This is a genomic window from Novosphingobium lindaniclasticum LE124, from assembly GCF_000445125.1.
Lineage (GTDB): Bacteria > Pseudomonadota > Alphaproteobacteria > Sphingomonadales > Sphingomonadaceae > Novosphingobium > Novosphingobium lindaniclasticum.
Genome location: NZ_ATHL01000076.1, coordinates 228,835 through 286,505, shown reverse-complemented (window position 1 = coordinate 286,505; position 57,671 = coordinate 228,835). Strand labels below are relative to the sequence as shown.

51 protein-coding genes (2 of these 51 only partly in view) are annotated in these 57,671 nt (G+C 65.0%); 26 read left to right on the top strand and 25 right to left on the bottom strand.

Translation table 11 applies throughout. The features are described 5' to 3' along the window. From L284_RS36445 to L284_RS36395, 11 genes are all read left to right on the top strand, one after another. On the top strand, positions 1-1,422 hold the 3' portion of the coding sequence (locus tag L284_RS36445; protein WP_021234275.1) for a bifunctional 3-(3-hydroxy-phenyl)propionate/3-hydroxycinnamic acid hydroxylase. 102 nt of this gene lie to the left of the window's left edge; 1,422 of the gene's 1,524 nt are visible here — the last part of the coding sequence; its start codon lies beyond the left edge, outside the window; it ends in the stop codon at positions 1,420-1,422. Further along, complete coding sequence (locus tag L284_RS36440; protein ID WP_021234274.1) at positions 1,419-1,850, top strand: GlcG/HbpS family heme-binding protein; 432 nt, start codon at positions 1,419-1,421, stop codon at positions 1,848-1,850. The genes L284_RS36445 and L284_RS36440 overlap by 4 nt, the downstream gene beginning before the upstream one ends. Then, the gene (locus L284_RS36435) at positions 1,847-2,743 is read left to right on the top strand and encodes a VOC family protein (RefSeq protein ID WP_021234273.1); all 897 of its coding nucleotides are present in this window, start codon (positions 1,847-1,849) and stop codon (positions 2,741-2,743) included. Before L284_RS36440 ends, L284_RS36435 begins: the two co-directional genes overlap by 4 nt. 46 nt (positions 2,744-2,789) lie before the next feature. Then, positions 2,790-3,623 (top strand): fumarylacetoacetate hydrolase family protein, encoded by an 834-nt coding sequence (locus tag L284_RS36430; RefSeq protein WP_031342257.1) that lies wholly within the window; start codon positions 2,790-2,792, stop codon positions 3,621-3,623. A gap of 58 nt (positions 3,624-3,681) precedes the next feature. After that, positions 3,682-6,012: a TonB-dependent receptor gene (locus tag L284_RS36425; RefSeq protein ID WP_021234271.1), complete on the top strand. Its 2,331-nt coding sequence runs from the start codon at positions 3,682-3,684 to the stop codon at positions 6,010-6,012. 182 nt (positions 6,013-6,194) lie between these two features. After that, entirely contained in the window at positions 6,195-6,569 is a 375-nt protein-coding gene (locus L284_RS49025; RefSeq protein WP_021234270.1) for an MBL fold metallo-hydrolase, read from the top strand. Next, positions 6,566-7,060, top strand: a complete 495-nt coding sequence (locus tag L284_RS36415) for a hypothetical protein (RefSeq protein WP_021234269.1) — start codon at positions 6,566-6,568, stop codon at positions 7,058-7,060. The genes L284_RS49025 and L284_RS36415 overlap by 4 nt, the downstream gene beginning before the upstream one ends. Further along, positions 7,057-7,926 carry an alpha/beta hydrolase gene (locus L284_RS36410; protein WP_021234268.1) on the top strand — a complete coding sequence of 290 codons (870 nt, stop codon included), beginning with the start codon at positions 7,057-7,059 and terminating at the stop codon, positions 7,924-7,926. The genes L284_RS36415 and L284_RS36410 overlap by 4 nt, the downstream gene beginning before the upstream one ends. 71 nt (positions 7,927-7,997) lie before the next feature. Then, positions 7,998-9,362, top strand: coding sequence for a family 1 glycosylhydrolase (locus L284_RS36405; RefSeq protein ID WP_021234267.1), 1,365 nt, complete (start codon positions 7,998-8,000; stop codon positions 9,360-9,362). A 131-nt stretch (positions 9,363-9,493) separates the two neighbouring features. Then, a complete protein-coding gene (locus tag L284_RS36400; protein ID WP_235054371.1) occupies positions 9,494-10,843 on the top strand; it encodes an NAD(P)/FAD-dependent oxidoreductase in 1,350 nt (449 codons plus the stop codon). A 593-nt stretch (positions 10,844-11,436) separates the two neighbouring features. Then, complete coding sequence (locus tag L284_RS36395) at positions 11,437-12,318, top strand: OmpA family protein (RefSeq protein WP_031342255.1); 882 nt, start codon at positions 11,437-11,439, stop codon at positions 12,316-12,318. 188 nt (positions 12,319-12,506) lie between these two features. Here L284_RS36395 and L284_RS36390 read toward each other — a convergent pair whose 3' ends face one another. Further along, on the bottom strand, positions 12,507-14,240 hold the full coding sequence (locus tag L284_RS36390) for an arylsulfatase (RefSeq protein ID WP_021234264.1): 1,734 nt from the start codon (positions 14,238-14,240) through the stop codon (positions 12,507-12,509). Positions 14,241-14,472: 232 nt separating this feature from the next. Here L284_RS36390 and L284_RS36385 point away from each other — a divergent pair, with 232 nt between their 5' ends. Next, positions 14,473-15,246, top strand: a complete 774-nt coding sequence (locus L284_RS36385; protein ID WP_021234263.1) for a TSUP family transporter — start codon at positions 14,473-14,475, stop codon at positions 15,244-15,246. A 65-nt stretch (positions 15,247-15,311) separates the two neighbouring features. On the opposite strand, the gene L284_RS36380 is transcribed toward L284_RS36385, so the two are convergent. After that, positions 15,312-16,433, bottom strand: a complete 1,122-nt coding sequence (locus L284_RS36380) for a zinc-binding dehydrogenase (RefSeq protein ID WP_021234262.1) — start codon at positions 16,431-16,433, stop codon at positions 15,312-15,314. 163 nt (positions 16,434-16,596) lie between these two features. Between L284_RS36380 and L284_RS36375 the strand changes: the two genes are divergently transcribed. Then, positions 16,597-17,295 (top strand): hypothetical protein, encoded by a 699-nt coding sequence (locus L284_RS36375; protein WP_021234261.1) that lies wholly within the window; start codon positions 16,597-16,599, stop codon positions 17,293-17,295. 11 nt (positions 17,296-17,306) lie between these two features. Here the strand turns inward: L284_RS36375 and L284_RS36370 are convergent, their stop codons facing one another. The 3 genes from L284_RS36370 to L284_RS36360 are packed head-to-tail and all read right to left on the bottom strand — an operon-like array spanning position 17,307 to position 20,462. Then, positions 17,307-18,551: a dicarboxylate/amino acid:cation symporter gene (locus L284_RS36370; RefSeq protein ID WP_021234260.1), complete on the bottom strand. Its 1,245-nt coding sequence runs from the start codon at positions 18,549-18,551 to the stop codon at positions 17,307-17,309. Positions 18,552-18,573: 22 nt separating this feature from the next. Beyond that, on the bottom strand, positions 18,574-19,554 hold the full coding sequence (locus tag L284_RS36365) for a methyltransferase (RefSeq protein WP_021234259.1): 981 nt from the start codon (positions 19,552-19,554) through the stop codon (positions 18,574-18,576). Between the two features lie 53 nt (positions 19,555-19,607). Next, positions 19,608-20,462, bottom strand: coding sequence for an SDR family oxidoreductase (locus L284_RS36360; RefSeq protein WP_021234258.1), 855 nt, complete (start codon positions 20,460-20,462; stop codon positions 19,608-19,610). Positions 20,463-20,720: 258 nt separating this feature from the next. On the opposite strand from L284_RS36360, the gene L284_RS36355 reads away from it, so the two are divergent. The 3 genes from L284_RS36355 to L284_RS36345 all read left to right on the top strand — a co-directional run bounded on the left by L284_RS36355 (position 20,721) and on the right by L284_RS36345 (position 25,607). After that, complete coding sequence (locus L284_RS36355) at positions 20,721-22,205, top strand: MFS transporter (protein WP_235054370.1); 1,485 nt, start codon at positions 20,721-20,723, stop codon at positions 22,203-22,205. Positions 22,206-22,350: 145 nt separating this feature from the next. Continuing rightward, positions 22,351-24,558, top strand: coding sequence for a hypothetical protein (locus tag L284_RS36350; protein ID WP_021234256.1), 2,208 nt, complete (start codon positions 22,351-22,353; stop codon positions 24,556-24,558). After that, a complete protein-coding gene (locus L284_RS36345; protein ID WP_021234255.1) occupies positions 24,555-25,607 on the top strand; it encodes a zinc-dependent alcohol dehydrogenase in 1,053 nt (350 codons plus the stop codon). The genes L284_RS36350 and L284_RS36345 overlap by 4 nt, the downstream gene beginning before the upstream one ends. A 27-nt stretch (positions 25,608-25,634) precedes the next feature. Here the strand turns inward: L284_RS36345 and L284_RS36340 are convergent, their stop codons facing one another. From L284_RS36340 to L284_RS36275, 15 genes are all read right to left on the bottom strand, one after another. Next, positions 25,635-26,633, bottom strand: coding sequence for a lactonase family protein (locus L284_RS36340; protein WP_021234254.1), 999 nt, complete (start codon positions 26,631-26,633; stop codon positions 25,635-25,637). Positions 26,634-26,637: 4 nt separating this feature from the next. Further along, positions 26,638-27,384 (bottom strand): SDR family oxidoreductase, encoded by a 747-nt coding sequence (locus L284_RS36335; protein WP_021234253.1) that lies wholly within the window; start codon positions 27,382-27,384, stop codon positions 26,638-26,640. A gap of 88 nt (positions 27,385-27,472) precedes the next feature. Then, complete coding sequence (locus L284_RS36330; RefSeq protein ID WP_021234252.1) at positions 27,473-28,582, bottom strand: patatin-like phospholipase family protein; 1,110 nt, start codon at positions 28,580-28,582, stop codon at positions 27,473-27,475. Between the two features lie 88 nt (positions 28,583-28,670). Beyond that, positions 28,671-29,522, bottom strand: a complete 852-nt coding sequence (locus L284_RS36325; RefSeq protein WP_021234251.1) for an MBL fold metallo-hydrolase — start codon at positions 29,520-29,522, stop codon at positions 28,671-28,673. Between the two features lie 119 nt (positions 29,523-29,641). Then, a complete protein-coding gene (locus L284_RS46875) occupies positions 29,642-30,529 on the bottom strand; it encodes a hemerythrin domain-containing protein (protein WP_160172120.1) in 888 nt (295 codons plus the stop codon). A gap of 158 nt (positions 30,530-30,687) precedes the next feature. Continuing rightward, positions 30,688-31,098, bottom strand: coding sequence for a Dabb family protein (locus L284_RS36320; RefSeq protein ID WP_031342244.1), 411 nt, complete (start codon positions 31,096-31,098; stop codon positions 30,688-30,690). A gap of 15 nt (positions 31,099-31,113) precedes the next feature. Further along, a complete protein-coding gene (locus tag L284_RS36315; protein ID WP_021234248.1) occupies positions 31,114-32,154 on the bottom strand; it encodes a LacI family DNA-binding transcriptional regulator in 1,041 nt (346 codons plus the stop codon). A 35-nt stretch (positions 32,155-32,189) separates the two neighbouring features. Continuing rightward, positions 32,190-33,872, bottom strand: coding sequence for a GMC family oxidoreductase (locus L284_RS36310; RefSeq protein ID WP_021234247.1), 1,683 nt, complete (start codon positions 33,870-33,872; stop codon positions 32,190-32,192). A gap of 23 nt (positions 33,873-33,895) precedes the next feature. Then, complete coding sequence (locus tag L284_RS36305; RefSeq protein ID WP_021234246.1) at positions 33,896-34,741, bottom strand: sugar phosphate isomerase/epimerase family protein; 846 nt, start codon at positions 34,739-34,741, stop codon at positions 33,896-33,898. Continuing rightward, positions 34,738-35,307, bottom strand: a complete 570-nt coding sequence (locus tag L284_RS36300; protein WP_031342241.1) for a gluconate 2-dehydrogenase subunit 3 family protein — start codon at positions 35,305-35,307, stop codon at positions 34,738-34,740. Before L284_RS36300 ends, L284_RS36305 begins: the two co-directional genes overlap by 4 nt. Then, the gene (locus L284_RS36295; protein ID WP_031342240.1) at positions 35,304-36,131 is read right to left on the bottom strand and encodes a 3-keto-disaccharide hydrolase; all 828 of its coding nucleotides are present in this window, start codon (positions 36,129-36,131) and stop codon (positions 35,304-35,306) included. Before L284_RS36295 ends, L284_RS36300 begins: the two co-directional genes overlap by 4 nt. A gap of 17 nt (positions 36,132-36,148) precedes the next feature. Continuing rightward, complete coding sequence (locus L284_RS36290; protein WP_021234243.1) at positions 36,149-37,072, bottom strand: hydroxypyruvate isomerase family protein; 924 nt, start codon at positions 37,070-37,072, stop codon at positions 36,149-36,151. Beyond that, positions 37,069-38,373 carry an MFS transporter gene (locus L284_RS36285; RefSeq protein ID WP_031342239.1) on the bottom strand — a complete coding sequence of 435 codons (1,305 nt, stop codon included), beginning with the start codon at positions 38,371-38,373 and terminating at the stop codon, positions 37,069-37,071. The genes L284_RS36290 and L284_RS36285 overlap by 4 nt, the downstream gene beginning before the upstream one ends. A gap of 65 nt (positions 38,374-38,438) precedes the next feature. Next, entirely contained in the window at positions 38,439-39,515 is a 1,077-nt protein-coding gene (locus L284_RS36280; RefSeq protein ID WP_021234241.1) for a sugar phosphate isomerase/epimerase family protein, read from the bottom strand. After that, entirely contained in the window at positions 39,515-39,883 is a 369-nt protein-coding gene (locus L284_RS36275; protein WP_052018385.1) for a c-type cytochrome, read from the bottom strand. Before L284_RS36275 ends, L284_RS36280 begins: the two co-directional genes overlap by 1 nt. Before the next feature lie 109 nt (positions 39,884-39,992). On the opposite strand from L284_RS36275, the gene L284_RS36270 reads away from it, so the two are divergent. From L284_RS36270 to cobA, 8 genes are all read left to right on the top strand, one after another. Then, positions 39,993-41,141: a Gfo/Idh/MocA family protein gene (locus tag L284_RS36270; RefSeq protein WP_021234239.1), complete on the top strand. Its 1,149-nt coding sequence runs from the start codon at positions 39,993-39,995 to the stop codon at positions 41,139-41,141. A 113-nt stretch (positions 41,142-41,254) separates the two neighbouring features. Next, positions 41,255-41,836, top strand: a complete 582-nt coding sequence (locus L284_RS36265) for an ANTAR domain-containing response regulator (protein WP_021234238.1) — start codon at positions 41,255-41,257, stop codon at positions 41,834-41,836. Next, complete coding sequence (locus L284_RS36260; protein ID WP_021234237.1) at positions 41,833-43,047, top strand: CmpA/NrtA family ABC transporter substrate-binding protein; 1,215 nt, start codon at positions 41,833-41,835, stop codon at positions 43,045-43,047. Before L284_RS36265 ends, L284_RS36260 begins: the two co-directional genes overlap by 4 nt. A 245-nt stretch (positions 43,048-43,292) precedes the next feature. After that, positions 43,293-44,570 (top strand): nitrate/nitrite transporter, encoded by a 1,278-nt coding sequence (locus L284_RS36255; RefSeq protein WP_021234236.1) that lies wholly within the window; start codon positions 43,293-43,295, stop codon positions 44,568-44,570. 76 nt (positions 44,571-44,646) lie between these two features. Continuing rightward, complete coding sequence (locus L284_RS36250; protein ID WP_021234235.1) at positions 44,647-45,852, top strand: hypothetical protein; 1,206 nt, start codon at positions 44,647-44,649, stop codon at positions 45,850-45,852. 220 nt (positions 45,853-46,072) lie between these two features. Next, positions 46,073-48,589, top strand: coding sequence for a nitrite reductase large subunit NirB (nirB, locus tag L284_RS36245; RefSeq protein ID WP_021234234.1), 2,517 nt, complete (start codon positions 46,073-46,075; stop codon positions 48,587-48,589). Positions 48,590-48,594: 5 nt separating this feature from the next. Beyond that, entirely contained in the window at positions 48,595-48,930 is a 336-nt protein-coding gene (nirD, locus tag L284_RS36240) for a nitrite reductase small subunit NirD (RefSeq protein ID WP_021234233.1), read from the top strand. Continuing rightward, a complete protein-coding gene (gene cobA, locus L284_RS36235; RefSeq protein ID WP_235054369.1) occupies positions 48,927-49,727 on the top strand; it encodes a uroporphyrinogen-III C-methyltransferase in 801 nt (266 codons plus the stop codon). Before nirD ends, cobA begins: the two co-directional genes overlap by 4 nt. 18 nt (positions 49,728-49,745) lie before the next feature. Here cobA and L284_RS36230 read toward each other — a convergent pair whose 3' ends face one another. Both L284_RS36230 and L284_RS36225 read right to left on the bottom strand, forming a co-directional pair. Beyond that, complete coding sequence (locus L284_RS36230; RefSeq protein WP_021234231.1) at positions 49,746-50,621, bottom strand: tyrosine-protein phosphatase; 876 nt, start codon at positions 50,619-50,621, stop codon at positions 49,746-49,748. A gap of 22 nt (positions 50,622-50,643) precedes the next feature. Further along, a complete protein-coding gene (locus tag L284_RS36225; protein ID WP_031342236.1) occupies positions 50,644-52,926 on the bottom strand; it encodes a TonB-dependent receptor in 2,283 nt (760 codons plus the stop codon). Positions 52,927-53,125: 199 nt separating this feature from the next. On the opposite strand from L284_RS36225, the gene L284_RS0124240 reads away from it, so the two are divergent. Beyond that, entirely contained in the window at positions 53,126-54,349 is a 1,224-nt protein-coding gene (locus L284_RS0124240; protein ID WP_160172119.1) for a TetR family transcriptional regulator, read from the top strand. A gap of 52 nt (positions 54,350-54,401) precedes the next feature. Here L284_RS0124240 and L284_RS36220 read toward each other — a convergent pair whose 3' ends face one another. Then, positions 54,402-55,250 carry a TorF family putative porin gene (locus L284_RS36220; protein WP_021234228.1) on the bottom strand — a complete coding sequence of 283 codons (849 nt, stop codon included), beginning with the start codon at positions 55,248-55,250 and terminating at the stop codon, positions 54,402-54,404. A 13-nt stretch (positions 55,251-55,263) separates the two neighbouring features. Here L284_RS36220 and L284_RS47950 point away from each other — a divergent pair, with 13 nt between their 5' ends. Further along, complete coding sequence (locus L284_RS47950; RefSeq protein WP_152524664.1) at positions 55,264-55,488, top strand: hypothetical protein; 225 nt, start codon at positions 55,264-55,266, stop codon at positions 55,486-55,488. Positions 55,489-55,504: 16 nt separating this feature from the next. Here L284_RS47950 and L284_RS36215 read toward each other — a convergent pair whose 3' ends face one another. Then, a complete protein-coding gene (locus L284_RS36215; protein WP_021234227.1) occupies positions 55,505-57,064 on the bottom strand; it encodes a SulP family inorganic anion transporter in 1,560 nt (519 codons plus the stop codon). Continuing rightward, positions 57,061-57,671, bottom strand: partial view of a carbonic anhydrase gene (locus L284_RS36210; protein ID WP_031342234.1) — the 3' portion only. Its footprint extends 79 nt past the window's final position; 611 of the gene's 690 nt are visible here — the last part of the coding sequence; its start codon lies off the right edge, out of view — the gene reads right to left on this strand; it ends in the stop codon at positions 57,061-57,063. Before L284_RS36210 ends, L284_RS36215 begins: the two co-directional genes overlap by 4 nt.

Here is a 57,671-nt window from a genome sequence, read left to right as displayed (position 1 = left end):
CTGGAACACTACCCGCTGCCGCGCGCGGTCCATCTCGATCACGAGATGATGCGCCTGTTCCAGTCGGCCGGGGTGATCGGCCGCGTGGAGGGCGACATGATCGCCACCGACGGCCACCTGCACATCGGCGCCGACCGTGGCGTGATCCGCTACATGGGCACGGTGGGCAAGCCGCGTCCGTTCGGGTGGGCCAACGACTACTTCTTCTACCAGCCCGAACTCGAAGCGCACTTGCGCCAGGGCTTTGCGGCAATGCCGAACGTCGCGTTGAAGCTGGGCGCCAGTTTCACCGGGCTGTCGCAGGATGCAGGCGGCGTGACGGTCGACTATCTCGATGGAGACGGACCGGCCACGGCGCATACCCGCTGGGTGATCGCCTGCGACGGCGCCCGCAGCAGCGTGCGCAAAGTGCTGGGCGCGGAACTGGACGACCTCCGGTTCGAGGAACCCTGGCTGGTCGTCGATGCCGAAGTGGAAGGCCCCGTCTCGTTTCCGCCGTTTTCCGGCGTGCCGGAGGGCGCGGACCTCCAGCACCTCTCGGTGATGATGTGCGATCCCGCGCGTCCGGCCACCGTCGTTCCCGGCCGCCGCGACCATCGCCGCTGGGAATTCATGCTGCTTCCCGGCGAGGACGATGCCGCGATGTCGCACCCTGAAAAGGTGGCCGAACTCGTCGGCGCGTGGATGGCGGACGTGCCGCACAAGATCGTGCGCGCCGCGACCTATCGCTTCCACGGCCTCGTCGCCCACCAGTGGCAGGTCGGCAACGTGTTCCTTGCCGGAGACGCCGCGCACCAGACGCCGCCGTTCTTCGGCCAGGGCATGTGCCATGGGCTACGCGACGTCGCCAATCTCGCGTGGAAGATGGACGCGGTCGCAAACGAGGGCGCCGACGCTTCCCTGCTGGGCAGCTACCAGGGCGAGCGCGATCCGCATGTCCGCGCGGTGATCGGCGCGGCGGTCGCGGCCGGGCGCTACATCTGCGAACTCGATCCCGCCCAAGCCGCTCTGCGCGATGCCCACATTCGCGAGGAAGCCCGGCAGAAGTCCGGCGAGACCGCGCACGATCTGATCCCGGCGATTGCCGAGGGCGTGCTCCTGCCCGGCACCTCGGGCGCGGGCGCGCGCTTCGTGCAGCCGGTGCTGGCCGATGGTCGCAAGCTCGACGACCTGACCGGCGGCGACTGGCGCCTGTTCGTCCGCGACGACGCGGTGCCCGGCAGGGCGGCAGGCGTCACGCGCATCGCCGCCAGCACTCTGCCGGACAATGGCGCGGTGACGGCATGGCTCGACGATCATGGCGTGGATGCCGTGCTCGTCCGCCCCGATCACTACGTCTTCGGCAGCGCCAGCCACAGCGCCGAAGACCTGCTTGCCGCCCGCGCCGCCCAGCTTTTCAGCCACCGGGAACTTGCCGCATGACTTTGACGCTGGCTCAGGCCCAGACCATGATCACCGGAACCCTTGCCGAAGCGCGGGCCCGCAATGCGAAGCCGCTTGCGGTGATAGTGCTCGATGCAGGCGCGCACCCGGTCGCCTTCGCGCGCGAGGACGGCGCCAGCCTCTATCGCTTCGACATCGCCAGGGCCAAGGCCGAGGGCGCCGCGGGCATGGACGCGGATACCGCCGTCCTGGCTGAGCGGGCGAAGGGCAATCCCACCTTCTTTCAAAGCGTCACCGCTGCCGTCGGCGGCCGCATCGCGTTCTCGCCGGGTGGGGTGGTGATCCGCGATGCCGCCGGCACTCTGATCGGCGCCGTTGGCGTCAGCGGCGATACCGGCGAGTGCGACGCCGACTGCGCCCGCGCGGGTATCCGAGCGGCGGGTTATCTTCAGGAGCAACAGCCATGAAACTGCGCAGCATCGAACTGGCGCTGCCCGATCCGGCCGCCGCCGCCACGTTCATGACGGAAATCTGGGGCATGGCCCCCGCCGAGACGAAAGCCGGGGCCAATGGCGATAGGCTTTACCTGCGCGGCTCCGGCCCGTTCCCCTACCTCGTCGCCTTCGAGAAGTCCGAGGACGAATTCGTTCGCTCCACCACCTTCGTTTGCACGGCCGAGGAACTCGAAGCGCTGAAGGCGCGCATCGCCGCCTCGGGCTGGGCCGCCAGCCCGACCGTCAGCAAAGACCCCGGCGGCGGGCACGGCCTGCTGGTCGAACTGCCCGAAGGCACGATTCTGCGCTTCCTTACCGATGCCGCCGAAGTCGCGCCGATCGCCGGGCGCGACTTGCCGGTGAAGCTCACCCATGTCGTGTTCAACGCCGCCGATGCCGAAGCCTGCGGAGCAGCCGTGGAGGATGTTCTCGGCTTCCGCGTGTCCGACCGCACCAAGGGCATGGTCTTCGTACGCTGCAGCGACAGCCACCACTCGACAGCCTTCGCCCGCGCCGGCTTCGCCTCGCTCAACCATGTCGCCTTCGAGATGGAGGACATGGATGCGGTGATGCGCGGCATCGGCCGCCTGCGCGACCATGCGCTGGTCCCCGCCTGGGGGCCGGGCCGTCACGGGCCGGGCGCCAATGTCTATGCCTACTTCATCGCGCCCTTCGGCCCGGTGATCGAGTTCTCGACCGCCGTCGAGAAAGTGCCGGAAGACTATAAGGTGGGTGCGCCCGACGATTGGACCTGGCCAGCGGGCCGCATCGACCATTGGGGCATGTCCGACAAGGATTTCGAGGGCCTTCGCCGCGCCGAGGAGCGCTTCCGCTTTCGCCGCGACTGGGAAGCGGGGCCGCTCTGACCATTTGACCGCCGCCGCCAGACACGCGGGCGCAGGGAGACTAAGCATGAACCGTTACATCAGTTTCGAACGTCCCGATGGCACCAAGAGCTTCGGCCGCCTCGACGGGGAAAAGGTGATCGATCTGGGCGCATCCGGCGGCGACGTTTGGCTGAAGGACGTGCTGGCCGGTGATCTTGCCGCGCTGCCCGCCACCGGTGAGTTCGCCGCTGACGCCGTCAAGTTGCTGCCGGTGGTTCCAAACCCGGAAAAGATCCTCTGCGTCGGCCTCAACTACGCCGCTCACGTTGCCGAGACCGGTCGCGAGCAGAAGGAACACCCGGCAATCTTCACCCGCTGGGCAGACAGCCTGGTCGCCGATGGCGCGGCCATGGTTCGCCCGCCCGAAAGCGAGCGCTTCGACTACGAAGGCGAACTGGCGGTCATCATCGGCAAGGGCGGTCGCCGCATTGCGCCGGAGAACGCATGGGAACACGTAGCCGGTTTCGCGCCGTTCAACGATGGTTCGATCCGCGACTGGCAGCGCCACAACATCCAGTTCACCCCCGGTAAGACCTGGCCCGGCACCGGTGGCTTCGGCCCGTCGATGGTGGTCACCTCGGAGGTGGAAGACCTCGCCTCGCAGCGCGTGCAGACCCGCGTGAACGGCGAACTGGTGCAGGACCAGCCGGTGTCCGACATGATCTGGGATATCCCCACCGTCATCGCCTATTGCTCGACCTTCACCGACCTGAGGCCCGGCGACGTGATCGCCAGCGGCACCCCCGGCGGGGTCGGCGACAAGCGCAAGCCGCCGCTTTACCTGAAGGCCGGGGACATCGTGGAAGTCTCCGTTGGCGCAATCGGCACGCTTACCAATCCCGTCATCGACGAGACCTGACGGTCGCACGGCAACTGACAAAAGCAGCGAATAACAATCCGTTTAGGGGAGAGACGAAATGACCAGCAACAAGATCGCACTGCTTTCCAGCATCGCCCTCGGCGCGTTGGGGGTTCCTGCCATGGCGCAGGAGGTGTCGCAGGACACCGCGCCCCAGGCCGCCGAGACGACTGCCGTTTCCGGTACCGACATCATCGTCACCGCGTCGCGCCGGGCCGAGCGTCTTCAGGACGTGCCGATCGCGGTTTCCGCCATCACCGGCGACCAGCTGACGGAAAGCGGCTTCCAGAAGCTGACCGACATCCAGTACCAGTTCTCCGGCGTGCAGTTCGGTTCCTCGCCCAACGATGCCGGTTTCCGTCTGCGCGGCGTGGGTTCGGCGGGCGGTTTCTCCAGTTCGTCGGAACAGAACGTCGGAACCGTGGTCGACAACGTGGTCATCCCCTTCGGCAACCCGATCAACAGCCTGGGCGATCTGGAGCGCGTCGAAGTGCTGAAAGGTCCGCAAGGCACCCAGTTCGGCAAGAACGCCTCGTCCGGCGTCATCAACATCACCACGAAGAAGCCCGATCCCTCGCGCTTCTTCGGCAAGGCCTTCGCAAGCTATGCCCAGCTCAACGAAGTCAATGCCAATGCCAGCGTGAACGTGCCGGTCTCGCAGAATTCGGCGCTTGCCGTTTTCGGCTTCTACCGCCGCAACGACGGCTTCCTCAAGAACGTCTATCGGGGCGAGACCTGGGGCGGCGAGGAAAGCTACGGCGGCCGCGCCAAGTTTCTCTACGAACCCACGGACGATCTTTCGATCTACATCATCGGCGACTATTCCAAGATCAGCCGCAAGGGCCCCGGCCAGCTCTGGACGCTCAATCGCCTGCCCGGCTTCGCCAATCCGCTGATGGCGGCACGGTTCGGCAACCTGACGGCGCTCGGCGTCAGGGCGGGCTTCGACAACACCCGGTCGGTCGAGGACTACGAAGGTTTTTCCTCGGAGCAGAACTACGGCGCGTCGATGGAGATCAACTACGCGCTGGGCGATTACAACCTGACGTCGATCACCGCCTGGCGCCGCCTCGATGAAGGCCCGCAGGCCTTCGCGATCGACGGATCCAGCGTACCGGTCTTCACCGCGCAGCCGGCCGGCATCGACCAGTCGTTCCTTTCGCAAGAACTGCGCGTCAGCTCGCCCAGCGGCAGCCAGCTCGAATTCACCTCGGGCGTCTATGCCTCGCGCCGCAAGGTGGGCGACGACAACGATTTCAACCGCGCGCAGCTTCGCCCGGCGAACCCGTTCCAGAGCTTCATCGTCAACATTTCCGGCGGGCAGGGCAATACCCAGACGCGCTCGGACTCGCTGGCCGCCTTCTTCGATGGCAAGTTCCACGTCTCCGAGCAGTTCAGCCTCATCGGCGGCCTGCGCTACCAGTACGACTGGGTCAAGGCCTCGTACTTCTCGATCATCGACCCCGTCTTCGCACCGGCTTCTCCCGCAGCCGACGGATCGGGCTTCGTCACTCCGTACACGCCGACTTCGCTCCAGACCGGCAGCACCAGGAAGGGCTCGTGGTCGGGCCGGGGCGGTGCCGAGTTCAAGATCACGCCCGACGTCATGCTGTTCGGCACCATCGCTCGCGGTTACCTGGGGCCGACGGTGACCTTCACCGGCCTCACCGGCCTGCGTACCGCCGTGAAGCCCCAGACCGTTCGCGATATCACCGTGGGCATCAAGTCGCAGATCTTCGACAAGGCCGTGACCTTCAACGCCAACCTGTTCTACGACAAATACAAGAACCTCCAGACCTCGGTGTTCAACGGTGTCGAGTTCGTGACCGAAAATGCCGGCGGCTTCACCGCGAAGGGCTTCGAGATCGACGCTGCCTGGCGCGTCAGCCCGGTCCTGTCGTTCAGCGGCGGCTTCACCTATTCGGACACCAAGTTCACCGACTACGTCACCGCTTGCCCCGAAGACGTGAAGGCCGGCTATGCGTGCTTCCTGGCGGCCGACGGCGTCACCAGCCTGGTCCAGGCGCGGGGCGAGCCGCTCTCCGGCGCGCCCAAGTACAGCGCCACCCTGGGCGCGGACGTGAAGCTGCCGATCAACGACAATCTCCAGTTCGATACTTCGGCGAACATCTACTACCGCAGCCGGGTGCAGTATGCGGTCGCCAATGCCTATGCCTATCAGAACGGCTACGGCACCATCGGCCTTGGCATGGGGATCGGCCATCCGGACGGCAACTGGCGGATCGGCGCCTTCGTGCGCAACCTGCTCGACCAGCGCTTCCACGCCTCGGTCATTCACCTTCCGTTCGCGGATTCGGGCGCTTACGTGAACTGGCTGACCCGCGAAGGCCGCCGCACCATCGGCATCCAGGCCGAAACCCGGTTCTGATCGCGAGGGGCCGGGACCTTTGCCAAGAACCCAGGCCATTCTTTCGAGCAAGCCGCAAGAGGCGCCAAAAGGGGAAGGAGCAAGCGTGCAGACTGCCGCCAACAGCCACTTCGACCACGACGGCAAAGCCCGATCCGGGCAACGTCTCGCTGAGCTACCGCTTTGCCACGGGGCGGCGCAGCGTGACGTATGCCGGCGATACCGGCCCGAGCCCGGCCGTTACCGTATGGGCGAAAGGCAGCGATATCCTGGTCAGCGAGATCATGGCGCTGGATGCCTTGCTGGAAGAGATCCGCGCGCGCCGCAAGGATGCCTCGCCCGCCATGTTGGGGGGCATGGAGCGCCATCTCTCGGCCCATCACCTCACGCCGGAGGCGGTCGGCGATATCGCCGCGAAGGCGGGTGCGGGCCGGGTGGTCCTCACCCATTTCGCGGTTCCGCCGGGGCCGCTGGCGCCGTACGAACCGGGCCTGCGCGCCGCGATCGGCGCGGGCTACTCGGGCGCCGTCGATCTCGCGCGCGATCTCCAGAGCTTCGACGTGGGGTGCCGGGCATGAACAGGGCTGCACGCCTGCGGCGCGAGCAGGTCACCAGCGGGATCGTCAACTTCGTCCTGAGCGGCGCATTCTTCTTCGGGGTTTTGGGCTTCGGCAAAAGCTCCTTGCACTTCGCGGCGCCGGACAACTTCGCGCTGGATTTCCTCCCGCAATCCACCGCCATCGCCTCGATGTCATCGCTGGTTCCCCTGCTAGTCGTGTCGGGCAGGACTAGCCCCGAGAAGAGGGGCGAGAGAACGGGGCCCGGGACAGGGGCTGCGACAGGGCCGGGCACCACGGCCTTCATCGTCCGGACCGTCCTCTCCGTGGTGGTGGCCGGTATCGTTGGGGCTGGGCTGGCCGCCGCCTTCTGTTTTCTGGGGCCCGGGCGCGAGATCGGCGGGTCCTTGGCGCTCGCCGTCAAGCTCGTCTATGGCACTGTTCTGGGGGTTTCGGGCACCACCTTCGCGCTTAACCGCCTGTTCGCGCACCATGGGAGGGAAACGGCATGACCGCTGGGGAAACGGCTCGCGCCATCGCCGCCATGGGCACCAGGCTGGGCCCCGAGGTGGTCGCCGACTGCCGGGCCCTGTTCAATGCCGAGCAGCAGGCTCTTGCCGCCAGGGTCGTGCCGGCCGCCATCGACTGCGCCTATGGTCCCGACCCTCGCCAGCGGCTCGATCTCTACGGCGGAGGCGGCGATCCGCGCCCGGTCGTGCTGTTCGTCCACGGCGGAGGCTTTCTCGTGGGCGACAAGGGCGGGCCGGTCGAGAAGGGCGGCAGCGGCTGGGCCAATGCCCATGTCGGGCGCTGGGCGGCGGCGAACGGCCTGGTCGGCGCGGTGATGAACTACCGCCTCGCACCGGCACACATGTGGCCTTCGGGCGCCGAGGACGTGAACCTTGCCGTCGACTGGCTGCGGGCGAACGCCGCGCGCCATGGCGGCGATCCCGAGCGGATCTTCCTGCTCGGAACCTCCGCCGGCGCGGTCCATGTCTCGGCGTTTCTGAGGGAGAGGGAAAACCATGCGCAGCTTGTCCGAGGAGCCGCACTGCTATCGGGCCTGTACGGTTTCACGCCGCTCGACCCGCGGGACATGCTCTATTACGGTCCCCAGGACTGCTACGAACTGCGCATGCCGCTGGGCGCGATCATGGCGACGAACCTGCCGCTTCTGGTCGCCTGCGCGGAGTTCGATCCGCCGCGATTCCAGGCGGAATGGTGCAGTCTCCTGCACGCTCGCCTCGGCCGACACGGCAAGCTGCCGCGCGCCTGTTACGTGAGCGGGCACAACCACTATTCCGCGGCCCTGCATCTGGGCACGTCGGACCACCGCCTGGCAGACGAACTGCTCGGCTTCTTTGCGGATCCCCGCTGAGCGGCGCCGACACCGGAAGGATCCCGATATCCAGCGGCCCATGGCCGCGCAGAGTTGAGGAGCATTTGAACATGATCGATCGAAGGACCTTGCTCGTGCGCGGAGCCGTGGCAGGTGCCACACTGGCCGGAGCGGGCGCGATGGGAGCCTCCCCGACCGCCGCCAGCGCCAAAGCTGCGCCCGGCGCGCCAAGCTTGGGGGCTGGCAAGCCCTTCCCGTCCGGCTTCCTCTGGGGCGCGGCAAGTTCACCGCACCAGACCGAAGGAAACAACCTTGGCAGCGACTTGTGGTTTCTGGAAAGGCAGCAGCCGGGCATATTCTCCGTCCCGTCCGGTGACGCCTGCAACAGCTTCGAACTCTGGTCCGACGATCTCGACCTCGCCAAGAACATGGGTCTGAACAGCTACCGCTTCGGTGTCGAATGGGCCCGCGTCGAGCCGGTCAAGGGACAGTTCTCCCAAGCGATGCTCGATCACTACCGCAGGATCGTCGAGGGCTGCCGCGCGCGCAACCTTGCCCCGATCGTGACCTTCAATCACTTCACCACGCCCTTGTGGTTCGCCGCGCAGGGCGGCTGGAGCAATCCCGAGGCGCCGGAGCTTTTCGCCCGCTATTGCGGCAAGGTCGCCGCCGCCGCCGGCCGGACGATGGCCAAGGCCATCACGATCAACGAGCCCAACCTGCTGCAATCGATCAAGGGCATGCTGCCGCCGCAAGTCTGGGATCTTCAGAAGGCCACGCTGCAAGGCGCGGCGAGGCAGCTCGGTGTGCCGCGGTTCCTCAGCGCCAATGTCGCCGGTCTCGACGATCTCGCCGATCTCCAGCGCGGCCTGCTGGCGGGACACAAGGCCGCCAAGGCCGCGATCAAGGCGCAGTGCCCCGATCTGCCCGTCGGGGTCTCGCTGGTCGTGATGGACGATCAGGCTGCCGGAAGCCCAAAGCGGCGGGACCAGGTACGCGAGGAGCTCTACCGCGCGTGGTTCGAGCTTGCGAAGCAGGACGACTTCGTCGGTGTGCAGAACTACGAACGCGCCCTATGGGGCGACGAGGGCCGCCTGCCGCCGCCCAAGGGCGCGGTCCTCAACTGGTCCGGCGCGGAAGTCTGGGCGCCCTCGCTGGCCGGTGCCGTGAAATTCGCGCACCAAGAGACGGGCGTGCCGATACTGATCTCGGAGCACGGCGTCGGGACGGACGATGACCGGATAAGGGCCCGGTTCATCCCGGAATCGCTCTCCGCACTCAGGAACGTGATGGAAGAGGGCGTGCTGGTTCTGGGCTATTGCCACTGGGCGCTGCTCGACAATTTCGAATGGATCTTCGGCTACAAGCCCAAGTACGGGCTTCACACCGTGGATCCCGTGACATTCGCACGGACCCCGAAAATGAGCGCGCAAGTGCTCGGAACGATCGCCCGGCGCAACACCGTCACGAGCTGAAGGAGATATGATAGGATCCGTTTGCAGGAAACGCACGGGACAAGGCGATATGTCCCATAGGCGTAACGCGGGCCAGGCATTAAGGAACCTTTTGGCGAATTGACCGCGCGGTCGCCTTGAGGAGCTTCAGAATGCCAGCAGTGCCCGATTCAGCAGCCGTTCCAGCCCCGACGATGAAGACCCAGATCGTGATCGTCGGCGGCGGAGCGGCGGGATTGGAACTGGCCGCCAAGCTGGGCGCGCACTATGGGCGCAAGCATCACGACATCATCCTAGTCGACTGCAACCGCACGCATATCTGGAAGCCGCTGCTGCACGAGGTCGCCACCGGATCGCTGGATGCGAACCTCGACGAAGTGGGCTATCGCAGCCACTGCCACCGCTGGGGATATCGCTACTTCTATGGATCGCTGGCCGGCATCGACCGGAACCGGCGCCGCATCCGGCTCGCCGCGATCCAGGACGATCGGGGGCGCGAAGTCATCGCCTCGCATGAGATCCGCTACGACTACCTCGTCCTGGCCTATGGCTCGGTCACCAACGACTTCGGCACTCCCGGCGTGGCGGAGAACTGCACGTTCCTCGACAGCCGCGACCAGGCCGACCGATTCCGCGACAAGTTGCTCGACCAGTGCCTGCGCGTATCGCGAACGATGGCATCGGACCCGTCAGGCGATGCACAAGTGCGGGTCGCGATCGTGGGAGCAGGAGCGACCGGCGTCGAACTCGCGGCGGAACTTTACAACGCGGCGGATGCGCTGGGCTACTACGGTCTGGAAGTCTTCGACCGGAGCCGCTTGCAAGTCACCCTGATCGAAGCCGGGCCGCGCATATTGCCGGCCCTGCCGGAGCAGCTGGCGGCCGCGGCGCGGGCCGAACTGGAAGCGCTGGGGGTGCGGGTGCTCGTCGATACACCGGTGGTGGAAGCCACCGCGGAAGGCATGATCCTGCGTTCGGGCGAGCGGATCGGAGCCGATTTGCAGGTCTGGGCGGCGGGCGTGAAGGCCAAGCCGATCGCGGAAGGCCTGGACGGGCTGGAATTGGCCCGTTCGGGGCAGGTCGTGGTGCGACCGACCCTGCAGAGCGAGTCCGACGAGCGGGTCTTCGCCATCGGCGATTGCGCCTTCTGCAAGCTGCCTGGCAGCGACCGGCCCGTTCCGCCGCGCGCCCAGGCGGCGCATCAGATGGCCGATGCCGCTTTCGCCAATCTCAAGCGGATGATGGCGGACAAGCCGCTGGTCGACTTCGTCTACAAGGACCACGGTTCGCTTGTCTCGCTCAGCCGTTTTTCGACGGTCGGCTCGCTGATGGGCAATCTCGTGGGCGGGCGCATGGCCGTTGAGGGGCGTCTGGCGCGGTTCATCTACCTGTCGCTCTACCGCATGCATCTGCTGGCTATCCACGGCTGGATCAAAGGCTCCGCGATGATCGCCATCAGCCATATGAACCGTATCGTCCGCCCGCGCCTCAAGCTCCATTGAGGTGGCGGTGGGTGCTCATGGGGAGGGCCTGGGAAATTCGTCCCCGGCCTCCCGGCGATAGGATCTTCCTAAATCGGTAAAGATCGAAGGCGGCTGCTCGCGCGCTTCTTGTACTTTTTCGACATCGCGTTCCGGGAAGGTAGTGGCCGGCAGGCTGAAGAACCTGTCGCGCGCGAACTGTGGACCTATTGAAACCATATCAATAAGATAAGCACAGGATCCCGGTGCCGCGTGTATTCGCAACCCGTTTTCGGGGGAAGGGTGCCGATCCGGCAAGTCGCGGCCAACTTTGCAAGCCGCGTAATTCGAAGCGGCGCAAAACAATCTGGCCCATCGGATCGCCGACAACGGTTCGTCGCACGCTCCACTCAAATTGGCGGCACCTTATCGCTGCGGCAAGGCACGTTCATGTAGGCGCAAGGTTAACCTGAACACCCAAGAGGTCCATGGCGTTCAGGTGCTGCTCCAACCGCACATCCTGCGAAGCCGAATGGACGAGGTTCCGACGGCCACGAGCGCGATCCGCGCCAGTGGCGGTCGGACGAGAGCTGCTCCCCGCAGGCCTTGATTGGTAAAGTTTAAGGAGTAGCGATATGAGTGTTATTTCCAGGAGCCCCCGCGTTCTGTTGCTGGCCGCCATGCTCACCGGAGCAGCGTCGGCCAGCGTCCAGGCCCAGACCCAGGAGCCGCCCGAGGCCGACGTTTCGGCGACCGTCTATGGCGCGGCGCCGGCACAGGAAGCCGAGATGACCGAAGGGCCCGAGATCAAGGGCATCATCTCCGCACGCAGCGGGGATCAGGTGCAGGTCACCACCGACGACGGTGCCAAGACGGTGGTAGCCGTGACCGACACCACCCGCATCAGCGCCAGCAAGGGTCTCTTCGGCATGGGCCGCAGCAAACTGGCCGCACAGTCGCTGATGAACGGTCTGCCGGTCACCATCAAGACCCTGCAGTCCGGCAATGGTCTGGTGGCGAGCCAAATCAATCTTCAGAACAAGGATCTGAAGACGGCCTCGATGATCCACAACGGCACCGACCAGCGCTTTGCCGAACAGACGGCGGCCACCGAAGCTCTGCGCGGCCGGATGGGTGACATCGACCAGTACAATGTGAAGAGCACGACCAACGTGAACTTCGACACCGGCAAGGCGGTTCTTTCGCCCCAGGCCAAGAACGATCTCTGCGCGGCAGCCACAACGGCCGAGAGCATGGACAATGCCCTGCTGCTCGTCGTCGGCTACACCGATTCCACCGGCAGCCAGGAAATCAACCAGCAGCTCAGCGAGAAGCGCGCCGGCAGCGTGGTCAATTATCTCCAGCAGGCCTGCGGGTGGAAGCCCTATCGCATGCTGACGCCCACCGGCATGTCGGAAGCGGATCCGCTGGCGGACAATACCACTCCCGAAGGCAAGGCGCAGAACCGCCGCGTCGCGGTGAACATCCTCGTCAGCAAGGGCCTCGACGGGCTCTGAGTTCGGAAGGGGGCGGGCGTGACTCGCCCCCGCCATTCGTCTGACGAATTTCCCTCATGCTATTGAGTAGATTTGAGGCTTTGCGCGGATATCGCCACCCTCTGGGGTGAAGGAGATCGCCGCGTGTCATTTGAGAACAGGAGGAGGGAGGCACCTCTGGTGAGAGGATCCGCGTCCCACCTCGTTCCTCACGGCGCGGCGGACCCGGTGTCCGGCAGCGCGACACCCTTTTCCTGCGCATAGCGGTCCCAATCGGCGATCAGGTCCGCCAGCTTCTCTGGCTGCGATGTGGCCAGATCGTTCGCTTCGGCAGGGTCGGCGGCAAGGTTGAACAATTGCCATTTGCCGCTGCCGGCACCGGCGCGCGGATAGGTTCCGGCGGACTGCGGCAGGTAGACTGCCTTCCAATCGCCCTTGCGCAGCGCACGGCGATAGAACAGCTCGGTGCCCACCGGCTCGCTTGGGCCGCGAACTTCCGTTGCCTTGTCTTCCAGGACAGGAACCAGACTCTTGCCTTCGATTGGCAGGATCGTCCGGCCCTTGAAGCTCTTCGGCTGCGTGACGCCGGCAAGGTCGAGCAGGGTCGGCGCCACGTCGGTGACGTTCAGATTGCCGCGAGCGATGCGGCCCCCGACGACACCCTTGCCCGATGCGAAAGCGGTTACCCGCGTGCCGCCCTCGGTCGGATAGCCCTTGACCAGCCATGAGGGCGAGCTGTTCGCCTGCGCCCATCCGGCTCCGTAACCGACATAGGATGTCGCGCTGCCGAGGTTGGCCAGGCTGTTGTCGATGCCCAGCTTCCGGTTGGCATCCGCAATGCCGCGCGCCTGGAACGGCGCATCGATCTCGCTGCCTTCCGGGCCGTTGTCGGCCAGAAAGACGATGACCGTATCGTCGTAGCGGCCAAGGCGCTTCAGTTCCGCGATCACGCGTCCGACGTTCTGGTCCATGCGATCGACCATCGCCGCGTAGATTTCCATCTTGCGCGCCTCGATGGCCTTCTGTTCGGGTGTCAGGCTATCCCACGGCTTGACGCCTTCCAGAGCGTGAGGCTGCTGATCGGGAGCGACAAGGCCGAGCCTCTTCTGCTGCTCCAAACGCTTCGTCCGCAGCACTTCGTAGCCCCCATCGTAGCGGCCCTTGTACTTCGCGATCGTCTCGGCCGGCGCCTGCATCGGCCAGTGCGGGGTGGTGAAGGGAAGGTAGGCGAAGAACGGACGATCGTCCCTAGCGCCCTCCTGCAAGAAGCCGATCAGGCGTTCGGCGAAATAGTCGGCCGAATAACGGCCCACCGGATAGCGGACGATCTCGCCATTGTCGCGGTAGGTTGGGCTTGCATTCACGCCTTTCCAGGCGCCGTCCTGATCGGCACCGAAGTGATTGCCCAGACCCTGGAGCAGCGCATAGGAGCGCTCGAAGCCGCGCGCCGCCGGGCCGCGATCCTCGGTAAGCCCAAGGTGCCATTTGCCCGACATCACTGTGCGGTAACCGCCCTGTTGGAGCAGCTCCGCGATCGAGGCGACGCGGTCGTTGAGATAGCCTTCGTAGCCCGGACGCGCGGCCAGCGACTCCGGCCGGGATTCGACCATGGTGCCGATGCCCGCCTCGTGGTTGTCGACGCCGCTGAGCAGCATGGAGCGGGTCGGGGAGCAGGTGGGCGCAGTATGAAAACCGGTGAAGCGCACGCCCCGGTTCGCCAGGGCGTCGAGGTTCGGCGTCGCGATCTCGCCGCCGAAAGCGCCGAGATCGGACCAGCCGAGATCGTCTGCCACGATGACCAGAAAGTTCGGCCGGACGGCGGATCGAGGCTCCTCGGCCGACGATGCGGTGCCGGCGAGGGCGGCGGCTGCCTGCGCGGCCGCAGGCTGGGTCAGGAGCGTGCTCACCAGAGCAGCGGCGAGGAAGGCAGCCTTGCGGGTCACGGATGTTCCAGTTTCATGGTTAGCGATGACGCCATGGCTAACTTCGGCTTCGGCAGCCGCCTAGCAACTTTCTCTATCGATTTAGTAGAGAATCTTTCCTGCGCCTTCTCTGGCGGTTGTCGCTTCCGTTTGCAGGCCCGTACGCCTTCGTTTGCGGAAATCTCTGTCCGCGGGGCTTTGCGGAAGCACTTGGGGCTTGATTGTAAGGGGAAGCCGCGCCTTTAACGCGCCCATGCATCTGACTTTCGAAGCCTTGTCCTTCCTCATCGCCGTGGCCTTCATGGCCGGTACGATCGATGCCTTGGCCGGCGGCGGCGGCTTGCTGACGATCCCGGCTTTGCTCACCGCCGGGGTGCCGCCGATCGCCGCGCTCGCCACCAACAAATTGCAGAGCATGATCGGTACGGCATCGGCGGTGGCCGCATTCATGCGAAGCGGCCGGATCGATCTTCGCGCTTTCGCCCTGCCGGCCCTGGGCGCTTTCGCCGGGTCCCTGGCGGGAGCGACGGCGGTACAGCATGTCGATCCCAGCTTTCTGAGCGCCCTCGTGCCGCTCCTGCTGATTGCCATGGCGCTCTATTTCCTGCTTGCGCCGGCGATGAGCGAAGAGGACCGCCACGCGCGCCTGGGCCGGTGGGGACTGACGGCGGTCTGCTCCGGGATCGGCTTCTACGACGGTTTTTTCGGCCCCGGCACGGGATCGTTCCTCACCACTGCGCTGGTGGCGCTGGGCGGCCTGGGACTGGTGAGGGCGATCGCGAACACCAAGTTCATCAACCTGGCCACCAATGTCGCTGCTTTGGCGGCGATGATCACAGGCGGCAAAGTGCTGTGGGTGCTGGGCCTGAGCATGGCCGTTGCCAACGTCGCGGGAAACCAAGTCGGCGCCTGGCTCGCGATCCGCTTCGGCGGACGCGGCGTCAGGCCGCTGCTGGTCGTCATGTCGGTCGCCCTGACCGTCAAGCTGCTGGCCGACCCGAAGAACCCCTTGTGGTCCGTTCTGTAGCCCGGGCGCCCGTTGGTGGTCGTTGGCACGGCGGCGGGCGGAAACCGCCGCCATGTGAATGCGGCTTAGCCTTTGGTCGGGTCGATGAGGAACTTCTCGCCGGTGGCCTTGCGTTCGTAGGCGCGGATTACCTCCGGTTCCAGCGCTTCGGAAAGGCCGATGACACGGGTATACCTGCTGGCGAAGGTCGTCTTTAGCTCGCGGACGACACGCTCGCGCAGCCTTGCGGCCACTTCCGGCCCGGCCTTCTGCAGGAAGGGGAACAGCAGCCAGCCGGATATGCTCCACTGGAAGCCGAATGCCAGCCGGTTCAGCGTGGTGGGGGAGGTGTCAAGCGCGCCGTAGATGAAGAGCTGCTTGAGCACCGTCGATCCGTAGCGGCTGTATTCCGGCATGGCCTTGACCGAAGCCCGCTCCATGGCCTCCATGATCTTGCTGCCGAGTGTACCGCCGCCGATCGCATCGAAAGCGATGGTGGCGCCGGTCTGCTCGATCGCTTCGGACAGGCGCGCGCCGAAATCCTCGTCTCGGCTGTTCACGACGTGGGTGGCGCCGATCTCCTTCAGGATATCGGCCTGGCCCTGCGAGCGGACGATGTTGACCAGCTCAATACCGTCCGCAAGGCAGATCTTCTGGAGCATCTGCCCGAGGTTCGATGCCGCAGCGGTATGGACGATGGCCTTGTGGCCTTCGCTCCGGGCCGTTTCCACGAAGCCAAGGGCCGTCAGCGGATTGACGAACATGGCGGCGCCATCGGCAGCCGTCGCATCGTCGGGCAAAGGAATGACTTCTGCGGCGCGGATGCGGCGATAGTCGGCGTACATGGCGCCGCCGATCATGCCGACACGCTTGCCTATCAGGTCCGTCGCCGTTCTCCCCGCCGCGACCACGGTGCCCGCGCCTTCGTTGCCCACGGCCATCGACTGCCCTATACGGCCTGCCTGGGAGGCAAGGCGGGCCTCCGGAATGGCGAACGAGACACCCGGGCGGCCATCAGCGGTGGGTTCGATCGATTCCAGATCCGCCGGGCCGAGCAGCAGACCGATATCGCTCGGGTTGATCGGGGCCGCTTCGATGCGCACGACGATCTCGTCGTCGGCGGGATCGTCTATCGGCACTTCATCCAGCGACAGGAAGAGCCGTCCGTTCTCGACCTTCGATCTCAATTCGCGTCCGTTGAAGCTCATCGGTTCCTCCAGGTAGCCGCTGCATCATAGATGGCGCGCAGGGCTGTGCAAGCCTGGGGTTGCCGGGCCGGCGGCCGACGCGGGCGCGGTTCGTGCGGTATAAATCTTCTCATGGCGTCAGTGCGTTGCTAAGCACGTCACGAACAGGGATGAAGGGTGACTTATGACGTCGAAGGATGGCCATGGCCATGGCGGCAACGGAACCGCAGCAGAACCGAGGCGCCTTCTTCGTCTGCTGGCGCCGTTCGCAGCAGCTATTCTCGTTCTCGCTCCATCCGCGCTCCAGGCTGAGGAAGAGGAGGACTTCGACCCTGCTCGGATCAGCGAGGTCGATGCGATCGAATGCCGCCTGGACGTGCCGACCTACACCGGATTCGCGATGTCCTTGAGCGAGGAGGACAGCCCGGCCGATGCGCGGGGATGGAAAAAGGTCGCGTCCAAGTCGCCGGCCATCCTCCTCTACGAACTTCCCGCGCCCATTACGGTTGCCGGGCGCTACGACACGCGCCGGATCGCCTTCAGTTCCAGCGGCATCTTCGCCCTGCTGGATCTTCCCGATCCGGCGCCCCTGGCGAAGGAGCAGCAGATCGAGAACGCGATGGACACGAACGCGCTGATCGATGCACTGGCCGCCTCCGGCAAGGTGACGCGCGCGGAAGCGGAGAAGGAGATAAAGTTCCGCAAGTTCCTCGGCGAGAAGCTCATCCGCGAAGATACGGAACCAGCGAAGGACAAGGACGGATACGGGCTGAACACCAAGGTGACACGCACGATCTCCACCTCGGTGCCTTACGCCGGCAAGACCTTCTACGGCTGCACCTACCGCATGGAGGTGCTGGATGGAGACGGCAATCCGTTATAGCGCTTGACCGCTCAGGCTTGCTCGGTGGAACTTCGCTGAACTCCGGCTCCTTCCGCAGGTCCATCGACCAGGCGCACGACGGCCAGATCCGCCGTGACATTGCCCAGGGTGCGGAAGATGTCGGGAATGCTTTCGATCGCCAGCAGCAACGGTAGCAGGTCGATCGGCACGCCCATGGCAACGCAGACCGGGCTGATGATGGCGAAGAAGGACACCTGGGCTGGAACGCCTACGGCGGCCACGCTCACCGCCGCAGCGACGAGGGCTCCCGTCACCAGCGTTCCCGGCCCCAGGGGCACGCCATGGAGATGGGCCAAGTAGACCGCCACCGTCACATTGGCGGCTGCGCTGGCGGCTCGAAAGATCGATACCGCCAGCGGCAGGACGATGCCGGCCACCTCGCGATCGACTTTCAGAGCCTTCGCCGCCTCGATCATCGCCGGCAGCGAAGCCAGTGACGATTGCGTACTGGCGGCGATCACTTGGGCCGGAAGAACCGCGCGGATGAAGGCGGGAAGTGAGAGACGGCCCGAAAGCACGATCGTCACACAGGCAAGCACCGTCACCGAAAGACAGGCGCCGACCACGAACATGACGTAGTGCAGCAGTGTTCCTGCAACCTCGATGCCGGTGCGGGCGGCCACTGCAAATGCAAGGGCGAAGACGCCCAGCGGGGCTACCAGCAGCACCCAGTGCACGATCAGGAGCATGGCCTGTACGATGGCCTGGAAGAACGTCTCGACGCTGCGCCGCAAGCCGGCTTCGATACGGCTGACCGCCAGTCCGAAGATCAGCGCGAAGACGACGATCGGGACCATGGCCGTGTCCGCCGCCGCCTTGATCGGGTTGGTCGGGATGATGTTCGACAGCCAGTCCGTACCGGTGGGGACGGCGATGTTCCCTTCGGTCGGCGGCGCGATGGAAGCCGCTCCGTCCGGAACCGGCCAGAGGTCCAGCGCCAGGGACGTCAGCAAGGCGCTGAGCAGGCAAGCGCCTGCGAGCAGCGCCATGAACCACAACATGGCGCGCGGCACGATCCGGTTGTGAGCGACGCTGCCGGCGGCCGAAATGATGCCCGTGACCAGGAGAGAAAAGACCAGCGGCACGACGGTCATGGTGAGCGCGTCGAGCCAGAGTTTCCCCACTTGCTGGGCTGCCGTCACGACGGGAAGGCTCGAAGGCCCGCCGCGCCATACGGCACCGACTACCAGACCGCCGACCAGGCCGGCCAGGATGCGAAAGGAGGTGCCGGTCACGGGCGGATCGATCGGCGCGGGATCATCGCTCCTCCACGCGGGTTATGCATGCACCTACGGCCGCGATCCGTTCCACATCGGCATAGGCTTCGTTGCCCAGTTCCTCACCGAAGATATCCGGATCCAGTTCGTGATACCAGAGATGGCAACCGAGCGCAGGCAAGGCTTCCTCCAGGTGCGCCTTCAGCACGTCCAGACCCTCGACGATGGATACGCCGGTATGGAGTATCAGGCGGCCGCCTTTCGCAAGCTTGCGGGCGCCGGCCAGCGCCCAGTCCAGCGACAGCCGCGCGCCGTATAGGTCCCCGCCGTCGCGGTAGGCGCGTCCTTTCTCATCTATCATGAAAGGAGGATGGGTGACGATCAGGTCGAAAAGGCCTTCTGGATCGGCGGGGCTGGTCGTCCGCAGGGTTTCCGCCCGCAATCCGGCGTGTTCGGCATTGATCGAGGCGAGAAACAGGGCCTGGGGGTTGATGTCGGCAAGAGTGAGGTGAGCGTGGCGCTGCCGCATCGCTGCGGTAATTCCGCCCACGCCCGACCCGGCTGCGTAATCGAGGATGCGCGCACCGGGAGCAAGATCCTGCATCCGGGCGGCGATGAGGTCGGCAAAGCGGTAGCTGTCTGGCCCGAAGAATACCGCGTCCTGCTCGATCGTAGGATAGGCGGAGTGCAGGAACAGCGTGTCGCCCAGCGAGGAAGCCCGCACATTACTGGCGAGCAGTCCGTCCGGACGCTCCTGCAGGACGCCGCCTGCCCGCAGCAGATCGACGATCTCCGAGGGGATCATGCCCGGAGCGAAAGGAAGGCTCCATCCCATCACGTCGCGCAAGGACCGTGCTTCGCGGCGATTGCTGCGCGACAGTACGCGCTCATGGCTTGAGGGCGTGGTCGTGACGAAACGGTACTTGAGCGATGCCAGTGCTTTCAGCAGCGCCGATAATGCGCCGCGCCGGGATCGTTCGGTTTCCGCAGAGGCGGCGAGTGTCGGAGATTCGAGTGGCAAATTCTGCTCCTCTATCGGCGGTGCTGGGGGGCTGGCAGGATTGCTGCGGTTCCTCAAAGCACCGGCTTCCCGCCGGTCACGGCGATGGTGGCGCCCGAGATGTAGCTCGCCTCGTCGCTGGCCAGCATCACATAAGGCGGAGCCAGTTCCCGAGGCTGCGCCGCACGGCCGATGGGATAGCTGGCACCGAACTCTTTCACCTGCTCGGGCGGCATCGTCGCGGGGATGAGCGGCGTCCAGACCGGGCCGGGCGCCACGCAGTTCACGCGGATGCCCTTCGGCATCAGCATCTGCGCCAGACCGGCGGTGAAATTCTGGATAGCGCCCTTGGTGGTCGCATAGGGCAGCAGGGTGGGCTTCGGCATGTCGGCGTTCACTGATGTCGTGTTGATGATGGCGCCGCCGCTGCCCATATGAGGGACGGCCGCTTTTGCCAGATAGAACATCGCGTGGATGTTGGTCCGGAATGTCTTGTCCCATTCCTCATCCGGGATGTCGGTGATGTCCTCGAAGGTCATCTGATGGGCGGCATTGTTGACAAGGATGTCGATGCGTCCGAATGCTTCCACGGCTTGGTCGACGATGGCGCGGCAGTGCGCCGGATCGCTGATGTCCCCCGGCACGAGCACGGCCTGGCGCCCCGCTTCCTCGACGAGCCGCGCCGTATCCTTGGCATCTTCGTGCTCGTTGAGATAGGAGATCAGCACGTCGGCGCCTTCCCGCGCGTAAGCTATGGCGACGGCGCGGCCGATACCGCTGTCGCCGCCGGTGATCACGGCCTTCTTGTCGTTCAGACGGCCATGGCCCTCATAGCTGTCTTCGCCGTGATCCGGGCGCGGATCCATTTCGGCGGTGGTGCCGGGCACTTGCTGCTGCTGAGCCGGAAGGGGCGGCTTCACGCTGTCCATCACATGTTCCTTCTTTGAAATGCACCTTTTCGTTCGTGCCGCCGCACGAATATCAGTCCCTTGAATGAGGTGGCGGCGGAGAGGTTGCCTCGGACCAACATCGATCATGCCCGCGGCCATTCCCGGAAGCCGATAGTCCACTCAGGTTAATCTCGGCGAACCCTGAACGGCTTCGTCGCTTCTGGTCGAAGAGCGGGCCTGACAGTCTCGGGCCTGACCGTTCTTGGATCCTGATCGATGCTTTCGCCGGAAGCCCATGTGACTTCGGAACGACGGGAAGCGGGGCTGCGCCAGCTTGTCGTGGAAGCCGCCTTTTCGAATACGACTGCCGCCCTGACGACCGGTGTCATCCTGCCCGCGCTTGCACTCCATCTCGGCGCGAGCAACGTGATGATCGGCCTGCTGGCGGCCGTCCCCTTTTTCGCGCAGTTCGGCCAATTGCCGGGGATCTGGCTGGTCGAGCGATTGCGCGCCCGCAAGCGCATCGCCGTGATCTCCAGCGTGGTGGGACGGCTCGCACTGGCCGTGATCGCCGTGCTGCCGTTCCTCGCTGCGGGCGCGCTGCCGCTGCTCGTCCTCGCTACCGCCGTGCTGTGCCTGTTCGGCGCGGTGGGCGGATGTGCGTGGAATGCCTGGTTGAGAGATCTCGTCCCCGAGGAACGGATGGGCGATCTGTTCGCGCGCCGCACCGTCTATGCCACGATCACCCTGCTGGCGGCGGGGCTGATCGCAGCCGGAGGGCTGGAACTGTCCGAGCGCGGCCTGGTCTCCGCCGATGTGACATTCGCGGTGCTCTACGGCACCGGCTGCCTGTTCGGCATGTTGAGCGCCGTCATCGTCGCCCGCATGCCCGAACCGGCCATGACCGCCCCCCAGGAAACGCATCTGAACCTGTTCAAAGTGCTGCGCCGGCCGTTCAGAGACCCCAATTTCAGCCGCCTGATCGTGTTCGTCGCGGCCTGGCAGTTCGCCATCAACTTCGCCACGCCGTTTTTCACCGTGTTCCTGGTCAAGCAACTCGGATATGGCATGACCGTCGTCATCGGTCTCAACATCGCGAGCCAGTTGGCCAATGCACTGACGCTGAGGCAGTGGGGGCGGCTGACCGACACCTTCAGCAACAAGTCCGTGCTGCGCGTCTCTGCACCGGTCTATATCCTCTGCATAGTCGGCATGACCGGAGCCTCCCAGATCGATGGCGAGGGTGCGCGCCTGGTGTGGCTCACGGTGCTGCACCTGCTGATGGGCGGCGCGATGGGCGGCGCCACTCTGGCCGTCACCAACATCGCTCTCAAGCTGTCGCCGCGCGGAGAGTCTACGGCATACATCGCCGTCAACAGCCTGGTCTCCGCCATTGCCGCCGGCGTGGCACCGATCCTGGGCGGACTGCTGGCCGACTTCTTTTCCGCGCGCCGGCTGGAACTGGCGCTGCGCTGGATCAACCCCGATGGCGTCACGGGCCTGATCGATGTCCGGCTGATGCACTGGGACTTCTACTTTCTGATCTCTGGCGCGCTCGGGGTCTACGCCTTGCACCGTCTCTCCGTCGTTCGCGAGGAGGGCGAGATCGATCGCAGCGAAGTGGTACGCCACATGTTCGTGCGCACGCGCTCGACGTTCCAGAATTTCTCGACCGTCACCGGCCTGCGTGCGATAACCGAGCTTCCCGCAGGCCTGGCGCGCGAGGAACGGGTCCGCCGCCGCTGGACGCGCATGAACGCCCGGCGTTTGCCCGTCGTCTGATCTTGGTTCCAGCACGCATGCAGTGGTCGTGGTGCGCTCGTGACCTCCTCCCGGCGCACCACTTATAACCCGGATCGGCTTTGCGAAACCGCCGGGGGCGGACGGCATTGTGGAGACGACCGAGATCTTTTGAAGGAGAGCACGAATGTCGCAGGCCGACACGGTACAGGCCATCGATCCCGTCACTGTCCGGGCAAGCGCGGTATTGCGGGAGGCGTCGGAGGCGCCTGCGGCCGCCGTGCGCCAAGGCGGTCTCGACATCGAAGTGCGGCTTGTGGACGACGCGCTCTGGGTGGTGATGCGCCGGGGCGATGCCGGCGGGCTGGCGCTGCGCATGCCCGTCTTCAGCCCCGATGCGCGTTGCCGAGGGTTGAAGATCCCCGGCTCGATCGCTGCCCTCGAGTGCGAAGGGTCGCTCGGCACAAGCCGTCTCGTTCTCACGGCCGATCCCTTCGGCCTGGAACAGTTGCGCGCCACGCTGACGTTCAAGCCGACGCGGGATCTTGCCATCGAGTGGGTGCCACGCGATCTGGTGCCGTTCGACGTCAAGGGCGATGCCGCGCAGACCCTCGGGCATGTCGAGGCACGCCAGCGCAAGACGAACACCGCATTGCTCTATTTCGCGCTGGAACGCCCGGCCTTCGGCAAAGTGCTGTACCTCCAGAACCTGACGGCCCTGAACGACTACTTCAACATGACCGGCAGCAAGCCGACCGAAGTGGTCGGCGGCGACTGGCCGGATCTGGGCTACCGCCCTCCGGTCAATCCCGAGACGGGCAAGGCGATCCTCAAGACAGGGCAGAAGGTCACGCTCTACGACACCATCCTGTCGATCCGCGCCTATCCGCAGCAGGAGGAAACGGATTCCGCTTGGCAGTTCCTGGATATGCTGGGAGCCGTGTACGGCTGGCTGTCACCGCCGACGCCGGCTCTACACGATTGGAACGCCCGCGCCGAAGCGACCTTGTGGGATCTTGAGAATGCGCCGGAAGCCAGAGTTCGGCATTACGGCCATACCTACTTCCACCCCTATACGGCGAGCGAGTACCCGGACGTCATGGTCCAACTCTCGATCGCCTCGGCGCTTCAGGACTGGAGCCGCTGGACCGGAGAGGCGCATCCGCTATCGCGCGAGATCATGGCCGGGATCGGCAAGTTCTACGACGACAAGCTGAAAACCCTGCGCCGCTACCTGCCCAACGTCGGCAAGGACAAGGATGCTGATGCGGTAGACAGCTGGTATCTCTATCACCCTCTCCTGAACCTCTCCAACCTGGCGCTTGCTGGCGACGAGAAGGCCAGCGAGCTGTTCCTTGCCTCGATCGACTACGGCATACGGGCGGCCCGACACTTCAAATACAAGTGGCCGATCATGTACAAGATCGACGACTTCAGCGTCATCACCGACGTTGCCGAAGCAGACGATCGGGGACAGACCGACGTCGGCGGCATCTACGCCTGGGTCATGCTCCAGGCTTTTGAACTCACCCACGACGAACGTTTCCTGGCGGAGGCGGAAATGGCGATTTCCGCAGCCGAAGGCATGCGTTTCGACCTCAACTACCAGGCCAACCTGACTGCCTGGGGCGCAGCTGCCTGTATACGGCTTTGGCGCATCACCAACCGCAAGGAGCATCTGGACCAGAGCTACGTCTATCTCGCCAGCTTCTTCCACAACAGTCAGATCTGGAAAAGCGACATCGGCCTGGCGCGTCACTGGACGAACTTCCTCGGGGTCACCTGCCTTCAGGATGCACCCTACATGGCCGCCTACGAGTGTTTCGACAGCTATGCCGCGTTCGAGCGCTATCTGGATTATGGCGGACCGCACCTCATCCCCGGCGTGAAGCTGCTGGTCAATGAATTCTGCCGGCATGCTCTCGATAGAGGGTGGTACTATTACCCCGATGCCATTCCGCCCGAAGCGCTGGCGAGCGAGATCCGCAACGGCCACATCGATCCTGAACTGAACTTCCCGCTCGAAGACCTCTATGCCGACGGGCAGAAGGCGGGCCAGGTCGGACAGGAAATCTACGGAAGCGGGGCGGCACTGGTCTATGCCACCCGGACTCTCCATCGGATCGAGGGCGCTCCCTTCCTGCTGTTCTGCGACAGTTTCGTGCGGGCCATCCATCGGCTCGATGAGGGAACGCTCAATCTGCGGATCGACGGCCCGGACACGACGAAGGTGCGTCTCGCTCTCCTTCCGACGATCACCAAGGGCAAGGAGATCTCGCCACGGCTCTGGACGTCCGACCAGAAGGTCATGGAGATGGAATGGGCGGAAGGGCGCTACGAAGCATGGGTTCCGGCCAATGTGGCTCTGCTGCTTGCCTGGACGCAAGCGGCATGAAGGCCGCGCTCAAGACCGCCGACGGCACGTTCAGCGTCGAGGATGTCGATCGGCCCGAGTTGCCTGGCCCGGACTGGGTGATGATCCGGGTGAGAGTGGCCGGCATATGCGGCACCGACCTGCGGCACTGGCGCAAGCACGAGCATGACCTGGCAGGCCATATCATGGGCCACGAACTTGCAGGTGACGTCGTGGACGTGGGCGGCGAGGTCGACAACGTGTCGGTCGGCGACCGGGTCGTGGCGGAGACGGTGCTCGGCTGCGGTAAGTGCGAATACTGCCGCGCGCGCCGCTACAATATCTGCCCCGATCTTTATGCCACGCGTACGAAGACGGTCTCTCGGGCCTACGGACAGTTCCTGGTGGCGCCCGCAAGCCATGTCTATCGCCTTCCCGATCACGTCAGCTTCGAGGAGGCGGCCCTGGTCGATACCCTGTCCGTCTGTCTCCACGCCCAGCATCTCTCCGGCCTTACCATCAATCACCGCGTTGCCGTCATCGGCGCAGGTCCGATCGGCCTGGGTCAGTTGATGCTGGCGAAAGCGAGCGGAGCGGACGTCATGATCGTGGATCCGGTGGATAGTGCCCTGGCGCTAGCCCAGGAGCTCGGCGCGGACCTGACCGTCAACCCGGAGCGGGACGATGTAGCCACGGCAATGGGGTCCATGACCGGGGGGCGCGGTGCGGATATCGTGTTCGAATGTGCAGGCGGGCCTTCGATGCCCGAAACGCTGCCGCTTGCGACCAGGCTGGTCCGGCGGGGCGGCAAGGTCGTGATCGTCGGCGGCTTCGATCCGGGCGTTACCGAGATCGGCCTGGAATGGCAGCGCATCCAGATGAGCGAGATCCAGCTCGTTCCCAGCGCGAGCTTCGCATGGGCGGACCTCGACAAAGAGCAGGGCGAGGTGGTGGAACTGATCGGCAAAGGCCGCTTGCCGGTCGAGAAACTGGTGACCCACCGCTTTCCGCTGGCCCGGATCAACGAGGCCTTTGCCTGCGCCGAGAGCAAGCAGCAGACGGGAGCGGTCTTCGTGGCTATCGAGATGTAGCGGAGGCTGCGCGTTCGGGAGGCTGGATCAGGTTGCCGTGTCGATCAGGAACGCGGCGCCGGGGACTGTGACGGTCTGCCTCGATGTTTCCGCTCTGCCGGAAAGGTCCAGTCGGGTGACGTTCTCACCTTCCTCGTGCGCGATGAGGATGGCGGATCCAGCGAAGAGGAAGTGCCGCGGGGAGGCCGAGCCGGTTGCGAACCAGCGCTGCCTGACCAGACGGCCGTTCTCCAGACGAAACTCGACCAGGCTGTCATGACCGCGATTGGAAACCCAGACGGCGCCTGACGCATCGATTGCAAGGTGGCCGCCGAGATTCTTCGCCGCGCCCGGCTCAGGCGCGGTCGGCACAGCCTCTACCAGTTGGAAGCCCGGGCCTTGCCGCCTCAGCAAGAGAAGCTCGGCGGCAAGTTCGCATAGCAGGAGCGCGTGGACGCCGTCCGGATGGAAGAGGAAATGTCTGGGTCCATATCCGGCAGGCGCTTCGAACGCGATCTGCGTATCCGCTATTTCCTGGCCATCAAGGCGGTGCCGGAAGACGCGGTCGAGCCCGAGGTCGACGTGGTAGATGGCTCGGCCGTCCTCCCCGAATAGGGCGCAGTGCGCATGCGGCCCGTCCTGGCGATCTGGATCGGGGCCGCGTCCTCGGGGCTGGAAGCGGTCGCGGATCGTCATATTGGCGCCGGTCTCGGGATCGAGGTCGATCAGGGCCAGGGTGCCATCGCCGTAGTTGGCCACTGCCAGACGCGTACCATCCGGTGAAATGGACAAGTAACACGGCGCCGATCCGCCGCTCTCGGTGTCCCGCATAGCGATCCACGTGCCGTTCTGGCGGTCCCACGCCGATATGCGGCCCTCATCGCGCTCATCGACGAAATAGGCGATGCCGCGCTGGGCCGACCACACGCCGAACGAGGCATTGACGATCCGTGCTTCGGCAGGGCCGAGGTACAGCGATCCATTGGCGCTCGCCAGACTTTCCAGTCCGGCGCCGCCTTTTGCCGCATAGGTCCCGATCCAGATCACGGCGTCACGCCGTCTTCTGTCGGATCGGTTCTATCCGCAGCATGGGGATGTCACAGCGGGCGGAGCGTGTCAGTACGAACACGATGGCTTCGGCGATCTCCTCCGCAAAAAGCATCTCGCCGTTGGCGATGGCTTCGCGTTGCTCCGCGACGGAGCAAGGCTGCATATCGCTTCCCACCGAGCCGGGCTGGATGACTGACACGCGGATGCCCTTGTCGCCCACTTCCTTGCGCAAGGTCAGCGCAAAGGCATCCAGGCCGGCCTTGGTCGCGGCATAGACGCTCTCGCCCGGAGCCTTGATGTCCGGGCTGATCGAACTGAGCAGCACGATATGCCCGCCGCCTTGCGCCAGCATGCGCAGGATTGCGGCGCGGGCCGAGGCAAGCGAGCCCATCAGGTTCGTCTGGACGACATAGCGCCAGTCGGCGTCATCCATTTCGTGAAGCGGCCCTGCACCAAGGGCCGCACAGGCGACGAGAACGTCGATACCGCCGAGACGCTCATCCACCGCCGCGAAGACGCGTTCCAGGTCTTCGGGATCGCTCGCATCGGCGGCAAGGCCGCAGTCTTCGCTCAGGCCCGCCTCGACAAGCGTCTCGCGGAGAGCCGCGCGATCGCGTGCGAAAGTCATGACGCGCCCACCGAGCGCGGCCAGCGACAGAACCGTCGCTCGGCCGATGCCGGTGGTCCCGCCGGTGACGAGTATACGACGGCCGGCGATGGGGAGATGGGGCGTTTTATCCTGTTCCATGAATGGCCAACCCCAAGCGCTGATGCCGGGTTCCAGCAGATAAACCTGTGTCGGTAATCCGGTGACGAAGGAAGCATGTCCTCACTGTTCAGGCTATCTTCGGCGCGAGTTCGAACCGCGTCTTTTCGAAACCCGTGTCGGGGCCGGGCCGGGCGTAGACCGACATACCTGGCTCCTGCCTCACGCGCAGATGCCCCGAAGCGAAGCCGTCCAGGATGAGGCCGATGTCTTCGAGCCCGGCTTGCCAGCGGTCGGCTGCGGAGGCCGGGGAAAAATCGAAAGCCTTGCCGCTCACCTCGCGGGCCTGATCGGAATAGGCGACGTGCACCAAGGTGACTGGCGCGCCTTGGCCCCTCGCTTTCCGTTCGTCGTGGATCGCCTGCCAGGCCGCGATGGCACGGCGGCTTTGGGTCGCGAAGATCAGATCCTGCATGCGCGAAACCGAGGCTCCGATGGTCGTCGGCGGGGCACCCTTCAGCGGAAGAAGATCGATCGCGAGGCACAGCAAGGGCCGCTCCCGGGGTTCGGACAGGACGAAGTCCAGCGGCAGGTTGGCGGAAATTCCCGCATCGGCCAGCAGCCGACCTTCGATATCGACCGGCGGAAAAGCCGGCAGCAGGGCAGCGCTTGCCCTCAGATGATCCGGCCCGATCCTATGACGATGCGTATCGAAGATCACGTCCTCTCCCGTCGCGACATCGACGGCGGCCGCCAGGAAACGCATGGCCCCTTCGTTCAGGCGGTCGAAATCGATCAGCCGCGCCAGTTCTTGCCGCATCGGCGAGGTATCGTAGAGGCTGTTGCGGTCGAAAAGACCGAGCGGGTCCCAGGGCCAGCCGAGACTTCGGGGCGCGAACAGCCCGGGCCGTCCGGCGGCCAGGGTCAGCAGGGCTGCGGCGCTTCGCCTCGCATCTTCCGCTGAGCCGCCCCTGACGGGACGAAATGCCGGGGAGGGCGTCCACAAGGCGCGCAGTTGCGCCAGCTGATCGTCGGGCGCGTTGCCGCAGATGACAGCGCCGTTGATCGCTCCCGCCGACGCCCCTGCGATGCAGTGGGGCAGCCAGTCGGCTTCGTGCAGCGCCTGGTATGCGCCCGCCTGATAGGCGCCAAGCGCGTTCCCGCCGCTCAGGACCAGTGCCAAGTCGAAATCGGCTTCCGTCAAGGCAGCATGGTTCGGCGTGCCGGCAGGCTCGGTCATTCAGGCTTTCCTTCGGCATCGGCGGAGGCGGTCGCCGGGTCGCCCGGCCGGAAGACGCGGAGGGAACGGCTGCGTGCCGCCGTATCTCTCACAGGAGGTTTCCCATGGCCGCATGTTCGAACTCCTGCGCATCGTGAGCGCACAGGATGCGCACCTTCCCGGCGTGCTCGATCGAGAGCCGGCGTAGGCGTTCCTGATTGGCGAAGCGCAAGCCGCGATCGACTTCCATCATGGTTTGGTAGCCGCGCAGCCCGCCGGGGCACTGGCGCACGGCGCCCCGCATCTCGCCGCGATAGAAGTACGCGTCTCCCGCATGGAGCAGCCATCCGTCCTCGCGCGCCACGGCAATGCCGGCGTGACCCCAGGTATGGCCCGGCAAGGGCACCATCAGGATTTCGGGGGGAAGCCCCTCCAGATCGCGCACGGCGTTGAAGCCGAACCATGGCTCTCCCTGAGCGCCGTAGCGCCTCCAGTCGTGCACTTCGTCCAGTTGGGAAGGCCGATAGCGGTTGCGGCTGACGAAACCTCTGCGTGGCCCGGTGGCGGCGGACCATTCCCGTTCCAGCAGATGAACGGTAGCCGAGGGAAAGTCTTCCAGACCGCCAGCATGATCGAAGTCGAGATGCGTGAGCACGATGTGGCGGACATCCTCCGCGCGAAACCCCAAGGCCTCGATCTGGCGCAGCGCGGTGTCTTCCTCGCGCAGTTGGATGTTCAGCATCGTGCGCATGACCCGCGTAATCCTGGGATGCGGACGCCGATGAGGGTGCCGAACGTCACGCAGACCGTAGCCCGTGTCGATGAGGACAAGCCCGTGGCGATCCGTTTCGAGAAGCAGGCAATGGCAGACCAGCTTGCCGGTCAGACCCTTGCTGCGACCGTCGAACAGCCGTCCGCCAAGCGGGCAATCGGTGCCGCAATTGAGATGATGAATGCGCATGTTCGCTCAGCCTGGTCCAGCGGGGGAGATCATCCGACACAGGATCGGTTTGCGAGGTGACGGGTCTTCGTCGCCCGATGGCCAACGACGGCCACCGGACGTATGAAAAAACCCGTCGATCAATCGCCGCTTGATCCCGAGTTGGGGTTACCCTCGGGCTTCAGCTTCCGGTCGCCCAGGCGTCCGCTTCCATGGTAGCCGATGGTCGACTGGCCGCCATGTCCCATCACCGTATTGCCCATGTCCTCGCGCTCTGCATCCGACTTGCCGGTATGCGGGTTCGGGTAAGGCGCCCCCGCATCGCTGCCGTCGGTCGCGTTGAACTGGGCCTGCGTGTTGACGCCGTCCGGCGCGCCCGGCCTCCCGTCGTGGGGCATTGCCTGTGTCGGGTGGGCGTTCTCGGGTAGGCCGGTCTTGTCCATGCCGATTGCTCCTGCGTGCGATGTAGACTGCGCCGAAGGCGGCGATCGTTCCGCGCCGCTGCGGTACCGGCCGTACTCCTCGGTATAACGGGCGCCGATGCGATCTTTCTCAGCATCAGGGAGATCCGCTGCCAGGGCCGGGAGCCAGCTGTTCTCTTCCTGGTACATGTGCTGCTGGAGCGCGCTTTCGATGTGGCGCAGCTTCTCCTGCCACTCCTCGCTCATCGGCTCGATCTTCTCGAGCTTGGCCAGTTGCACTTTCGTCATGGCGTGTTCTTCATAGGCCATGGCGGCATGGGTCTTGCTGTCGTACTCGGAGATGTCCGGGTAGATCACCGCTTCCTCCGCCATCGAATGCGCCGTGAGTACGGCCGCGAGTTCACGCATTCCGGAGATCCGTGCGTCGGGCGTATTCGCGTTGATGGCTTCCAGAACGAGGCTTTCGATCTGCTTGTGCTGATCGACGATCGGGGCGAGCCAGCGTTCCGAGGACGCAAGAGCCTGCACGTCGCGCCGGGCTTGCGCCCTCGCTTCGTCCGAAGCGGCCGGGGCCAGCGTCGCTGCTATCCTGTCGAGAAAGGACATCGAGATCTCCGACTTCATGCGCTTCGGTCAGCCTGACCCTCAGCGGGTGTCCGTGCACTCAAGCGGTGCCATGCCTGTTTCAAGCGTGCAGCGGCGCGCGAAGTTTCCGATGTTGATCGAGATCAGGTGTGCCGATCGGCCCGAACGGGCGGCTGTCTCTATTCCGGGACGATCGCCATGTCGTAGACCACCACTTTGTCCCATAGATCTGCGCACGACGTGACGAAGTGCTGGTGGATCGGATGATCCTGGTAGATCTTCTGATCCGCCGCATTGTCGAAGAACATCAGCTCGGACACGTCGTAACTGGCATCGACGACATCCCGGCGTTCCGTGGGTGCCGGGATGCCGATCTCCAGCTTCCTGATCACGGGAATGCCTCGCAACAGGCGAAGCCCTGCGATCAGTTTCCCGCGGTCTGCCTGCGAGCCGGGATTTTTCAGCCAGAAGAAGACATGATGGACCAGCTTGGGCTTACTGGCGATGATTTCGGCGGCGGCGGCCGGGAAGGCTGCGACAGTGCTTCCCAGTGCGATCAAGGTCGCCAATTCCCGTCTGCTTGCTTCCATGGTGCAGCCGTTCCTCTATGTTGACTTTGCCGGCCGCGCGACCGACGCGCGGCGGACGATGGCGTGATCGAGAATTTGGTCGCTTGCGATGAAACCGTTGCCGTCCAGCGCGGCGATCAGGCAGCGGGCGGCGCGGAAGGCCATCTCCTCCACCGGTTGGCTTACGACGGTGAGCGCGGGCGACAGGCGCGAGGCCAGAATGGTATCGTCGAAACCGGTGACCGAGAGATCGCCAGGCAATTGCAGGCCGCGGTCGATGGCCTCTGCGACGACCCCGGCGGCGAGATCGTCGCTGCTGCAGATGATGGCCGTGGGCGGGTCGCTTCGGGAGAGAAGCACTCGTGCGGCTTGCCTGCCGGTATCGTAGTCGAACTCGCCGGTCTGGTAGATCAGCTCGAGATCTTCAGGCACTCCAGCATCCTCAAGGGCCGCGCGGAATCCTTCAAGCCGCGCCGCCACGACGCTGTAGTGCGCCGGACCCGCGACATAGGCGATGCGGCGATGGCCCTTGGCGACAACGTCCCGGGTGATGCCTTGCATGGCCGTCCGGTTGTCTATCCGGACGGTGGTAATCTCGTCCATGGCGGTGCCGGTGGCGATGGCGGCCAGGGGCACGCCCAAGGCCCGCAGGCTGTCCGACCCGTCCAGCTGTTCGGCGAACGGCGGGATGAGCAGCAGGGCATCAGCGCCCGAGCGGACGAGATCCTGCGCCAGCCCTTCGGCTTCCCTGCGGCTGACACCGTCTCCGTCGCGCAGGATAAGCTGCAGGCCGTGCGCGTTGGTCGCCCGCAAAGCGCCCACAAGCACGGCATCGAGGAACGGCGTGCGCCGATTGCTGTAAAGCAGGCCTACTGTCGTGGCGCGGGATTTAGCGAGGCGCCGCGCGGCCAGGTTGGGGACGTAACCGAGTTCCGCTATCGCCGCCTGGACGGTCGCTTCCGTCGCCGCGCTGACCCGGCCCGCTCGGTTGAGGACGTTGGACACGGTCATGGCCGAAACGCCCGCGCGCTGCGCGACTGCGCGGATCGTCACGCCGCTTTCGGTTCGTCTCGCCACCCTTCTGCCTCCATATCGTGGAAGCGCGCTCTGTGTCAGATCGCGCCGGACTTCAATCCATCGACGGCGTGATCGACCGCGCGCGCCGTCAAGGCCATGAAGGTCAGCGAGGGATTGACGCAGGATATCGAGGCCATCTGCGCGCCGTCGGTGACGAAGAGGTTGGACGCGTCATGGGCCTGGTTCCACTTGTTGAGCACCGATGCGCGCGGATCGTCACCCATGCGCGCGCCGCCCATCTCATGAATGGCGTCGCCCGGCACATGCTCCCGCACTTTGCTCTGGACGTTCTTGAGCCCGGCCGCGCGCAGCATCTTTTCGCCTTGCTCGCGCGCGTCGGCCATCATGCGCAGTTCGTTGTCCCGGAAGGTCACGTTGAACTGCATCAGCGGCATTCCGAAGCGGTCGGCCTTGTTCGGGTTCAGCGCGACATGATTGTCTTCGTAAGGCAGGCATTCGCCGAAAGCGCCCATCTGGAACTTCCAGCCGCTATAGCGGCGCATGCCTTCCTTCATCGACGCGCCGAAACCGACCGGCTTCGACGGTTCGCGGTAGGCACCGCCCTGGTACCCGTAGCCCCGCCGGAAGCCGAGGTCTTCGTTCCTGCCGTTGTTGCGGAAGCGCGGCACGTAGATGGAGCCGGGTCGTCGGCCATATTCGATGAATTCCTCCATGCCGGGGATGTCGCCCTTCACGCCGACGCGGAAGATATGGTCCATCACATAGCGGCCCAACGTGCCGCTGCTGTCGAAATGGCTGCGCGCGCTGCCCTCGGCGCGCGAGTTCATCAGTATCTGCACCGAGGCCATCGTCGACGCATTCAGGAAGACCACTTTCGCACGCACGACTTCGGCCTGCCCGGTCCTGGCATCGACGAAGCGGACGCCGGTGACCTTCTTCGCGTCCCGATCGTATTCGAGATTTGTGACGACGGCATCGCTACGCAGCGTCAGGCGCCCGGTCGCGCGCGCCGCCGGCAGGGTGACCGCCTGCGTCGAGAAATAGGCACCGAAGGAGCAGCCGTTGGCGCATTGGTTGCGCATCTGGCATTTGGAGCGGTTCTGGTCGGGTTTGTCCTCTGTCATGTTGGACAGCCGCGCATGGATCATCTTGCGGCCGGGAAAGGCGGTTTCCAGCCGAGCCTTCATCCATTTTTCGGCGACGTTCATCGGCATCGGCGGCTGGAATTCGCTGTCCGGCAGATAGTCCAGGTTCTCGCGCGATCCGGATACGCCGATGTACTTCTCGACATAGCTGTACCAGGGGACGAGATCGTCGTAGCCGATCGGCCAGTGCCCGCCGATGCCGTCGCGCTTGTTGGCCTCGAAATCGGCCGCGCTCCAGCGGAAGCTCCAGCGGCCCCAGATCAGCGACTTGCCGCCGACCGCCGCCGGGCGGATCCAGTAGAACTTGCTGCCGCCCTCGTAATCGTAGGGATTGAGCCGGTCGTTGTTGTAGAAGGCCTGGTTGCTGGGGGCGACATAGCCATGCTGAGCGATGAAGTAGTCGCTTTCCTTGAGCCCGTCCGGCATGATGTTGCGGGCAGGCACTTCATAAGCGGGCTTGCCGTCGTAGGTGTAGCCCTCGCCATGTTCGACCATATGGCCGCGGTCGAGCATCAATACGCGCAGTCCCTTTTCGGTCAATTCCTTCGCGGCCCAGCCGCCGCTGATGCCCGAGCCGATGACGATCGCATCGAACCTGTCTGTGGAAGCCATGGTGTTCCTCTCCCGTTCGATGGTCAGAAGCGCAGGGTGCTGAGCGTCTCGAAGCTCCTGGTGATATCCGGCAGGTATGGCGCGGGCGACTGGTCGTTCTCGACGTAGAAGTGCCGCGCTCCGGCCAGGCCGTTGAATTTGAAGATCGACGCGAAGTCGATCGTACCGGTACCTACCGATGTCATCCTGCGATCTGTGCGCATATCTTTGACGTGATAGGCGTAGATGCGTCCCGCCAGGCTGCGGATCAGCGCCTGGGGGTCCTGCCCGGCATAGATGGCCCAGTAGAGATCGAGTTCGATCTTAACGAGCGCAGGGTTGCAGGCTTTCACCAGACGGTCGAACAAGCTCACGCCGTCCGGTTTTACCGTGAACTCGAAGTCGTGATTATGATAGGCGAAGCCGAGCCCGGCCGCCTTCAACTGCTCGCCGACGCGGTTGATATTGACCAACGCCGCGTCCCAGGCCGCTGCATTCCGATGCTTGTCGACCATATAGGGGAGCACGATCGTCTCGGCGCCCAAAGTCTTCGCCATCGCCACGCTGGCGTCGAACTTGTCCAGCAGCGCGTCGTAGCCGACATGGATGGAAGGCGCTTTCAGGCCGAGGCGATCCATGGTCTTGCGCAGCAGGGCATGGTCCATGGTGTCGTAGCCGCCGCCACCGTACTCGACTTCGCGGTAGCCGATCTGGGCCACTTTCTCGAGCGTGGCGACCGGGTCGGCGGTGAAGAGTTCACGCACCGTGTAGAGTTGCAGGCCGACACTGCGGATCTGCGCAGCGCGGGAGAGGCCGGCGAGGAAGGGCTGCGCCGCGAGTGCGGCGGCGCCGCCGGCGCCCAGCATCAGGGAACGACGATTTACGATCATGCCGAATAGACCTTGTTGACCTGGGAATAAGGGAAGGCGCCGTTGTACTCGCCCGGCACGGGGAGGTATTCGCGCTCCTGCGTGATGCCGATCTCGGACGTGTAGTAACCGACCACGACCATCTGCCGGAACGCCTTGAAGAACTCTTCTCCGTCTGGAAGCTCGTCGTTCATCGCCAGGGTCAGCAGGGCGTCCTGCTGCTCGGGTCTGGCCAGGACGGCGGGCACTTTGTAGTCCTGCCGACTGCGCGCATCGATTTCGGCCAGGCCGGACAGGATCGGCACGCGATCCTCGGCCAAGGCCCAATCGGCGAGCAATTTCTCGACGTAGGTCGGGACGCCTGCGGCGATGGCGCCCGGCGTATCCGTCGTCGGAATGATCCGTTCGCACAGGACCGTCATCAGCGCGCGCTGGTCGGGCGTGAACACCTGGAGGCTGGGGACCCCCTGATCGATGGCCGGAATGGCGGCTCCGGGCGCGAGTCCGGCTGCGCGGGCGATCGGTGCGAATACCTGGGCGCCGAACAGGGCGACCATGCCTGCAAGCGCGTTTCTGCGATCCATCAGCGTTCTCCCCCGTCCAGATCCTGTGCGATGGCGTCTTCCGACAAGGGCCGGACCCAGATGTTGCGGAAGGACACGGGCGAGTCGTGATCCTGCAACTGGATCGGCGCCTTGTCGCCGTGCGCCTGATACTGTGCGACCTTGCGCCAGGCCGTCGTACCCAGCATCGCCTGATGGTTCTGCACCAGCACGCCGTTCAGCAGCACCGTGACGTAGGCCGGACGGACCAGGCCGCCCTTCGCATCGAAGCGGGGCCGTTCGAACACGATGTCATAGCTCTGCCACTCCCCCGGCGGCCGCGAGGGGTTCGCCAGCGGGGGTTTCCACGCATAAACCGCACCCACGGTTCCATCGGCGTAAGTGGGGTTCTCGTAGCTGTCGAGGATCTGGACCTCGTAGCGCTGCATGAACCAGATGCCGCTGTTGCCCCGGTCCTGCGACGTCTTTCGTGGCGGATTAGGGGAGCGGAATTCGAGATGGAGCTGGACGTCGCCGAACTCCTGCTTCGAGATCAGGTTGTTCTCGCCGCCGCTCTGTGCACGGGGCGGGATGGTCATCACGCCGTTCTCGACCGTCCACGGACCACGCTCGCCGCGCCAGGCGTCGAGCGAGGTGCCGGAAAACAGCACGACCGCATCCGAGGGCGCGCCGCCCGGAGCGGAAGCGGGGGTAATGACCCGAGGTGCCGGGCGGTCCGGGTCATGGACGTGCCATTTGCCGCCGGGCAGCATCGGCGTGTCCGTGAAGCCCGGCTTGTCCTGCGCCTCAAGCAGCGCGCAGCCGACGATGCCGCTCGCCAACAGCATGCCGACAGGGATGTACTTCATCCTCTCGCTCCCTTTTTCTATGCTCTGTCGATAGCCCGATAGGCGGCGATCAAACGCGCCTCGCCCTCGCGCCCGGCCAGCGTGTTGCCGTGCTCCATGCCGATCACTCCGGCATAGCTGCGGGCGCGCAGCCAGCGCACGACGTTGGCGTAGTTGATTTCGCCCGTGCCCGGCTCCTTGCGGCCGGGATTGTCACCGAACTGGATGTAGCCGATTTCCGCCCAACACGCCTCCATCGTCGGGATCAGGTTCCCGGACTGGATCTGCTCGTGGTAGAGGTCGGCCAGGATCTTCACGCCCGGGCTGTCAGCGCCGCGCGCGACGGCGTAGCCCTGGGCGATCGAGTGCATGAACACGCCGGGGTGGTTGGTCCGGGTGTTGAGCGGCTCCATCACCAGCGCAAGACCATGCGGCGCCACGATCTCCCCGGCGCGGCGCAGGCAGTCGATGATGCGGCCGGTCTGGATCTCTTCCGGCACCTTGCGGTCCATGAAGCCGGTGACGACCGTCATGTGCTTTGCATTCAGCCGCTTGGCCACCTCGATCGAAGTGCGGATATCGGTCAGGAAGGCCTCCCGGTCGGCATCGTCGTCGCTGCCCAGAACGGGCCGGAACTCCGCCCATTTCGGCATGCTGGCGACAAAGACGCCCATCGTCATTCCACGCTGTAACAGGGCGCGGGCCATGGCCTCCTGCTCCTGGATAGAGCGCTTGCGCGCCTCGTTGTCCTCCCAGGCGCGGAAACCCTGGTCGGCGGCGAAGGCGATCTGTTCGAGCAGCCCGCCGCGACTGGCGAAGCTGCCTTCGTGCGGCGCGTAGGCGAGGGAGAAATGGGCGGCATTCGAGCTTCCGCTCGCGCCCCAGCCGGGAGCGGCGGATAAGTTCGAGGGGGCAGCGGCAGCAAGGCCGGTGGCGAGCACGGAGCGTCTTGTCAGGCTCATGCCACGCCTTCCGCAATGCGGCCCGATCGGCGGCCTGAGCGCCGTTCGACCAGCCAGATCGCGCCGAACACCACAAGCAGCGTCAGCGGCACGAACGTCAACCGGGCGAACGATTGCGAAGCCGCGGCGTCTTCCACGGCGCGCAGCGCGGCGCCGCTCAGGCGAGTGAAGGCTTCCGGCCCGCCAGCAATCTCCACTTTCGCCTGGTCGAACATTTCGCCGAGGCGCGGAAGCACGAAGAAGCTGGCAAGCGCGCCCGCGGATCCGACCAGCCCCAGCGCCCAGGAATCGCCCCGCGGATAACGCTCCGCAACCGAAGCCAGCATCGTCGGCCACATGGCGCAGACCCCGAGGCCCCAGACCGTCGAGGCCAGGATCGCGGAGACCGGCGACTGCGCCTGCGACAGCAGGAATAGCCCGACTGCCGCTAGCAGGCTCGATACCCAGAGCAACCCCGGATTCGAGAGGCGCCCGGCGATCCGTCCCGCAAAGTGGCGGAACACGAACATCAACGCGCTGACGTAGACCAGCAGCAGAATTCCACGCATCCCGACCCGGTTGCTGAGCGCTACGTCGATCCATTGACCCGGCGCCAGTTCCGACGAGGCGGTGAGGAACATGGCCCCGAACCACACGAGAAAGCTGGGGCGGCGCACCACTTCCAGCATCATGTCCTTCATCGCCCTGTCGCCTGCCGTAGCGGGCGTGGGGGGGAAACGGGTGGTCGCGCCGATTAGCACGACACCGATGGCGGGCAGGAACACCAGCGCCATGATCGCCTGCCAGGGCAGCAGCGGCGCGAGAAACACGCCGGCCAGGCCGCCCACGATCAGCCCGCCCGGATACCAGGCATGGAGCACATTCAGGCGATGCGTCGTATCTTCGGGATAGAGCCGCGCAGTCAGCGGGTTGATCGCAGCTTCCGCGAAGCCCCAGCCGATGCCGCTCAGCAACATGCCCAGCCAGACCAGATGGTAGATGGTCGCCCCACTTGCGAGGGCACCGGCACTGACGATCAGCATCGTGCCGGTCAGGAACGCCACGCCGCAGCCGATCAGAACGCGGCTGATGCCGATTCGGTCCAGCACCGCGCTGACGACGAAGACGGTGATCGAGAAGCCGAGGAAAGCGGAACCCAGCGCTGCGCCGATCATTTCGCCAGCCGCGATCGGCGCGATGGGATCGATCCACTCCGCCTTCAGGCTGCTTGCCACGGCGGCGCGCAGGGATGCGCTCATCGAAGCCGTGAAGAGCGCCAGGACGCTCAACCAGAATAGCCTTTGCCGGTTAATCCCCGTCATGCCCGCTCCTCTTCCCGTTTTACCCCGGTTTGACGTTTTTATCGGGGCTCTTGCTCGTTCCGCCCTCAGGTCAGTCCCAACCAGCGGCGGTTGTCGGCGGGATTGCCGCCTCCCGCGAAATCGTCGAACGCGCGTTCCGGCCGGCGGATCATGTGCGCTTCGATGAAGGGAGCGCCTTCGCGCGCCCCGTCTTCCGGGTGCTTCAGGCAGCATTCCCATTCGAGGACGGCCCAGCCCTGGTAGCCGTACTGCGTGAGGCGCGAAAAGATCCCGGTGAAATCGACCTGGCCGTCTCCCAGCGAACGGAACCGACCCGGACGATCGATCCAGTCGGCATAACCGCCATAGACGCCTGCGCGCCCGGTCGGGTTGAACTCCGCGTCCTTGACGTGGAACATCTTGATGCGCTCGTGATAGATGTCGATGAACTGAAGGTAGTCCATCGCCTGCAGGACGAAATGGCTGGGATCGTACAGGATGTTGGCGCGGCGATGACCGCCCACCGCATCAAGGAACCGTTCGAAGGTCAACCCGTCGTGCAGATCTTCGCCGGGGTGCAGTTCGTAGCACAGATCGATGCCCTCCTGGTCGAAGGCGTCCAGGATCGGGCGCCAGCGACGACCCAGTTCCGCAAAGGCTTCTTCCACAAGTCCTCCAGGCCGCTGCGGCCAAGGATAGACGAAAGGCCAGGCCAGTGCTCCGGAAAAGGTGGCGTGTGCGTTCAAGCCCAGACGCCGGCTCGCCTTGGCTGCGAGCTTGAGTTGATCGACCGCCCAGGCCTGCCGCTCACCGGGTTTGCCGCGCAGCTCGGCCGGCGCGAAGGCATCGAAAGCGGTATCGTAAGCGGGGTGAACCGCGATCAGCTGGCCCTGCAGATGGGTGGACAACTCGGTGATCTCGACGCCTGCCTCGCGGCAGCGGCCCGCCAGTTCGTCGCAGTAGTCCTGACTTTCCGCCGCGAGCGACAAGTCCATGCAGCGCGGATCGTTGCTGGGCAGCTGGATGCCTTTGTATCCGGCCCGGGCCATCCAGCTTGCAGCATGTTCCAGGGTGTCGAACGGCGCGGCATCACCCATGAACTGCGCCAGGAAGACCGCCGGACCGCGCATGGATTTCTGACCGGCAGCTTCGGAGCCGGTCATCACTTCAGCGTCTTCAGATAGGCGATGATCGCAGCGCGCTTGGCGGGATCGGGGGTGCCGATCGGCATGCGCGTGCCGGGCACCTTCTTCGCGGGCGCCGCCAGGAAGGTGTCGAGGCTCCGATCATCCCAGCTCAGCTTGGCGTTCTTGAGCGCCGAGGAGTAATTGAATCCCGGTATCGATGCCGCATCGCGGCCGACGATGCCGTTGAGATTGGGGCCGATGCCGTTCTTTCCACCCTTGTCGACGCTGTGGCAGGCGCGGCACGAGTTGAATGCCGGCGGCGCCGTCTGCGCCAGAGCGGGCGCAGCGAAGACCATCGCTGCGGCTGCAGCCATTGTCAGGCGGAGGCTTGCTGTCAGGCGCATCCTCGACTCTCCACAATATGTTATTGCCTTACGTTTACCGGTAAATCATACGGGAGCAAGACAGAAATTCGCGCACGGTTTCGCACGCAGAAAAGAAGAGGAGAGGGTAATGCCACGCACCCTGCGTCTTGCCATGATCGGAGGGGGCGAGGGCGCCTTCATCGGTGCCATCCACCGCGCGGCGGCCGCGCTCGATGGACATTGGCGGCTCGTTGCCGGAGCGTTCAGCAGCGATCCCGATCGCAACCGGCGCTCGGGTGAAGCGCTGGAGATAGCACCTGAACGGAGGTATTCTTCGCTAGAGGCTTTGCTGGCGGCAGAGGCGGCGCTGCCTGCCGCAGAGCGGGTCGATGCCGTTGCCATCGTCACGCCGAACCACCTTCATGCCCCCATGGCCATCGCCGCGCTGGACGCCGGTTTTCACGTCTTCTGCGAAAAACCGATGGCTCTCGACCTGAACGAGGCGCGTTCGATCGCAGAGGCACAGGCTCGATCGGGACGGCAGTTTGCGCTTGCCTTCACCTATAGCGGCTACCCGCTGGTCGAAGAGGCCCGGGTCCGCGTTGCGCGGGGGGATTTCGGCAAGATCCGCCTCGTCCAGGTGGAATACTCGCAGGGATGGCTTAGTCGGCCGATCGATCGCGAAGGAAACAAGCAGGCGGAATGGCGGACCGATCCCGCTCGTGCCGGTCTTGGCGGCTGCCTCGGCGATATCGGCACGCATGCCTTCCATCTCGCCGAACATGTTTCCGGCCTGCAGGTGCGCGATCTCTGCGCCGACCTGACAACTCACGTCCCCGGCCGCCGGCTCGACGACGATGTCAGCGTCCTGCTTCGTCTCGAAGGCGGCGCCCGCGGAACGCTCAAGGCGAGCCAGGTGGCTGCCGGGGATGAGAACGGCTTGAAACTGCGCATCCACGGTGAGTTGGGCGGACTCGAATGGTCGCAGATGGAGCCCAACAGCCTCGTTCTGCGCTGGCTCGATCGTCCCACCGAAATCGTGCGCGCCGCCGGGCCGGGGCTGGCTGAGGCGACCCTCTCGCTCCTGCGCACGCCTTCGGGACACCCGGAAGGTTACATCGAAGCTTTCGCCAACCTCTATCGCGCGTTTGCCATGCGCATCTCGGACTCTGCTGGAACGGATCTCGACAGTGCGTTTCCTTCCGTGGATGCGGGCTTGCGGACGATGGCCTTCGTGGAAAGCGTGATCGCCAACAGTGCATCGGACAAGAAGTGGACGACGCTCGCGCCCGCTTGAGGCCATCGATATCGACGATGTTTTCAGGTCTATCATCCCTCCGGCCTCGAACCCTCGTTGACGTAGAGGGGCGTCTCGGCGATGTGCGGCGGAGATAACGGGCAAGGATATCGATGAGAATCGTCATCATCGACGACAGTGGACTGCGCGCGACGGTTCTCGAAGAGGGCCTGCGGGAAGCGGGATATGACGACATTCATATCGTTCCGCCGCGCGGAGCGTTCGTCGCCCGGCTGGAGCGCATGGCGCCCGATGTGGTGCTGATGGACCTGGGTAGCCCCAGCCGCGACACGCTGGAGGAAATGCTCACCGTCAGCAGGGCCCTCGCTCGGCCGATCGCCATGTTCGTGGACCAGTCCGACGAGGCGATGATCGGCGCCGCAATCGATGCGGGCGTCTCCGCCTATGTCGTCGATGGACTGCGCAAGGAGCGGGTCAAGCCGGTGCTCGAACTGGCGGTGCGGCGCTTCAATGCCTTCGCACGCATACAGGCGGAACTGGACGAGGCGCGCGGCGCACTTTCCGATCGCAAGGTCATCGATCGCGCCAAGTCCATTCTGATGGCGCAGCGCAATCTCTCGGAGCAGGAAGCCTATTCACTGCTGCGATCCAGCGCGATGAACCAGGGCAAGAAGATCGTGGATGTGGCGCAGGCCTTGATTACCGCCAGCGAATTGCTGGGAGGGGGATTATGACGACGAAGCTGCGCATCGCCTTCCTGCCGCTGACCGACGCGGCAGTGCTGGCCGCCGCCCGGGAGCGCGGCTTTGCCGAGGAAGAACGGTTGTCGCTGGACCTTCTGCGCACCACGAGCTGGGCCACCTTGCGCGACCGACTGGTCTATGGACAGGTACAGGCCGCGCATATGCTGGCGCCGCTCGCCGTTGCGGTGACCCTGGGGCTCAGCCAGCAACCCGCCGCTCTGGCCGCGCCCTACAAGCTGAACGTCAACGGCAACATGCTGGTCATGGCGAAGGAATTCGCAGCGGCGCTGGCGCCGGAAACAGCAGGCCGCCTGGCCGATCCGCTGGGCACCGCGCATGACTTCGCGGCAGCCATCGGACTATGGCGCCGCAAGCCGGTGATCGGCGTGGTCCATCGGTTTTCCAGCCACGCGCTGATGCTGCGCTACTGGCTGGCGAGCGCCGGTGTCGATCCCGACCGCGATGTCGTGCTGCGTGTGCTGCCGCCTTCGCTCACGGTGGAGGCGCTCCACGCGGGCGAAATCGACGGCTTCATCGCCGGTGAGCCCTGGGGTAGTGCCGCCGTCGAAGCGGATCTCGCGGAAACCGTTGCCGTGGGCGAGCGGATCTGGCAGCGCGGCGTGGAAAAGGTGCTCGCTTTCCGCGAGAACTGGTTGGAAGAGAACCCCGAGACCGTCGACAGCCTCCTGCGCGCGCTGGTCCGATCTGCAGCATGGTGCGACGATCCGGGCAACCATGAAGTCCTGGCCGATCTCTTGTCGCAGCCGCAGTATGTCGATCAACCGGCCTATCTCATCCGCCGGGCCCTGACCGGACAGATGGTGATCAAGGCCAGTGAGCCGGCGATTTCCAACCCGGACTTCCTGCTGTTCTCGCGCGAGGCAACGCCGTTCCCGTGGCGTAGCCAGGCGCTCTGGATCTATTCGCAGCTTACGCGCTGGGGGATGGCCGAGCATACGGCCGAAAACGCGGCGAGGGCCGGCGCGGTGTTCCGCCCCGACGTGTTCCGCCGCGCCCTGGCCGGCAGCGACGTGCCGATGCCGGGGGCCAGTATGAAGCTCGAAGGCGCGGTGGCGTCTCCGCTTCCCGTCGGGTCACGCAAAGGCGATCTCACCCTGGGGCCGGACAGGTTCTTCGACGGCCGCGTGTTCGATCCCGAGCGCATCGATGACTACCTCGCCGGATTTGCGCGAAAGCGCTGAAAACCATGCGCTGTCGCTCGAAAAATGGCGGCGATCTCCGGCCGGAGAATTTTGTGCCTTGCAACATGATGCGATTCGCATGATGATAGAGGCATCACGCGAAGACGCGTGATCACCGGATGCGCTGCTCCAAAGGCGGAGCGCCATCCTCACCGATATTCGCAGCAAAGCCGCTGACCGAGCTTGCCCAAGGGGTGACGTTCGGCCTGCGGCTTTTTTCGTGTCCGTTCCATGGGGGACTTTCGATGGCAACCGCGTACTGGAAACGTAACGGAGAAGGGCAAAGGGCCGTGGAGACTGCGGCGGATGGCGCACGGGCGTCGGTACCGGAAACCAGCTTCTGGAAAGCCGGCCATGCCCCCACGCTGATCGCGGCGTTCCTCTATTTCGACCTTGCCTTCATGGTCTGGGTCCTGCTCGGCCCGCTGGCGCCGGAAATCGCCAGGTCGCTGCAGCTGACTTCGGCGGAGAAGGGGCTGATGGTCGCGACGCCGACGCTGGCCGGTGCCTTGCTGCGGGTGGTCAATGGCCTGCTGGTGGATCGCATCGGACCCAAGCGCTCGGGTGCGATCAGCCAGGTCATCGTCATCCTTGGGCTGTACCTCGCCTGGTTCATGGGCGTGAACAGCTTCGCCGGCACTCTGGCGCTCGGCGTGGTACTGGGTTTTGCGGGCGCCAGTTTCGCGATCGCACTGCCGCTCGCCAGCCGCTGGTATCCGGCCGAGCACCAGGGCAAGGCCATGGGTCTTGCCGGCATGGGCAACTCGGGCACGGTGCTCGCCTCGCTCTTCGCGCCGTTGCTGGCCAAGATGTTCGGCTGGAACGCCGTGCTCGGCCTCGCCTGCATCCCGCTGTCGCTGGTGTTCGTGGTCTACATGGTCATGGCCAAGGACGCTCCGAACCAGCCGGTCCCGCGCAAGCTGATCGACTATTTCGAGCCGCTGCGGCAGGCCGATGCCTGGTGGCTCATGGCGTTCTACGCCGTGACCTTCGGCGGTTTCGTGGGCCTCGCGGCCTCGCTGCCGATCTACTTCACCGACCAGTTCGGACTGACGCCGATCGTCGCCGGATACTGCACGGCCGCCTGCGTCTTCGCGGGATCGCTGGTACGACCGATGGGCGGCGCGCTGGCCGACCGCATCGGCGGCGTGAAGGCGCTCATGGTCGTCTATCTCGTGGCGGCGCTGGCGCTGGCCGGGGTTGCCAACGCTCTGAGCCTTCCGGCGGCGCTCGGCCTGTTCGTCCTGGCCATGCTGGCTCTGGGCACCGGCAATGGGGCGGTGTTCCAGCTCGTGCCCCAGCGGTTCCAGGCGGAGATCGGCGTGATGACCGGATTGGTCGGCATGGCCGGGGGCATCGGGGGCTTCTATCTCGCCAGCTCGCTGGGCCTCGCCAAACAGGTGACCGGCAGCTTCGCGTCCGGTTTCCTAATCTTCGCGGGCCTGGCAGTAATGGCGCTCGCCTCGCTGGCTATGGTGAAGACTCGCTGGCGCGCGACCTGGCAGACGGCCGCTCGCATATAATGGGGAGAGTGCAGCGGCGGTGGGTCCATCAGGACCGACCGCCGCCTTCGATTTGACCCCAGGAGATTTCACGTAAATGCGATACTTGCTTGGAACGGCGGCCGCGTTGGCCGTCGCAGGCCCCGCCTGCGCCCAGGATTTAGAGGTCAGGCCGCTGGCGGAAGTCCGCCTCCGCAACGAGCATGTCGAGCAGGACGGATTGCCGCGCGAAGCCGATGCGGTCACCGCGCGTATAAGGACCGGCGTGGAGATCGCGTCCGGCCGGTGGAGCGCCACGGTTCAGGGGCAGGGAACGCTCGCGCTGGTCGACCACTACGATGACGGCCTGCACGGTCCGGCAGACCGCCCGCAGGTCTCCGATCCGCAGAACATCGGCCTTTATGTCGCTCAGCTCCAGTATCGGACGACAGGCGCGGTGCTGACGGCGGGGCGCCAGAAGATCGCGCTGGAGGACGAGCGTTTCGTCGGCAATGCCGGGATCCGCGACAATGCCCAGACCTACGATGCCGTGCGCGCGCAGCTTTCGCCCGTTGCCGGGCTCCGGCTCGACATCTCCTATGCCTGGAGCGTCCGCACCATCTGGGGCATCGACGGCCGCGGTGCGCGGCAACAGGCGATCGGCGGAGACAATGTCTTCGCCAACCTCTCCTACGCAACGCCGATCGGGACCTTCAGCGGGTTCGCCTACCTGGTTGATCAGGACGAAGCTGCCGTGCAGGGATATCGGCTGTCGAGCCGGACTTACGGTGCGCGGCTAAGCGGCAGTCGTGCCTTTTCGCCTGCGGTTAAGTTGGACTACGTCGCCAGCTACGCGCGGCAGTGGGACCATCACCGCAATCCGAACGACTACCATGCCGACTACTGGCTCGCCGACGCCACGCTCGATGTAAGGGGCTGGAAGCTCAACGCCGGATACGAAGTGCTTGGCGCAGGCGACGGGACGCCGTTCACCAGCTTCCAGACCCCGCTCGGCAGCAATTTCAAGTTCCAGGGTTGGACCGACAAGTTCCTGACGACGCCTGCGAACGGCATTCGCGATCTCTACTTCGGGGCGGGCTATGGCGTGAAGCAGGTGGGGCCGCTCACGGGCGTTGCCTTCCAGGCGGTCTGGCACCGCCTCGACAGCGATCGGCTCAATCAGCACTACGGCAATGAAGTCGATCTTCTCGCATCTGCGAAGCTGCGCAAGACGCTCGTGTCGCTGCGCTATGCGCATTACGATGCCCGCGAATTCGCGACCGATACCGACAAGTACTGGATTCAGCTGGATTGGACTTACTGAAGAGGACCGTGACGGAATCGCTTGAGCCTTCGGGCGTTTCCGCTTATGGTGCACTGCAAAGGACGACGTTGTCCTTCAAACCCATAGCCGACGCAGTCCACTGACGGGCCGCAGAAGCGCGAATGATGGCAAGGCCGCCATCCAGACTTTCGGTTTTGAACCGAGTGTCCGGATGGCGGCCTTTTTCTTTTTCTCCCTTCGTTTTTCTGGAGTCACGGGGATGGAATTTCAGGACGGGATCGAACCGCAACACGCTCCGGCAGCGGACTATGAGGACACGCTGATCGTCTCTTCGCAGGACCGGCAGGAGCATCTGGTGGTGGTCGGCAACGGCATGGCCGGATGCCGGGCGGTGGAGGAATTGCTGGCGCGTGACGCCGGGCGCTACCGCGTGACCATCTTCGGTGCCGAACCCCATGTGAACTACAACCGCATCATGCTCTCGCCGGTGCTGGCCGGCGAGAAGACGTTCGACGAGATCGTCATCAACAGCCGCGAATGGTATGACGAGAACGGCATCGATCTCGTGACCTCCGACCCGGTGGTCGCCGTGGATCGCGCGGAAAAGACCGTGACCGCGCAGTCGGGCCGGAAGGTCCGCTACGACCGGCTGCTGATCGCTACCGGTTCCGATCCCTTCATCATCCCGGTTCCCGGCAAGGACCTGCCCGGCGTCATCTCGTTCCGCGGCATGAAAGACGTGGACCTGATGCTGGATGCCGCCGGAAAGGGCGGCGATGCCGTGGTGATCGGCGGAGGCCTGCTCGGGCTGGAGGCCGCGCACGGGCTCAGCCTGCGCGGCATGAAGGTCACGGTGATCCACCTGATGCCCACGCTGATGGAGCGTCAGCTGGATGAGGCGGCAGGCTGGCTGCTCAAGAGCGCGCTCGAAGCCCGTGGCCAGACCATTCTGACCGGTGCCGACACCGCCGAGATCTACGGCCAGGGCAAGGTGGAAGGCGTGCGCCTGAAGGACGGACGCGAGATCCCCGCAAGCATCGTCGTCATGGCGGTGGGCATCCGGCCCGCCACGGCGCTGGCCCGCGCGGCCGGCCTTGAGGTCGGGCGCGGGATCAAGGTCGACGATCACATGGTCACCAGCGACCCCGCCGTCCTCGCGGTGGGCGAATGCGTGGAGCACGACGGCAATGTCTACGGCCTCGTCGCGCCGCTCTGGGACATGTGCCGCAGCCTTGCCGACGGGCTGACCGACCGGCACAGCGGCTATCGCGGCTCCGTCACATCCACCAAGCTGAAGGTTGCGGGCCTCGACGTGTTCTCGGCCGGCGACTTCTCCGGCGGTGAGGGCTGCGAGGACATTGTCCTGCGCGATGCCTCTCGCGGCGTCTACAAGCGCGTCGTGGTGAAGGACGACAAGGTCGTGGGCGCAGTGCTCTATGGCGATATAGCGGACGGCAACTGGTACTTCGACCTGCTGAAGAAGGGCGAGGATGTCTCCGAGATACGCGATTACCTGATCCTCGGGCAGGCCTTCGCCTCGGGCGGCACGGCGGACCCGCTGGCCGCCGTGGCGGCGCTTCCCGACGACGCCGAAGTCTGCGGTTGCAACGGCGTGACGAAGGGGCAGGTGGTCGCCTCGATATCGGACGGAGCCTGCAGCCTCGATGCCGTGCGCGCGACCTGCAAGGCTTCGGCGAGCTGCGGTTCCTGCACCGGCCTCGTCGAAAGCCTGCTGGCGCTGACCTTGGGCGAGGAGGTGAAGTCCGGCCCCAAGACCTTGTGCAAGTGCACCAGCTTCACGCACGACGACGTGCGGCGCGAAATCGTGGCGCAGGGGATGAAGTCCATCCCCGAGGTAATGCAGACGCTGCACTGGTCCACGCCGGACGGGTGCTCCTCGTGCCGCCCGGCGCTCAACTACTATCTGCTTTGCGCACTTCCGGGCGAGTACGAGGACGACCAGCAGAGCCGCTTCGTCAACGAGCGCATGCATGCCAACATCCAGAAGGACGGCACCTACTCGGTCGTCCCGCGCATGTGGGGCGGCCTCACCAACCCGCGCGAGCTGCGCGCGATCGCCGACGTCGTCGAGAAGTACGACGCGCCGATGGTCAAGGTCACGGGCGGGCAGCGGCTCGACATCTTCGGCATCAAGAAGGAAGACCTGCCCGCCGTCTGGGCCGATCTCAATGCGGCCGGGATGGTTTCGGGCCACGCCTACGGCAAGTCGCTGCGCACGGTGAAGACGTGCGTTGGGTCGGAATGGTGCCGCTTCGGCACGCAGGATTCCACCGGTCTCGGTGTGAAGACCGAGCGGATGACCTGGGGCTCGTGGATGCCGCACAAGTTCAAGATCGCGGTCTCGGGATGTCCGCGCAATTGTGCGGAAGCGACGATCAAGGACTTCGGGATCGTCTGCGTGGACTCCGGCTACGAACTCCACGTCGGCGGCAACGGCGGCATCCACGTCCGCGCCACCGACTTCCTCTGCAAGGTCGCGACCGAGCAGGAAGCGCTCGATTACTGCGCCGCCTTTACCCAGCTTTACCGTGAGGAAGCCCGCTATCTGGAGCGGACCGCGCCGTGGATCGAGCGCGTCGGCGTGGAATATGTGAAGCAGCGTATCGTCGAGGACGAGACCGGCCGCGAGGCCCTGCGCGCCCGCTTCCTCTATTCGCAGAGCTTCAGCCAGGAAGACCCCTGGGCCGAGCGCGCGGCGGGCCGCAAGGCCGAACTGCACCAGCACCTCGAACCTCTAGCGATTGCAGCGGAGTGAATGACATGAACGACTGGATCGACATCGGCACCCTCTCCGACATTCCCCTGCGGGGCGCTCGGACCGTACAACTGGAGGGGGAGAAGGAGATCGCCGTCTTCCGCACCGGCGACGACCGCGTCTTCGCCCTCGTCAACGAGTGCCCGCACAAGAAGGGGCCGCTCAGCCAGGGCATCGTCCATGGCCATGCCGTAAGCTGCCCGCTGCACAACTGGAACATCGCGCTCGCGAGCGGCGAGGCGCAGGGCGAGGACAAGGGCTGTACGCCGACGATCGCGGTGAAACAGGAAGGCGGGCGCATCCTGCTCGCTCACCCGCAGAGCCTGCAGGTAGCCGCTTGACCGGGCCAAATCGCATTGCACCGTGCCTCATAACGCAGGGCGAAGTCTGGCTCGTGGGAGCAGGGCCTGGCGATCCCGACCTGCTTACCCGCAAGGCCGAGCGCCTGATCGCGGCGGCGGATGTGGTGTTCTATGACGCGCTCGTAGGACCAGGGGTGTTGGATCTGATCCCGCCAGGCACACAGCGGGTGAGCGTGGGCAAACGGTCGGGCCGACATAGCAAGGCGCAGGGTTCGATCAACGACCTCCTGTTGGCTGCGGCGAAGGCAGGCAAACGGGTGGTCCGTCTCAAGGGTGGCGATCCTTCGGTGTTCGGCCGTTCGGCGGAGGAGATGGACCACCTTTCGGCAGAGGGCATTCCGGTGCGGATCTGCCCCGGCGTGACCACCGCCAGCGCGGCGGCCGCCAGCGGCCTTGCCTCTCTGACCTTGCGCGGCGTGGCCCGCGGCGTAACGTTCGTAACGGCGCATTTCAAGATTGGAGAGCCGCTCAGGCTCGACTGGGAAACGCTGGCTCGGCCGGGCGGCACGCTCGGCGTCTATATGGGGCGCGCCGCAGCGGGGGAGATCAGCCGTTCGCTCATCGCTGCCGGGCGGGATCCCGATACGCCGGTCCTGATCGCGGTGAACGTCTCGCTTCCCAACGAGCGACTGATACGGGGCAAACTGTCCGCACTGGCCTTCCTGGTCGCCACGATCAGTGACGACGATCCGACCTTACTCCTGATCGGCGAAGCGGTCGCGGCGCGGCCTTCCCGCGTGTCCGCTGCGAAGGACATGGTGGGCGCGGCAGATTGACCGCGCCCACCGTCGCGCTCAATCGAGATAGAGCGCGCGCAGCTTGGCGATCCGCGGCTTGTCGAGACCCATCTCGTCCTTGAGGTAGCCCATGGCACCGCCGCGATGGGCATCGAGCGCCTTGAAAGCGGCCTCGATATAGGCGCGGTCGGCCTTCATGAAGGCCGCCTGCACTGCCGGCGGCAGCGCCATGAAGGCCTTGCCGGTCGCCTCGCTCGGTCGTGTCTTGGCCTTCGCCAACGCAGCCGGCAGGTATTGGTTGGTCAGCAGGTAGTCCTGGATCACCGTTTCGCGCGGGACGCCGAGCGCCGTCAGCAGCAATGCCGCCGACACGCCGGTGCGATCCTTTCCGGCCGAGCAGTTGAAGGCAAGCGGCGCCTGGCCTGCAAGTAGCTGCGCGAACATGCGCTTGTATTGCGGCGCGAAGGTCTTGAGCATCATCGGATAGCTCGTCGCCATCATCTTCGCTGCGGCTTCAGGCGTAATCTTGCTCATGTCTTTCGGCATGAGGCCTATCGACATGCCGTCATAGTCGTCCGCAAACACCGCAGGTCCGGTGCCTTCAGCCCAGGGCGTGGGTTCGGCCTTGCGCTCGTTATGTTCGCGGTAGTCGCAGATGGTCCGGATGCCGAGCTTGTTCAGATAGCCCAGATCCCCGGCCGTCAGGTCCACCATCGAGCCGGAGCGGAACAGCAGGCCCCATTTCACCGTGCGACCGTCGGCGGTGCGATAGCCGCCGAGGTCGCGGAAGTTGCGTCCGCCTTCGAGCGGAAGCAGGCGCTGGTGCGCCGCCCGCGCGGCTGGAGTGACGGGCACTTTCGCCGGAGAATGGATCACAGGCTGCGCTATCAGGGCGAGCCCGAGAAGAGCGCCAGCGGAAAAACGCCAGTTCATGGTCTTTTCCTTTGTGGGAGGCTTAGTACTTGACGGTCGCGGAGATGCCGAGCGTGCGCGGATCGTTGAAGATGCCGTAATAGCCGAGTGAGGAACCGCCATTGGCCTTTACGAAAGTATAGGCCTCGTTGAACAGGTTGCGGCCCCAGACCGAGAGTTCGAGATCAGGTCCGCTGGCCATGCGGATGTCGGCCAGGGCGACGCGACCGTTGACGATGAAGGACGAGGAGGTTTTCGTCGGATCGCCTGGCATCGAATACTGGCCCGAGCTGTAATTGCCGTCCAGGTGGAAGCGGAGCGTGGAATCGCCCACCGGCAGTTCGTAGTCGAAGGCGCCGCTGGCAGCGTGGGTCGGTGTGTAGGCGACATAGACCTGGACCAGCTTGTCGCCGTCGAACGGGTTCGGTGCGGGCGGCAGGTGCACGTCGGTATAGGCGTAGGACCCGCTGAGCGTCAGGCCCTGGAACGGGGTGACCGTGAGATCAGCCTCGATGCCCTTGATGCGGCCTCGGCCCTCGGCGTTACGGGTTTCCGTCGTGGTGCGGGTGCTATTCAGCACCGGCGCGTTGAAGTCGATCTGCATGTCGTTGTAAGCGGACGTATAGGCGGCCACGTTGAAACGGGCATGGCGATCGAAGAACTCGGTCTTGGCGCCGATTTCGAAAGTGGAGACCGATTCCGGGTTGAAGCTGTGATATTCCTTGGAGCGGCTGTTGGCGCCGCCCGCCTTGTAGCCGGTGCTCCACTTTCCATAGACGTGGACGTCTTCCGCGACGTCGACGGCAAGGTTCACCATCGGATCGAAGCGGTTCCAGGAGGCGTCGAGCCGGTAAGGCGTAGCCACCCCGTTGACCTTGTCGAGCGATCCGGTCTTGGCATCGTGGGTGAAGCGCCCGCCGGCTGTAAGGTGAACGATGTCGTTCAGCATCGCCGGGGTCCAGGTGGCCTGGCCGAAGACGCCGATGCTCTCGGTCTTGGCGCGGCTCGCGCGGTCGGGAAAGGGGATCGAGGAGGTCGGCGTGTCGAGGATGGTATAGTCGGTGCCGTTCCCGTTCCACTTGTTGGTGTAAGGGGTCCAGGCGTTGTCGCGCACCGTCTCGTGGTAGTAGAAGCCGCCGAGCACGAAGTTCACCTGCTTCATCGTGCCGATGAGTTGCAGTTCCTGGCTATATTGCTTCTGCCACACGTCGGCGAGGCTGAACCGAGCGAAGTTGGTGTTGCTGCTGTAGCCCGGAATGAAGACGCCGAGATTGGCCCCGCCATTGTCGTTCTGGGTCTGGGTCAGCCGGCGATAGGAACTGATCGACTTCACTTCAATCTGTGGCGAGACCGTCCAGTCCAGCGTCAGCAGATGGCCATGAGTCTTGCCGAGCGCCCAGGGCTGCGGCACGCCGATGTTCGCGACCTTGGCGCGGTCGGGCTGCATCTGCAGAAGCGGGCCGGTGGACTTGGTCAGGAGCTGGAGATAGTAGGGCGTCGTTTCATCGCGCGAGATGTCGAACGAATAGAGCGCATTGAAATCGCTGCTGGGTTCCCAGAACAGGGCGGCGTGCGCACCTTTCTTGTTGTAGGCATTGAAGTCGTGCTCGCCTGCGAGCGGATTGTCGACGGTGCCACCGCGCGTTGTGATCAGGCCGTCCAGCTTGACCGAGAAGTTGGCGAAACTCGGGAGGTCGAGATGAAGGGCCGCCTCACGGGAATCGTAGTTGCCGACGCCTACCGTGGCGCGGGCACCGAACTCGCCGCTGGGCTTTTTGGTGACGATGCTTATCGCGCCGCCTTCTGTATTGCGACCGAACAGAGTTCCCTGCGGTCCCTTGAGCACTTCGATACGCTCGACATCGTAGAGTGCTGATCCGAGGCCCTGCGCGCGGCCCATGAACACGCCGTCGATATAGACGCCGACGCCCTGATCTCGTGCGGGCTGGTTGGAATCGCCTAAGGTGCCGATGCCGCGCATCCCGACGGTAAGCGCGGAACTGCGAGAGAAGCTGGGTGCGATGCGCAAGGAAGGAATGGATCCGTCCGCCAGAGATTCCAGCGAGACCACGTGGCGGTTCCGGATGTCTTCTGCCCCCAGTACGGCGATCGAGATCGGGGTGGATTGCAGATTGGTTTCGCGTTTTTGCGCCGAGACGACGATGTCGGTCAGGCCGGGACCTGCTTCCATGACAGTGTTTTCGGCAGCGGCTTCGGCGTCGACGGCATTTTCTGCGGCAAGGGCGGTCCCGCCCGTGAACAGCGCGCCGAGGGCGCTTCCCGTCAAGGCGGCTGAGCGGAACGATGTAAAACGGCGAACGGACATGGAAACAACCCCTCATGGTGGCGACGAGGCGTCCGCTAGAACGTATGTATGTCAACTGTGTTACGGTTGTTCCATATGATCGTCATCGTGGAACGGATCGCTTGTCTGTTCGGCTCGCCCTGTGGCAATGTGCCCGGATATATGCCGCTCGTCGGCCTGGGCGCCCAAACAATATTATTCAAGAGACTGGCGAAGATACGTGAGAACTGCCGAAAATCCGGAACATTCATCGCAAGACCGTTTGATTCGCGCTGCTTTGGAGGTCTGGAGCAATGAGGGTCACGCAGCGATGTCCGCTCGCAACCTTTCACGTGCAACAGGTTTGCCGACCTCCAGCATCTATCATCACTTCGGCTCTATGGAACAGTTGTTGCAATCGGCTCAGGCGGCTGCGCGTGACGCGGCGCAAGCATGGTGCAGCATGAAACTGGATGAGATGTCTGGAGGGCCGGAAGGCGGCGGCGGAGAAGCGATCGCGCGTGCTCTAGCCGTTCTGATTGACGACTGGACGGCCGAACGGCGGGAACTCGCTTTCGCATGGAGTCAATGCTACCTGTTGGCGCAGCGTGACGAGGGCTATGCTGCAGCGATAAATTCGTGGCGTAGCCTCTGGGCAGATTTCTGGCGCGATATCTGCGGGCGTGCAGGACTCGCCGAATACGGCGCCGTGACGTCGCACCTTTTCGAGGGGACGTGTCAGCATCACCTCATCCGCTGGAATCGTATGATCGACCGGGCTGCCCTCGATGAATTCTGTATGGGATGGGGGCATTGGTTGTCCGGCTCGCTGGTAGAGGAGGGGCCTTGGCGCCGCCATGCGCGCGGGATTGCCCTGAAATCCGAACCGGAAGTTCCGGCGAAGAACGGGGTGGCCGAAAAGATTTCGAATGCAGCGGCGGACGTGGTCGAGAATCTGGGCGTGGCTGGCTTGACTCATCGTGCTGTCGCGGCCCGCGCCGATGTGACCCTGGGTGTCGTCTCGTACAACTTTCGCACCAGTGCCGACCTCGTCCAGGCAGCGTTCGAAGTCCTTTATCGAAGGCTCACGGACCAGTTGCACGACAGGCCGGGCGAACCTCACCTGCCGGACGAACCGATCGGAGCCTGGAAAAATTTCCTGTCGCAGCCGCGCAGGCTCGTAGCCATAGAGGAACTCACCTTGGCCGTCGCACGCGATCCCGGCCTGCGTGATTTCGCTCCTCAACTTCGTTATCTGCGTGGACGAAGCAGCCGCTTGCAGCTTGTCGGCCAGCTCAAGAGACGTCTGGGAGGTGAAGTGCGCGTTTCACCTCTCGATGCCGCACTCTATTCGAGCATGATCTCCGGTCAGCGCCGGGCGCTGACCGGCAGGCCGCAGGCAGAGGTGGAAGCCAGCCTCGACGAGGCGGCCCGACTCGTTGGAAACCTGCGCCGCGCGGGTTGATGGAGAGGCGGACGCCCAGGCCGCAGGGGCATGGGCGTCCTTCGAGGTCAGCTCAGAAGCTGGCCGAGGCTGAGAAAAGAACCGTCGAGCCGGCGATCTGCGAGCCGTTCTTGGTCGACGAGAAGTTCGGCTGGAGATAGGCACTCTGTGACTTCGAAATGTCGGTATCGACGTAAGCCACGCCGAGAACGACCGGTCCGAGCGCGAGGTCGGCACCGAGCATCCAGTCCAGATACTCACCGGTCGGAGCGACGCTGGTGCCGTTGGGCCCCAGGCCGGAGTTGCCGTTGGAGTAGCCCAGGTGCGCCTTGAGCGTCAGCGGAGTGCCGGGAATGGCGGTGTTGCCATCTGCCCAAAGGTACAGGTTGTCGGTCTTGGCGCCGAAGTTGCCAATGCCGTCCGCATAGTCCGCCCCGCTGGCGTAGACTTTGCCGAGCGCTTGCTGCTTGGGTGCATAGGCAGCGCCGACGAGCAGGTTGGCCGGGCCGACCGTGCCCGAGAGCTTGACGTAAGGCTCGGCGAAGTCGGTGTCGGAGGCACCGCCCGGATACATGTACCAGGTGAGGCCCACGTCCACCTTGAGGCCGCTGGCGACTTCGGCGGCGTATCCCGCCACGAGATCGAGTTCCATGTTGGATCCGCCGAACGTTCCCCAGCCCGCCAGGTTCGACGCCCAGGTGCCGACGTAGATGCCGCTTTCGTGCGAAACGGTGATGCCGCCCTGAACGGCCATTTCCTTGTCGGTCTGCGAAACACCGCGGAAGCGGTAGTCGGAAACGAGGCCAACGGTGCCGGACACGGTAATCTCGCTCGGGGCCTCTTCCTGGGCCATTGCGGGAGCGGAGAAAGCCAGACCGGACGCGGCGAGGCCGAGCAGGCTTGCTGCAAGACGGATTTTCATATGGAACGCCCTCATGGTGACTGATGTCGCGTTCCATCCTGCGGCCTGCAGCCGGATCCTACGTTTCGTGGCGGATCCGTTTCGTGCAGACATCGGCATCATTGCTGTAGACGGTGCCTTGGTCAATCCTGTTTTTACGGTGCACCGTCATGGCGATGTTCGGGCCTGCAAAAAGAAAACCGGGCGGCTCCTGAGAGCCACCCGGCAAGAAGAAGGGACGCAGGTGCCCGCGTCTTGAAAGCGCGGTAACTCCGTCAGGCGGCGACCGGCAGGGGGCGCAAGATCGGCTCGGGTCCGGTCACGCGGTCTGCATGGCCGCTCTGGCGGCGGCGGTTGAGCCATTCGCTGATGGTCTCGGCGGTGGTGTGATCCATGACCTTGAGCTGGCCCAGGTCGAGATGGACCGGGCGGCCGTGCGGCAGCTTTTCGAGCACCTTGTTGAGGCGGGTAAGGCCCAGGAACGTCGCGCCGCCACCGAGGGCGAGGCGGGTCGATTCGTCGGACTCGTGCTCTTCCACTTTCAGCTTGAGGTTGCGGAAGTGCGGAGCCAGTTCGAGCACCGTCAGTGCCAAGCCCGCCAGCACGCCGGTCAGCAGGTCGGTGGTGACGACCAGAACGAACGTCACTGCCCAGATCACCGCCGGGAAGGCGCCGTAATTGTGGAACAGGTGACGCACGTGGCTGATGCTGACCAGGCGCCAACCCGTCACTACCAGAACACCGCCCAGCGCAGCCATCGGAACTTCACGCAGCAGCCAGGGCAGGAGCGCGATGAAGGCCAGGATCCAGGTGCCGTGCAGGATCGTCGAGAGACGGGTCTTGGCACCGGCCTGGACGTTCGCGGAACTGCGCACGATCACGCCGGTCATCGGCAGGGCGCCGAACACGCCGCAGAGCAGGTTGCCGATGCCCTGGGCGCGCAGTTCCTTGTCGTACTTGGTACGCACGCCGTCGTGCATGCGATCCACCGCAGCGGCCGAAAGCAGCGTCTCGGCACTGGCGATGAAGGCGATCGCCAGCGCGGCGACGATCAGGGCGGGGTTGCCGAGCGGCGCGAACCATCCGCTATCGGTCGGCAGCGTGAAGGCGGCGCCGATCGATTCAGGCACAGCGATGCGGGCGACGTCCAGGCCCAGGGCCCAGGCGGCGGCTGTCGCGGCGACCACGCCGAGCAGAGCGCCGGGAACCAGGCCCATGCTCTTCGGGCGGACCTTTTCCCAGCCCAGCATCACGACCATGGTCAGCACGCCCAGCATGACGGCGAGTTCGGTGGAGGCCAGGTTGGAAGGGTCGAGACCCAGCACGCGCGAAGGCATCATCGCCAGGTTTTCGAGCCCGCTCGACATCGGCTTCTCGTCGAAGAGGATGTGGAACTGGCCGATCACGATCAGGGCGCCGATGCCGGCCAGCATGCCGTGGACCACTGCCGGGCTGATCGCGCGGAACAGGCCGCCGAGGCGAAGAGCGCCGGCCACGAGCTGGAACACGCCTGCCAGCAGCAGGACGGGGCCAAGCGCTTCCAGGCCATGCTCACGCACGAATTCGAAGACGATGACTGCAAGGCCGGCCGCCGGGCCGCTCACCTGGAGAGGCGAGCCGGCCAGAAGGCCGACCACGAGGCCGCCGATGATGCCGGTGACGAGGCCTTTTTCAGGCGGAACGCCGGAAGCGATGGCGATGCCCATGCAGAGCGGCATCGCCACCAGGAACACCACGATCGAGGCCGTGAAATCCCTGGCGAAGAACGCGAAAGGCCCGCTTCGCGCAGCCTCCCCGGCAGCGGCCGGGGAGGGGTTGGACGCTGCGGTCGTCACTCTGCGGCCTCGGCGTATTCGGTAGCGAAGCGGTTCTTGGCGGCAAGGGCCACGGGCAGCGGGCTGTCTTCGCGCAGCGGCACGAACTGGCCGGTGTCGCCGTCCAGGCCGAGAACCTGGCCGGCGTGAATGTCCACGTACCAGCCGTGCAGCGTCATTTCACCGCGCGCTATCGCCGAAGCGACGAAGGGGTGGGTGCGCAAGTGGCTGATCTGCGCGATGATGTTCTCCAGAGTGATCGCGCGGACCCGCTCATCGCCTTCGAGTTCGCCGTGGCAGGTGCTGACGATGTGCTCGGCGGCTGCGCCGTGCTTCAGCCATGCCGCCACGTTCGGCATCGTTTCGAGACCGGTCGGATCGGCCAGGGCCTTCATGGCGCCGCAGCCGGAGTGGCCGCTGATGATGATGTCCCGCACACCGAGCACGGCAACGGCATATTCCACCGTGGAGGTGACGCCGCCGTTCTGCGTCGCGTAAGGCGGAACCATGTTGCCGGCGTTGCGGCAAACGAAGAGATCGCCCGGCTGCGCCTGCATGATCTGCTCCGGCACGATGCGCGAGTCCGCGCAGGAGATCATCAGGGCCTTGGGTTCCTGACCTTCATTGG

Excerpts from the sequence above, each read along its gene's own strand:
- L284_RS36275 (WP_052018385.1), bottom strand. The coding sequence starts at position 39,883 with ATGCGCCTGACAGCAAGCCTCCGCCTGACAATGGCTGCAGCCGCAGCG.
- L284_RS36395 (WP_031342255.1), top strand. The coding sequence starts at position 11,437 with ATGAGTGTTATTTCCAGGAGCCCCCGCGTTCTGTTGCTGGCCGCCATG.
- L284_RS36270 (WP_021234239.1), top strand. The coding sequence starts at position 39,993 with ATGCCACGCACCCTGCGTCTTGCCATGATCGGAGGGGGCGAGGGCGCC.
- nirB (WP_021234234.1), top strand. The coding sequence starts at position 46,073 with ATGGAATTTCAGGACGGGATCGAACCGCAACACGCTCCGGCAGCGGAC.
- L284_RS36250 (WP_021234235.1), top strand. The coding sequence starts at position 44,647 with ATGCGATACTTGCTTGGAACGGCGGCCGCGTTGGCCGTCGCAGGCCCC.
- L284_RS36230 (WP_021234231.1), bottom strand. The coding sequence starts at position 50,621 with ATGAACTGGCGTTTTTCCGCTGGCGCTCTTCTCGGGCTCGCCCTGATA.
- L284_RS36345 (WP_021234255.1), top strand. The coding sequence starts at position 24,555 with ATGAAGGCCGCGCTCAAGACCGCCGACGGCACGTTCAGCGTCGAGGAT.
- L284_RS36285 (WP_031342239.1), bottom strand. The coding sequence starts at position 38,373 with ATGACGGGGATTAACCGGCAAAGGCTATTCTGGTTGAGCGTCCTGGCG.
- L284_RS36295 (WP_031342240.1), bottom strand. The coding sequence starts at position 36,131 with ATGAAGTACATCCCTGTCGGCATGCTGTTGGCGAGCGGCATCGTCGGC.
- L284_RS36375 (WP_021234261.1), top strand. The coding sequence starts at position 16,597 with ATGACGTCGAAGGATGGCCATGGCCATGGCGGCAACGGAACCGCAGCA.
- L284_RS47950 (WP_152524664.1), top strand. The coding sequence starts at position 55,264 with ATGGTGACTGATGTCGCGTTCCATCCTGCGGCCTGCAGCCGGATCCTA.
- L284_RS46875 (WP_160172120.1), bottom strand. The coding sequence starts at position 30,529 with ATGTCCTTTCTCGACAGGATAGCAGCGACGCTGGCCCCGGCCGCTTCG.
- L284_RS36380 (WP_021234262.1), bottom strand. The coding sequence starts at position 16,433 with ATGAGCTTCAACGGACGCGAATTGAGATCGAAGGTCGAGAACGGACGG.
- L284_RS36220 (WP_021234228.1), bottom strand. The coding sequence starts at position 55,250 with ATGAAAATCCGTCTTGCAGCAAGCCTGCTCGGCCTCGCCGCGTCCGGT.
- L284_RS36360 (WP_021234258.1), bottom strand. The coding sequence starts at position 20,462 with ATGGACAGCGTGAAGCCGCCCCTTCCGGCTCAGCAGCAGCAAGTGCCC.
- L284_RS36290 (WP_021234243.1), bottom strand. The coding sequence starts at position 37,072 with ATGAGCCTGACAAGACGCTCCGTGCTCGCCACCGGCCTTGCTGCCGCT.
- L284_RS36440 (WP_021234274.1), top strand. The coding sequence starts at position 1,419 with ATGACTTTGACGCTGGCTCAGGCCCAGACCATGATCACCGGAACCCTT.
- L284_RS36305 (WP_021234246.1), bottom strand. The coding sequence starts at position 34,741 with ATGATCGTAAATCGTCGTTCCCTGATGCTGGGCGCCGGCGGCGCCGCC.
- L284_RS36280 (WP_021234241.1), bottom strand. The coding sequence starts at position 39,515 with ATGACCGGCTCCGAAGCTGCCGGTCAGAAATCCATGCGCGGTCCGGCG.
- L284_RS36320 (WP_031342244.1), bottom strand. The coding sequence starts at position 31,098 with ATGGAAGCAAGCAGACGGGAATTGGCGACCTTGATCGCACTGGGAAGC.
- L284_RS36400 (WP_235054371.1), top strand. The coding sequence starts at position 9,494 with ATGCCAGCAGTGCCCGATTCAGCAGCCGTTCCAGCCCCGACGATGAAG.
- L284_RS36330 (WP_021234252.1), bottom strand. The coding sequence starts at position 28,582 with ATGACCGAGCCTGCCGGCACGCCGAACCATGCTGCCTTGACGGAAGCC.
- L284_RS36385 (WP_021234263.1), top strand. The coding sequence starts at position 14,473 with ATGCATCTGACTTTCGAAGCCTTGTCCTTCCTCATCGCCGTGGCCTTC.
- L284_RS36260 (WP_021234237.1), top strand. The coding sequence starts at position 41,833 with ATGACGACGAAGCTGCGCATCGCCTTCCTGCCGCTGACCGACGCGGCA.
- L284_RS36265 (WP_021234238.1), top strand. The coding sequence starts at position 41,255 with ATGAGAATCGTCATCATCGACGACAGTGGACTGCGCGCGACGGTTCTC.
- nirD (WP_021234233.1), top strand. The coding sequence starts at position 48,595 with ATGAACGACTGGATCGACATCGGCACCCTCTCCGACATTCCCCTGCGG.
- L284_RS36325 (WP_021234251.1), bottom strand. The coding sequence starts at position 29,522 with ATGCGCATTCATCATCTCAATTGCGGCACCGATTGCCCGCTTGGCGGA.
- L284_RS36410 (WP_021234268.1), top strand. The coding sequence starts at position 7,057 with ATGACCGCTGGGGAAACGGCTCGCGCCATCGCCGCCATGGGCACCAGG.
- L284_RS36425 (WP_021234271.1), top strand. The coding sequence starts at position 3,682 with ATGACCAGCAACAAGATCGCACTGCTTTCCAGCATCGCCCTCGGCGCG.
- L284_RS36225 (WP_031342236.1), bottom strand. The coding sequence starts at position 52,926 with ATGTCCGTTCGCCGTTTTACATCGTTCCGCTCAGCCGCCTTGACGGGA.
- L284_RS36310 (WP_021234247.1), bottom strand. The coding sequence starts at position 33,872 with ATGGCTTCCACAGACAGGTTCGATGCGATCGTCATCGGCTCGGGCATC.
- L284_RS36335 (WP_021234253.1), bottom strand. The coding sequence starts at position 27,384 with ATGGAACAGGATAAAACGCCCCATCTCCCCATCGCCGGCCGTCGTATA.
- L284_RS36430 (WP_031342257.1), top strand. The coding sequence starts at position 2,790 with ATGAACCGTTACATCAGTTTCGAACGTCCCGATGGCACCAAGAGCTTC.
- L284_RS36405 (WP_021234267.1), top strand. The coding sequence starts at position 7,998 with ATGATCGATCGAAGGACCTTGCTCGTGCGCGGAGCCGTGGCAGGTGCC.
- L284_RS36350 (WP_021234256.1), top strand. The coding sequence starts at position 22,351 with ATGTCGCAGGCCGACACGGTACAGGCCATCGATCCCGTCACTGTCCGG.
- L284_RS36255 (WP_021234236.1), top strand. The coding sequence starts at position 43,293 with ATGGCAACCGCGTACTGGAAACGTAACGGAGAAGGGCAAAGGGCCGTG.
- L284_RS36435 (WP_021234273.1), top strand. The coding sequence starts at position 1,847 with ATGAAACTGCGCAGCATCGAACTGGCGCTGCCCGATCCGGCCGCCGCC.
- L284_RS36415 (WP_021234269.1), top strand. The coding sequence starts at position 6,566 with ATGAACAGGGCTGCACGCCTGCGGCGCGAGCAGGTCACCAGCGGGATC.